This window comes from Pseudobacteriovorax antillogorgiicola (genome assembly GCF_900177345.1).
Classification (GTDB): domain Bacteria; phylum Bdellovibrionota_B; class Oligoflexia; order Oligoflexales; family Oligoflexaceae; genus Pseudobacteriovorax; species Pseudobacteriovorax antillogorgiicola.
Window position 1 is genome coordinate 115,343 of sequence record NZ_FWZT01000013.1, and the last position, 57,671, is coordinate 173,013.

The 57,671-nt window shown below is 45.3% G+C and carries 40 protein-coding genes and 1 CRISPR repeat array (1 of these 41 cut by a window edge); of the genes, 16 read left to right on the forward strand and 24 right to left on the reverse strand.

Features of this window, described 5'->3' with window-relative positions; genetic code table 11:
* Window positions 1-57: 57 nt before the first annotated feature.
* The 4 genes from B9N89_RS17295 to B9N89_RS17310 all read right to left on the reverse strand — a co-directional run bounded on the left by B9N89_RS17295 (window position 58) and on the right by B9N89_RS17310 (window position 5,823).
* Window positions 58-936, reverse strand: coding sequence for a TIGR02147 family protein (locus B9N89_RS17295; protein ID WP_132321151.1), 879 nt, complete (start codon window positions 934-936; stop codon window positions 58-60).
* Window positions 936-1,418 (reverse strand): hypothetical protein, encoded by a 483-nt coding sequence (locus B9N89_RS17300; protein ID WP_132321153.1) that lies wholly within the window; start codon window positions 1,416-1,418, stop codon window positions 936-938. Before B9N89_RS17300 ends, B9N89_RS17295 begins: the two co-directional genes overlap by 1 nt.
* 202 nt (window positions 1,419-1,620) lie before the next feature.
* Window positions 1,621-4,632 carry an FG-GAP-like repeat-containing protein gene (locus tag B9N89_RS17305; RefSeq protein ID WP_132321155.1) on the reverse strand — a complete coding sequence of 1,004 codons (3,012 nt, stop codon included), beginning with the start codon at window positions 4,630-4,632 and terminating at the stop codon, window positions 1,621-1,623.
* Window positions 4,633-4,839: 207 nt separating this feature from the next.
* Complete coding sequence (locus B9N89_RS17310; protein WP_132321157.1) at window positions 4,840-5,823, reverse strand: hypothetical protein; 984 nt, start codon at window positions 5,821-5,823, stop codon at window positions 4,840-4,842.
* A 512-nt stretch (window positions 5,824-6,335) separates the two neighbouring features.
* Between B9N89_RS17310 and B9N89_RS17315 the strand changes: the two genes are divergently transcribed.
* Window positions 6,336-6,926, forward strand: a complete 591-nt coding sequence (locus B9N89_RS17315; protein WP_132321159.1) for a hypothetical protein — start codon at window positions 6,336-6,338, stop codon at window positions 6,924-6,926.
* A gap of 109 nt (window positions 6,927-7,035) precedes the next feature.
* Window positions 7,036-8,100: a Fic family protein gene (locus tag B9N89_RS17320; protein ID WP_132321161.1), complete on the forward strand. Its 1,065-nt coding sequence runs from the start codon at window positions 7,036-7,038 to the stop codon at window positions 8,098-8,100.
* A 39-nt stretch (window positions 8,101-8,139) separates the two neighbouring features.
* Here the strand turns inward: B9N89_RS17320 and B9N89_RS17325 are convergent, their stop codons facing one another.
* The 5 genes from B9N89_RS17325 to B9N89_RS17345 all read right to left on the reverse strand — a co-directional run bounded on the left by B9N89_RS17325 (window position 8,140) and on the right by B9N89_RS17345 (window position 15,052).
* Window positions 8,140-9,609, reverse strand: coding sequence for a hypothetical protein (locus B9N89_RS17325; RefSeq protein WP_132321163.1), 1,470 nt, complete (start codon window positions 9,607-9,609; stop codon window positions 8,140-8,142).
* Between the two features lie 189 nt (window positions 9,610-9,798).
* Window positions 9,799-11,004: a hypothetical protein gene (locus tag B9N89_RS17330; protein WP_132321165.1), complete on the reverse strand. Its 1,206-nt coding sequence runs from the start codon at window positions 11,002-11,004 to the stop codon at window positions 9,799-9,801.
* A 325-nt stretch (window positions 11,005-11,329) separates the two neighbouring features.
* A complete protein-coding gene (gene nspC, locus B9N89_RS17335; RefSeq protein ID WP_200820738.1) occupies window positions 11,330-12,487 on the reverse strand; it encodes a carboxynorspermidine decarboxylase in 1,158 nt (385 codons plus the stop codon).
* Entirely contained in the window at window positions 12,480-13,676 is a 1,197-nt protein-coding gene (locus tag B9N89_RS17340) for a saccharopine dehydrogenase family protein (RefSeq protein ID WP_132321167.1), read from the reverse strand. Before B9N89_RS17340 ends, nspC begins: the two co-directional genes overlap by 8 nt.
* Window positions 13,677-13,789: 113 nt before the next feature.
* Entirely contained in the window at window positions 13,790-15,052 is a 1,263-nt protein-coding gene (locus tag B9N89_RS17345; protein ID WP_132321169.1) for a vWA domain-containing protein, read from the reverse strand.
* Window positions 15,053-15,293: 241 nt separating this feature from the next.
* On the opposite strand from B9N89_RS17345, the gene B9N89_RS31410 reads away from it, so the two are divergent.
* A complete protein-coding gene (locus B9N89_RS31410; RefSeq protein WP_159455444.1) occupies window positions 15,294-15,458 on the forward strand; it encodes a hypothetical protein in 165 nt (54 codons plus the stop codon).
* Between the two features lie 8 nt (window positions 15,459-15,466).
* Here the strand turns inward: B9N89_RS31410 and B9N89_RS17350 are convergent, their stop codons facing one another.
* Window positions 15,467-16,402, reverse strand: a complete 936-nt coding sequence (locus B9N89_RS17350) for a hypothetical protein (protein ID WP_132321171.1) — start codon at window positions 16,400-16,402, stop codon at window positions 15,467-15,469.
* Between the two features lie 506 nt (window positions 16,403-16,908).
* Between B9N89_RS17350 and B9N89_RS17355 the strand changes: the two genes are divergently transcribed.
* Genes B9N89_RS17355 through B9N89_RS17365 form a run of 3 tightly spaced genes read left to right on the forward strand, consistent with a single transcriptional unit; the run spans window position 16,909 to window position 19,905 of the window.
* Window positions 16,909-17,829: a sterol desaturase family protein gene (locus tag B9N89_RS17355; RefSeq protein WP_132321173.1), complete on the forward strand. Its 921-nt coding sequence runs from the start codon at window positions 16,909-16,911 to the stop codon at window positions 17,827-17,829.
* On the forward strand, window positions 17,826-18,515 hold the full coding sequence (locus B9N89_RS17360) for a response regulator transcription factor (protein ID WP_132321175.1): 690 nt from the start codon (window positions 17,826-17,828) through the stop codon (window positions 18,513-18,515). The genes B9N89_RS17355 and B9N89_RS17360 overlap by 4 nt, the downstream gene beginning before the upstream one ends.
* Entirely contained in the window at window positions 18,499-19,905 is a 1,407-nt protein-coding gene (locus B9N89_RS17365) for a sensor histidine kinase (RefSeq protein WP_132321177.1), read from the forward strand. Before B9N89_RS17360 ends, B9N89_RS17365 begins: the two co-directional genes overlap by 17 nt.
* A 39-nt stretch (window positions 19,906-19,944) precedes the next feature.
* On the opposite strand, the gene B9N89_RS17370 is transcribed toward B9N89_RS17365, so the two are convergent.
* The gene (locus tag B9N89_RS17370) at window positions 19,945-20,724 is read right to left on the reverse strand and encodes a hypothetical protein (RefSeq protein WP_234996122.1); all 780 of its coding nucleotides are present in this window, start codon (window positions 20,722-20,724) and stop codon (window positions 19,945-19,947) included.
* 115 nt (window positions 20,725-20,839) lie between these two features.
* On the opposite strand from B9N89_RS17370, the gene B9N89_RS31415 reads away from it, so the two are divergent.
* Both B9N89_RS31415 and B9N89_RS17375 read left to right on the forward strand, forming a co-directional pair.
* Entirely contained in the window at window positions 20,840-20,977 is a 138-nt protein-coding gene (locus B9N89_RS31415) for a hypothetical protein (RefSeq protein ID WP_159455445.1), read from the forward strand.
* Window positions 20,974-22,152, forward strand: coding sequence for a hypothetical protein (locus tag B9N89_RS17375; protein WP_132321181.1), 1,179 nt, complete (start codon window positions 20,974-20,976; stop codon window positions 22,150-22,152). Before B9N89_RS31415 ends, B9N89_RS17375 begins: the two co-directional genes overlap by 4 nt.
* A 337-nt stretch (window positions 22,153-22,489) precedes the next feature.
* Window positions 22,490-28,695: direct repeats of the CRISPR family, unit length 28 nt; unit sequence TTTCTAAGCGGCCTGCTCGGCCGGGAAC.
* A gap of 145 nt (window positions 28,696-28,840) precedes the next feature.
* Here the strand turns inward: B9N89_RS17375 and cas6f are convergent.
* The 7 genes from cas6f to B9N89_RS17410 form a co-directional block, all read right to left on the reverse strand.
* Window positions 28,841-29,410 carry a type I-F CRISPR-associated endoribonuclease Cas6/Csy4 gene (cas6f, locus tag B9N89_RS17380; protein ID WP_132321183.1) on the reverse strand — a complete coding sequence of 190 codons (570 nt, stop codon included), beginning with the start codon at window positions 29,408-29,410 and terminating at the stop codon, window positions 28,841-28,843.
* A 14-nt stretch (window positions 29,411-29,424) separates the two neighbouring features.
* Window positions 29,425-30,441 (reverse strand): type I-F CRISPR-associated protein Csy3, encoded by a 1,017-nt coding sequence (gene csy3, locus B9N89_RS17385; RefSeq protein WP_132321185.1) that lies wholly within the window; start codon window positions 30,439-30,441, stop codon window positions 29,425-29,427.
* Window positions 30,442-30,452: 11 nt separating this feature from the next.
* Entirely contained in the window at window positions 30,453-31,346 is an 894-nt protein-coding gene (csy2, locus tag B9N89_RS17390; protein WP_159455446.1) for a type I-F CRISPR-associated protein Csy2, read from the reverse strand.
* On the reverse strand, window positions 31,343-32,560 hold the full coding sequence (locus tag B9N89_RS17395) for a type I-F CRISPR-associated protein Csy1 (RefSeq protein WP_132321189.1): 1,218 nt from the start codon (window positions 32,558-32,560) through the stop codon (window positions 31,343-31,345). The genes csy2 and B9N89_RS17395 overlap by 4 nt, the downstream gene beginning before the upstream one ends.
* Window positions 32,561-32,574: 14 nt before the next feature.
* The gene (cas3f, locus tag B9N89_RS17400; RefSeq protein WP_132321191.1) at window positions 32,575-35,853 is read right to left on the reverse strand and encodes a type I-F CRISPR-associated helicase Cas3f; all 3,279 of its coding nucleotides are present in this window, start codon (window positions 35,851-35,853) and stop codon (window positions 32,575-32,577) included.
* Between the two features lie 187 nt (window positions 35,854-36,040).
* Window positions 36,041-36,982 carry a type I-F CRISPR-associated endonuclease Cas1f gene (cas1f, locus tag B9N89_RS17405; RefSeq protein ID WP_132321193.1) on the reverse strand — a complete coding sequence of 314 codons (942 nt, stop codon included), beginning with the start codon at window positions 36,980-36,982 and terminating at the stop codon, window positions 36,041-36,043.
* Between the two features lie 269 nt (window positions 36,983-37,251).
* Entirely contained in the window at window positions 37,252-39,606 is a 2,355-nt protein-coding gene (locus B9N89_RS17410) for an ATP-binding protein (protein WP_132321195.1), read from the reverse strand.
* Window positions 39,607-40,373: 767 nt separating this feature from the next.
* On the opposite strand from B9N89_RS17410, the gene B9N89_RS17415 reads away from it, so the two are divergent.
* Both B9N89_RS17415 and B9N89_RS17420 read left to right on the forward strand, forming a co-directional pair.
* Complete coding sequence (locus B9N89_RS17415) at window positions 40,374-40,670, forward strand: hypothetical protein (protein ID WP_132321197.1); 297 nt, start codon at window positions 40,374-40,376, stop codon at window positions 40,668-40,670.
* Window positions 40,627-42,126 (forward strand): 5'-nucleotidase C-terminal domain-containing protein, encoded by a 1,500-nt coding sequence (locus B9N89_RS17420; RefSeq protein ID WP_132321199.1) that lies wholly within the window; start codon window positions 40,627-40,629, stop codon window positions 42,124-42,126. The genes B9N89_RS17415 and B9N89_RS17420 overlap by 44 nt, the downstream gene beginning before the upstream one ends.
* A gap of 105 nt (window positions 42,127-42,231) precedes the next feature.
* Here B9N89_RS17420 and B9N89_RS17425 read toward each other — a convergent pair whose 3' ends face one another.
* The 4 genes from B9N89_RS17425 to B9N89_RS17440 all read right to left on the reverse strand — a co-directional run bounded on the left by B9N89_RS17425 (window position 42,232) and on the right by B9N89_RS17440 (window position 49,036).
* Complete coding sequence (locus B9N89_RS17425) at window positions 42,232-42,969, reverse strand: glycoside hydrolase family 16 protein (RefSeq protein WP_159455448.1); 738 nt, start codon at window positions 42,967-42,969, stop codon at window positions 42,232-42,234.
* 264 nt (window positions 42,970-43,233) lie between these two features.
* The gene (locus B9N89_RS17430; RefSeq protein ID WP_132321203.1) at window positions 43,234-44,586 is read right to left on the reverse strand and encodes an OmpP1/FadL family transporter; all 1,353 of its coding nucleotides are present in this window, start codon (window positions 44,584-44,586) and stop codon (window positions 43,234-43,236) included.
* A 39-nt stretch (window positions 44,587-44,625) separates the two neighbouring features.
* Complete coding sequence (locus tag B9N89_RS17435; protein WP_132321205.1) at window positions 44,626-45,957, reverse strand: alpha/beta hydrolase family protein; 1,332 nt, start codon at window positions 45,955-45,957, stop codon at window positions 44,626-44,628.
* Between the two features lie 232 nt (window positions 45,958-46,189).
* Window positions 46,190-49,036 carry an Hpt domain-containing protein gene (locus tag B9N89_RS17440; RefSeq protein WP_132321207.1) on the reverse strand — a complete coding sequence of 949 codons (2,847 nt, stop codon included), beginning with the start codon at window positions 49,034-49,036 and terminating at the stop codon, window positions 46,190-46,192.
* Window positions 49,037-49,402: 366 nt separating this feature from the next.
* Here B9N89_RS17440 and B9N89_RS17445 point away from each other — a divergent pair, with 366 nt between their 5' ends.
* From B9N89_RS17445 to B9N89_RS17455, 4 genes are all read left to right on the forward strand, one after another.
* Window positions 49,403-49,840, forward strand: coding sequence for a hypothetical protein (locus B9N89_RS17445; RefSeq protein WP_132321209.1), 438 nt, complete (start codon window positions 49,403-49,405; stop codon window positions 49,838-49,840).
* Between the two features lie 13 nt (window positions 49,841-49,853).
* Window positions 49,854-49,991, forward strand: coding sequence for a hypothetical protein (locus B9N89_RS31420; RefSeq protein WP_159455449.1), 138 nt, complete (start codon window positions 49,854-49,856; stop codon window positions 49,989-49,991).
* A 60-nt stretch (window positions 49,992-50,051) separates the two neighbouring features.
* Entirely contained in the window at window positions 50,052-50,969 is a 918-nt protein-coding gene (locus B9N89_RS17450) for a DMT family transporter (protein ID WP_132321211.1), read from the forward strand.
* A 148-nt stretch (window positions 50,970-51,117) separates the two neighbouring features.
* Window positions 51,118-51,927 carry a response regulator gene (locus B9N89_RS17455; protein ID WP_132321213.1) on the forward strand — a complete coding sequence of 270 codons (810 nt, stop codon included), beginning with the start codon at window positions 51,118-51,120 and terminating at the stop codon, window positions 51,925-51,927.
* A gap of 19 nt (window positions 51,928-51,946) precedes the next feature.
* Here the strand turns inward: B9N89_RS17455 and B9N89_RS17460 are convergent, their stop codons facing one another.
* Complete coding sequence (locus B9N89_RS17460) at window positions 51,947-54,697, reverse strand: ATP-binding protein (protein ID WP_132321215.1); 2,751 nt, start codon at window positions 54,695-54,697, stop codon at window positions 51,947-51,949.
* A gap of 374 nt (window positions 54,698-55,071) precedes the next feature.
* On the opposite strand from B9N89_RS17460, the gene B9N89_RS17465 reads away from it, so the two are divergent.
* Both B9N89_RS17465 and B9N89_RS17470 read left to right on the forward strand, forming a co-directional pair.
* Window positions 55,072-55,920: an HAD family hydrolase gene (locus B9N89_RS17465; protein WP_132321217.1), complete on the forward strand. Its 849-nt coding sequence runs from the start codon at window positions 55,072-55,074 to the stop codon at window positions 55,918-55,920.
* A 61-nt stretch (window positions 55,921-55,981) separates the two neighbouring features.
* Window positions 55,982-56,515: a hypothetical protein gene (locus B9N89_RS17470; RefSeq protein WP_132321219.1), complete on the forward strand. Its 534-nt coding sequence runs from the start codon at window positions 55,982-55,984 to the stop codon at window positions 56,513-56,515.
* Window positions 56,516-56,566: 51 nt separating this feature from the next.
* Here B9N89_RS17470 and B9N89_RS17475 read toward each other — a convergent pair whose 3' ends face one another.
* Window positions 56,567-57,671, reverse strand: the 3' portion of a protein-coding gene (locus B9N89_RS17475) for a hypothetical protein (protein ID WP_132321221.1). 140 nt of this gene lie beyond the right edge of the window; 1,105 of the gene's 1,245 nt are visible here — the last part of the coding sequence; the start codon falls outside the window, past its right edge — the gene reads right to left on this strand; the stop codon is at window positions 56,567-56,569.

The following is a 57,671-nucleotide window of genomic DNA, read 5'->3' on the forward strand; positions in this document are numbered from 1 at the left end:
AGATAGCAATCGAAGCCTTACCATTTTGAATTGCGAGTGAAAGCTCTGAGATCGGCTTTAGTTCGATTCAGCCGATCTAGAATTAAATGGCCAGATATGAAAGAGGCATTGATATACCTCCTGTTGACTGGGATCAGAGTTTGAATTTCCAGAGTAGCTATCTACAAGCTCTTTCAAATCCCGGCGAAGATTAGGCAATTCCTCTGGATATAAAGAGAAAGCACTGGAATTGAAAAATGTTTTTTCGCTGTGAAAGCTAGACTTCAAGCGCAGCAAAGACTCTTCAGTAATGAGCCTAACAAGTTTCTTTAGTGATACCGAGCCACTCAAGTTATCAAGTGTAATCACAACACGCTTATTTTCACTAGTGATAACACCAATGGACTTCAAGCGCTCCAAAGTCATCCCAATATGTTCCTCAGGAATCCCAAGGAACTGAGATGCTTGCTTATAATCGAAGTCGTGAAGGCTCCTTAAATTCTGGCCTTCGATCCTAGCAACTTGGAGCAGATAGACCATAAGCCCAGGAATATACCATTCCTGATTTAGAAGTCTTGGATTAACGGTATAGCGACGCCTCACATTCTGACTGAGAATGTTCTGTTTGCGCTTGAGATAAAACGCCTGCTCTTCTGGAGTCCCCGCCTGATTATAGAGCACTAACGACTCAAAGTATTCATGCTCAGCACTTGAAAGTTTCAGCCGAACAGCTACCCTGTGGATGTGCTCTACCGTAAACTTCCTTCTACCATTAACAAGCATCTTGAGCAGCACATCACTAAGATCAAGTTTTTTAGAGAACGCCTTCCAGCTAGTTGCAGGATCGTTTCTCTTTTGAAACTCATAAATGGATCGAATGAATTGCTTATGGTCTTCAAAAGTAAAGACTGAGACTGCATCGTCAAGTTCGATCGAGTTGTCGCCCCTGTGGTTCATTATTCAATTTCCACCCAGTTTCCAACATGGACAGAATCAATAGGTCCACAATAGAAACTTGTTTCTGTTACTCTACCTCGCCTGTATTTGTATTTTCCATAGCAGGCGTTTGGCTGTTGAGGTCTCGTCGTTGAAAACCTAAGATAGTAAAGACTAGTGGTACAGGTATCCACTTTGAGTTCCTGATCTCGAATAGAAATCACTTCGTTGGGGTGATGGTTTCGAGCCCAGATACGAATGCTATTCTCAAAGTGGCTCACCACTGCTGCGGGGACCTTTTTCTTGGGTTTGCTAGGTGGTGCTTTGATATCCCCTGGGCCCCAATACTGACTTTTTAACTGCATGTTAGTTAAAGAAAGACTCAAGTCTTTTTTGTTGGGCTTGAATCCAATAGGAAGATCAGGGAGACAAATCGACAAGCCCACCTGGCTTACTGAACCGAGAACAAGGAATCCTAGTATTTTAAGGCATCGAAAACTCATAACTCACCTCGCTTGTTAATGCTGAATGGCTGCCTTAATATAAATCGTTGCCACCCAGGATCAAAGCTGATTCTGCCGAATCTCAAAAACAAACGGTACAATTTGTAACCATTAATAATTGAAGCGAAATGATTGGAATAGGACGCCTCACCATGTCCTTTCAACATGCAGCAAGGTTCCCGATGGTTGTTGCCTATTTTTTTTAGCGGTTGCGTACAAAATAGTATTCGTGATTGGCTTTAAGTGGCTGGCTGAACTTTTGTTTTTTGCCATCAGACCAAATTATATCGATTCTCTGAATCTGGCTCTCATTACCCAGGCCGAAATGGGCTTGATACCCTTCATAAGACTGAAATCCCCCTCCAGCCTTAATTTCTCTGATTTGGGAGCTTGTTTTCGTATGGACAATGATTTTACAGCCGATGCAGAATCGGTTTCCCCTGGCATCGCGAAGATGAATGCGTGCTCTATGGTTCTGGTCTTCCTGATTTCGAAACACCTTGATAAGACCATTAAGCGGCATCATAACAATATCTAGATCTCCATCGCCGTCAAAGTCTGTATAGATATGCGAGCTAACATCCATTGTGTCGTTTAGAATGTGATCTTGTGCAGCATTCTTGAATGATTTGCCATTTTGATTTATAAAATAGCCATTCTTATAGCGTTTCGGGGTAAGCCAGTAGCCATTCGAAACATAGAGATCCTGGTAAGTATCATTGTTGAAGTCAGCAAACTTTGCATTCCAGCTCCAGCCAGTAATATCAAGCCCTAAGTCGACAGCCTTGTCTTGGAAAGCGTCGCCATTACCCTCCCTCATCAGCAAGACATTATTTTTTTCAATCTGTGGAATGTAGGGTCGATCCTCACGTTGACGATCCCGCTCGGCCGAGAAGAAAAGGTTACACATGAATCGGTTCCGTTCGTAGGACTTAGGAATTTTCTTGCACAGATCGGGTTTCTCTTCTTTAATCGCGACTATCGTTAGCAATTGCACCATGCAGTCTCTCCGGCGTTTGAGATCACCCAGCCTCTTACAAACCTTCATATTACCCAGATGGGCCCGACGCCACATCAGCGGCTCTTTAAGTTCAACATTCTCCAGACACGTTTTTCGATCTTTCGGAACAGAAATACTCTTGCAATAGCTATCATCGTAATCAAAGTAGTCGTCGGATTCAGCGTCATTGAAGTGCCCGGTAATCTGGGCTAGGAATACTTCCATCTGTAGGTCATTGTTTATGTCGGCGGTGTCAATACTCATGGTATATTTTGTTGTGCGTGGAATAATGGAACCTTCGTATAGCTGCTTTAGCTCACGCCCCCCGTCTGCGCCTGTAAAGAATAAATCTGGTCTAGAGAAATCATTGCCAACAATCAGATCCATCAAACCGTCCTGATTGAAGTCGCTGAATAAAGTAGTGAGAGTTTCACCGCTAATGCTCGGCATCTCCTTGGCCTTAAAGCCTCTTCCTGATTGATTCAAAGCTATTCTATTTCGCGAGTTCTCAGGAGGTTTTTTCGTCATAAATCCCATGTACCAATTACCTAGAAAAACATCCAAGTCACCATCTCTATCAAAATCTGCAAAACTGGAAGAGATCGTAACAATTGCATTAGGGTTAGGGATCAATTTTGGGTGTGAGAGAAATTTCCCCTTTTTATTCTTGAGGTAGAAGACTTCCCCTTTACCGTAAGACGAGCCCAACAAATCAAGCCATCCGTCATTATCCACATCGATAAAAGCAGCAAGCATCATATTTTGACTTTTCAATCGTTTGAGTCCTTCAACACGATGGGTCCTGTAACCGCGGCCAGATCGATTTTCAAATAACCGAAAACCATTCTCAGTAGCGATAACAATATCTTCATGACCATCACGATTGTAATCACCAGCAGCCATGCCACGACTGAAGAAAAATGGGCTCAGAAAGTCATTGGTATTATATGCAATGGGTCGATATAGACCTAGCTTTTTACCGGGGACCAGAGCAAAATCACCTTGCCTACCCTGTGGTTCGCGGAGTGCCTTGCCATAGATTTTAATCCCCGATGCCGCAGTTAGTAAATTGAAACCTGGAGGAGGCTCTAGACCAGCTTTGATCGGCGAGCCGAAAGCTTTGGGTACCAAAGAAAATTCTTCCTCGAAAATTTCTAGGCCTTGATTAAAGTTGTACTTAGTGTATTGGTCGGTGACCAATCCTGCGATAACACCAAGGCCTGACACTGCAACGTACATTTTTAGGGCCAGCTTGAGAGACATCCGGCGACTGATAACCAGAGCTGAATAAATACTATAGGAGCTCAGAGTTAGCATGAGGATCATGACGAATGAATCTGATGCACCATTAGCCATAAACGTTTGAGCAAGAACGATATCCAGCCCGATGGGAGCCGGCAGGAAAGTCCCAACGAAGGCTAATAACCCCCAATTCAAAAGAGAGCCATCGTTGATCAATCGTTCGAATTCGATGAAATGGCCCATCAGTACTCCCAAAAAACCTCCCAGTAACATGAGAGGCCCCGTTGTCACAGCTATCCAACACAAGTTGTATAAGAAGCTTTTTGTTACTGATAGAATTGAAGTAAGCCAAGTCTCCGAAGAGCTTTGATCTGATGGAACTGCGCAGGCCTCTTTTTCATCATTCAATTCATGTTCATTTCGCGAGATCCAAGGAACCACCGCTAATACAAGAAGTAAGACGAAAGCAATCTTAATTAGTACAAAGTGAATGGGAAACAGAGCAATCATCATTGTCATGACTATCACATTAAAATTAGGGGAACTTACCATCATAGCTAAACTGAAATCAGCCCTTCCAGATGATCGATATGCTCCGATTCCAATTGGTGTTGCGCAGTTCACACAAACTCCGAGGGGTGCACCGAATAAGAGCCCTTGGAGAGCATTACTATTACGCCGACGATGTGCTGGTATCAGGTTGAGCAAGGTCAGGATCGATGCTCCAAAAAGAATCCCAAACATCATCCCCTTCTTGTTTGTGGAGGCCCAATTCGCTGTTTCAACAGCTATAAGGTGAACGGTATCAGACGATGTGGGAGACCATGTTCGTTCGAAGCTTAGAAGCTCTGACAACTCGATCTCACCAGCCATAGCCGCCTTGCCGTTGAGTTGCGGGTAGCGGGAACCAGTCCAAAAGGTGGTAGCTATACTGATCGTTACGAGTGCTGCGATAAAGATTTTTTTAGTCATGAACCTTTCGTCTTCCAAATAATTTCATTGAAATATCGGGACATTCGAAGCGATGCTTGACCTAGAGCGGAGTTGGATTAGGCTTAACCTAATCGTAGGCTTTAGAATTGGGAAAAACTTGAGGAATTCCATGTAAGACGCAAAAAAGCAGACATCAAGTCTGCTTACGAGTTCAGTAAGATTTTGCGAGTCGCAACCTAATTCCACTTAGATAAAATCAAGTATCAGGAAATTGCTGGTAACAACCTCGATGGCTGCCCCAGAGGCATTCACAGCACAAGACATCACATCCCTTGGCACCCAAGTTTCACCAAAGTAGGTTTGACCCTGGATTGTAATCACACACCCTAAGTCACTACCGAGATCTTGATTGATCGAATAGTGATTCTCCTTGTCTAACTCCGTTAACGGAATTAGCCCGAAAAGAGACTTATATTGACCAGCTGGGTCTAAGTAAAGCTCATAGGTACTATTTTGGAAGGCATAGGGTAAAAGACCGTTACCTCGTCCCGTCGCAACTCTGCAGTTGCCATTCTCAACCCGCCCCATTCCTGAGACGCCGGTGTTAGGGTCATTTGTGCGGCAAACTGTTTCATCAAGCACCTTCAGTGCTGCCCGTTCCTCAACTTGGTTAGCTTGTTTCCAACCCTGAAATTCGATTGGAGCCAAAAATGTAGGGTTGTCTTCTGCTATTTTTCTTGGGCTGTCTGGAGCTTCTATAATAGTGATCCACTCATCACCTTTTCTAAAATCTACCCGAAAAGATACGATTGATAGCCCTAATTGGAGACTTTGATAACTTCCTGCTTGTGCAGAATAGACTACGTGGAAGCGTTCGTCTTCAGGGCTAGTATTAATATCAATCTGAAGTTCGGCGGCATCATGAGTCCAAATAAACTCCTCACCTAGCTCGGCAAGAGCTAGCTTTCGTTTGGATTCATCAACCAAAGCACAGCCGACATCTTGCTTAACCAGACCATCATCATTGGCAAAGCTTGTATTTGTACAGGCTAGATATGCACCATGAACGTTAACTGGAGGAATCACAGACTCATCCTCGACGATCTTCGCATCCTCCTGCTGATCTTCCACTAAGATTGGATTTGATTTTCCAGGATCACTGCTTAAAGAGGTAGGATTATCACATGCAGACAATAGTATCCCCATGACGATCCACTGCGCTGGTCTCATATTCGCCTCACTCAAATTGTTCGCGATGTTCACCCCTAACCCTTTCGAGTCCCCCAACTCGAACACCGGCATTGCGCCGCTTCATAACGACTGTATGCAAAAGATCGTCCAATATTTTTTACCAATATAATTAGCATTTTAAGATAACTACCATGCCCAATTCTTACCAAACCTTTGACACCCGTATGATTCTGCAAGCCATTCGAAAAGGCTAACGATCTTATTGTCGTAATAGAATCTCGTAATAAATTTTAACGGTTTTGTGATGAATTCCAATATAAATATAAATTAATTATTAATTTTAGGTGTCTTCTATATAAATAAGTTCCGGAGTGGAACTGTTTTTTGGGAAGTCATGAGAAATAGCCGTTACTTGGAATCAAATTATGGTAAGACTCCTCCCGCCGTTCTGGAAAAAACATTTCAGCATCGGCAGCCACAGTTGTTGTTGCGCCTTGGATTCCAGAAGGACCATGGCGTGTTTTTGAGTTCGTATATGAATTGGAGAATGTATGAAAAAGATGATTGATAGTGCCGTAAAGCTGTCAGTTGCAAGCTTAATCCTTACGGGTCCTGCAATCGCTCAAGACAAGGCCTTTGAAACAGATAGTGATTTTTCAGCGAAGGTTAACCTACCGGGAGAAGGTTGGAACCCCAACTCTGCTGATATGCAAATATCAGACACTACGTCTGGCTTTGGCGCTGAAAAAAGTGACTGTATCAAAGACAGCGCTGAAATAATTCTATCGTTCGGCGGCAAAGCTGGCGTCTATGATATCAGTGGATGCTCTGGTGACAATTACAACCTAGGTCACGGCCTATCCGTTGACGAACAAGGTTATGGTTGTACTTGGAGCGGCAGCGAAGTTGCGGACACCTCCATCGCCACCTTGATCGATGAGCTTGGTAAAAGTTACAATACTGGCTCGAAGGCTTGGACAAGAGTTGAGCGATCTCTGCTTGAATACTGGCTGACCGAAGCTGATGTGAGGATTCACTCAGTTGGAGGAGACTGCTATGAAGCTGCTGCTGGCGCTTTTGTCATTGTCAGTGAAAAAGAAAAAACCATGCTTAATATCGAGCGTACCTTCTGGTCAACCTGATTGACACAAAGTTAGCGGGCCTTTGCCCGCTTCTTATCAAGCAAGATGGCAATCTCAAGAATTGCCAAGGTTTTAAAGCTAAGATGTACGAGAAGGAAAACTAGGTCACGTGGAATATAACAGTTTCAACCTCGCAAAAATTGATCGCGTGCCCAGCACTAACAGCAACATTGACATCAAGCTGGAGGCAACGCCTCAGCCCCACCCCGACTTTTCTTTGGAGTATTTTCTATTTCGCTTTTGGTGTGGAGACAGCGCCCTTAGAGAGGATCGCTACGTCACACGAAAGCGCTTGGCCCTCCAAGCAGTGGGAGTTGATAACGGCGACCGAGATGCTCTACGACTCAATAATCAAATCAGAGCCTATCAACAAGCCTACGAGCTTGTTCTCAATGCTGATAACGTAACGCTAGACCTCATCTGCCGAATTAACGGTTTGGTATGCACCCAACATAAAGAGTCTGGCAGAATACGTAGCAGTCAAAATTTTGTGGGCAAAAGAGATAACCAGCCAGTCTATGTCCCTCCAAGTACAGGCGCCCTCCCCGATCTTGTCGATGATTTGATATCGTATATAAATGACGATTCTATCGAAGCCATTCCACGCATGATAGTAGCTCATAGCCAGTTCCTGTTGATCCACCCCTTTCAGGATGGCAATGGTCGAACCGCGCGCATCATTATGGATGCAATGCTATACCGCACCTATGGGGCTTCCTATCTGAGCTTAAGCCTACAGAGGCTGGATAACAACGCTCGCTACATCGATACGATACAAAAATTCAAAACCAACATTCCAAAAGGCTTAGGGGATTCATATTGGGCAGAAGGCTTCTCATTGATAAGCTCCTTCAAAGATGAAGCCAACCAAATTATCAAGCAAGCCGATCTAGAGATTAAAGGCAAACTGGCGTTTTTTGATCACGATAAGGATGTTCTCAGCCTGTGCAGAACTCTTTGGCAGCGCCCAATCATCTATCAACAAGATATCCCTGGCTGCGAGTTTTGGACAGAAGGTCGCCTCGCAAAAGCAGTCAATACCTTGGTTCAAGCAGGCATCCTTTCTTTGAGAAAACTTCTTAAGCCAGAAGGCGAAATGATTCTTGAGTGCCCTATCATTTTCAAAGCTTGGAAAAAAATTGACGATATGGTTCTCGGCATACAGGAATCGTGATCTTCAGGGAGCCAAAAGCCCCCTGACAACCTTAAGCCTCTAAATTACGCACTGAACTCCGTCGACATCGTAGCCATCTGTAGAATGATCCAGAGGCGATGTATCTTTAATCTTGATAAACTGAGTTCCAGCAGGCAACACAAGTTCGCCATCGTGGAATACTTCACCGATAGCCTGCCACGTTTCAGATGACCGACGACGCTGTTTGACGAAGATCTTAGCTTGCTCTTTGTATTGCTCATAGCTTCGATTAAAGGATGTTTCGTAGATCCGAATTTTCTGGCCTTCGATACTTGGGTAGTCGAGTTGGAGAATCATAGCTCCACGGAAACCAAGGCTCACAAAGTTATAGTTTTCACGGCTTGTACTGGGATCTAGATCGTCAAATAGCTCGTCTGATGATATCTCTAAGGCATTACTTAGAATCTGGCGTGCTTCCATCTCAGTCTCAGAAACATTAAACTGCCCAGGCTTGTAGCGCCTCACAGCAACAGCTCCATCACAACCACAGTCACTTACCATTGGTAATACTGAGACCTTGTCCAGGTAGGCACCAAAGCTATCCGGCTTTCCAGTTTCCCAAAATTTCACTTTACGAAGGTCAGATTCGACTTCAAGTACAGCTTTGAACTCAAACCAATGGTTATCGACCTCTGTCAGATCGTAGCTGGCTAAACTTCCCTGGTAATGTCCTGTTGATGGTCCATTAAGATCGATTGAGAAGCTGTGCTCTGCGAATCTTACTTCTAGAGTTCTCTCATCTTCAGTAAGTGACAGACGACGCTTTCTAAAGAAGAATGAAAATTGGTAGCTTTGGCCTTTCACAAGATCAAGCTTCTGGGAGATTCGGATATTTGTGTGCTCGTTTCCTCTATACAGCAAACAATTTTCTGGACCTCCACAGTCGGAATCAAGTTCAACAAACTGCTTTCCAAAAGTAGCTGACGCGGTTTCATAAGCTTGAATTTCTAGTTTTGGATTCAAGCCTCCGCACACTTCTCCATCTTCATAGGAACGTTTGCTTTCCTCAGTCCAGCTGACTCGCCATCCAGGAACTTCACGAGACTCGAATATGTCCCATTTTTGACCAGCATTCAGTGGATTTCTTTCAAAGGATCCATTTCTCACAAGATCATGAGATCCATCTTCAGGGATACTTAGATTGCAAGTCTCGCCGTTATCTTCCATTTCTAGTTCTTCGTCGTCTGTAGGATTAGTTAAATCGTCAGAGCCATCGTTTTCATCTGTAGTCTCTTCGAGATCCTGGTCGTCATCGCTGTCTTCATCTGGCGATGGTGGAACGAAGTCGGAATCATCGACTTCAATTGGGCTTTCATTGAAGTCTGATATCTCGGGCAAAAGATCATTATTACTAGGAGGATTAATCGAAGGTGTCGCATCTGCATCAGCTCCGAGAGGCGCTCGATCGCCGTTAACACCTTTGAAACTCGCACTATTACAAGAAGTAATGATACCTAGAAGCATTGTGAACATCAGTTTTTGATACATGGATGCGGTCCTCTAAACAGTGTCTGTAATTTATCCACCGGTTTCAGCTTTAACTAGCAGATGATTCGATTTTGAAATGGTTTTGGATAAATGGACTGCAAGCGACGTTCCATGAAGTTCTTACATCAGGTAGTAATATCAGTTATTTCGGGAAGTAATGATGGGATCAATGGTATCTGAACGAGCAGCTCAAGAGCTAGAATCAGAAATAATTCGCTCTAGGCAAGCTCCAAAAATATCAGTACCACCGCAGTCCTCTGAGCCATCGGTTGAATCATCCTCTGGCGGAGTGTCATCATCCTCTGGTGGAGTATCATCAGACACTCGTAACGACTCAATCCAGTCTTTAAGAACTGCAAGGCCCGCACTATCGGGCCGACTTGTCCCAAAGGCAGGCATCCTGCGTCCATCGGTCAGATTCATTCTCAGCCATATCATACTTGAATCAACCGAGCCGGCTTTGATGAGTGCTGGTTCTTCGACGCCAAGACTTCCAAATTGTGGTGGAGCCCCGATGAGGCTATCACTTGCAACTTGCCAAGATAAGTCAAATGAAAATGAACCATCATGGCAAGAGGAACAGTTGACATGAAGCATAGCTCTAGCTTTGTCTTCTAGAGAAGCTGACTGGTGGTCCAGAGCTGGAAAACCTTGAAGGTTCTCACTGTTTTTGTAGCCCGTAAGTTGCTGGCGAGCGCTGAGTTCATCCATGAACTCATTAGGGATGCCATCAAAACTAATCATCTGCTTGCTAGTGATTCCTAGAACAGGATTTTCAGACCTATGGCAACGGGCGCAATCTTCTGGCCCAGGTACCAACCAAGTTTTACCATCAGCAAGTTCTATGGTTTTAGCTTCACTTATCAGGGCAGCATCGGTTTGATGTTCGTTCCATATATACACGAGAGCTTGCCAACCTTGGTTCCTGTGCACGTAAAGTCGACTCTCCAAGAACCGATTTGTTCCCGGATCGACAAAATGCTTCATAAGAACCGACCCACGAGGAAACGACCAAGGACTTTCACTTTTAAAGGCAACAGTTTCATCATTTGGTACAAAGACCCATCGAACCTTTTCTAAGCCATCCGACCACAAAGGAAGGTTAACTTGATAGTCGTAGACTTGTTTTCCATGAGTCAGAGGTTTCGTAGGAACAAAGAATCCAAACTTCTTCAAGGATACGGGTGGAACCCACTGTGAATCGAGCCAACTCGGAACGATATCGGAATCGTTCGGTAGCTTCTCTGGAGCTTCCACAGGAACTTTATTTTTTGGCTGCGAATCTTGGTTTTCTCCACTAACTGTTCCACTGGCATCTGACTTATCAGACTCGCCCTGGCAAGCTAGCAAGAAGAAGTTTGTGAGTAGTATGGCTGAAATCAATCTTATATTCATCGGCTCAGTCTTTTCAATTCAATTACTTTCACTGTGTTTTTGCAACCAGCGTGCCGCCCGTAAATATCTAGAATCACGGAGAATTGCTATCACGCCAACGTTTATTTCACCGACAAAGTTTCAGCTCGAGAAGATAATTATCAGATTTTGTTGCATTTTAAGGGAAGTCAAAAAGCGATGAAGAAAGTGCGATTACAAATGAGCATTTGAATGCTAAGTTACCGAATTAAAGATACCTTTTAAGTAAAGATGAGAACGGTGAGTAAACTTTGATGCACGTTGCAACCTGGTTCATCATCCGCTCTCGCCCAATGGCAATCGAATCCTAGCTTAGCCGATCCTTAAAGGTTTCATATGGGAACTCTTTCACTGTTTTGTAGTTCCCATCCTGATCAATCAAAGTGATCGCTGGTAGCTGAACTCCATTAAAGTTGCTGGTCTTGACGATTGTATAGTGACTCATATCTAAAATGGATAGGCGATCTCCGACCTCTAGAGGCTCATCAAAAGAATATTCACCAAGTACATCTCCTGCGAGGCAGGTTAATCCCCCTAAAAGGTAATTGTACTTTTTCTCACCTGGCTTCGCACCACCGATGATTTCTGGTCGATAAGGCATTTCCAGTACGTCTGGCATGTGAGCAGTTGCGCTACAATCCAAAATTGCGATTTTACCGTCATTATCGATGATATCGAGCACCGTGGTCACCAAGTTACCTGTTCGAATCGCGATAGCTTCTCCAGGCTCCAAATAAACATCAACATTGTAGGTGTCTCGTACATGTTTGATCAGCCGAATCAAGCGGTCTCGGTCGTAGCCAGGGCGAGTGATGTGATGCCCACCTCCAAAGTTCACCCACTTCACTTTCTCAAGAAGCATCTTAAAATTTCGTTCGACTACAGCCAGAGTGCGCTCTAGGGCATCCGAACCAAGCTCGCAAAGGGTATGAAAATGCAACCCTTCAATGCCATCCAGATCTGCATTTGCGATTTCTTCTCCACGTACACCAAGACGCGATCTCGGAGCGCAGGGATCATAGAGAGCAACCTCGACTTCACGATGCTCAGGATTGATTCGTAAACCGCAGGAAACCTTACCCTTCACCTTCGATTTGTATCTTTGCCACTGGGGCAAGGAGTTGAATACGATGTGGTCGCTAAACTTTAGGGCAGCGTCTAGATCAGAGTCGCTATAAGCTGGGGCGTAGGAATGCACTTCTTTGCCGAGCTCCTCACGGGCTAGTTGCGCTTCATGGGGCGAACTAGCAGTCGCACCTGATAAGTACTTAGCAACTAGGGGAAATGTCGACCATGTCGCAAAGCCTTTAAGAGCAAGCAAAATCTTGCAACCCGCCCGCTCTTGGACATCTTTAAGAATTTTCAGGTTGTCTTCCAACAAGCCGAGGTCAACAACCCACGAAGGGCTCACGGCCACCTTCGCAGGATCGATTCGGTGAAGAGGACTAAAATAGTCATCAGTCAACGGGTAGCTCCTTCACATGCCATGGCAAGCCGTACTTTGCAAGCTGCTCCAAAAATGGATCAGGATCCATTTGCTCCATATGCACGACACCTTTTTGATCCCATTTTTTCTGAAGCATCATCATCGCCCCAATCATTGCTGGAACGCCGGTGGTGTAACTTACTGCTTGAGATCGAACCTCTCGATAGCACTCTTCATGGTCGCAAACGTTATAGATGAAGATCTTCTTTTTCTTGCCGTCTTTCATACCTTCGATAATACATCCGATAGACGTCTTACCTTTATATCCTTCAGCCAGACTGCCGGGATCAGGAAGCAGGCACTTGAGGAACTCCATAGGAACTACTTTGGTGCCTTTGTAATCGACTTCGTCGATTCTAGTCATTCCAACATTGGCAAGCACTGTCATGTGCTTGATATACTCCTCACCAAAGGTCATCCAAAAGCGGATGCGCTTCAGGCCTTTGAGATGTAAAACAAGAGACTCAAGCTCTTCGTGATAGAGCAAATATGCCTTGCGATCACCAACTTCAGGAAAGTCAAAGGTCTGTGATATCTCTAGGGGATCGGTTTCTACCCACTTGCCATCTTCCCAATACTTTCCTCTTTGCGTCACCTCTCTAAGATTGATCTCTGGATTGAAGTTTGTCGCAAAAGCTTTACCGTGATCACCAGCATTACAATCTACAATATCGACATAGTGAATCTCGTCAAAATGATGCTTTTGAGCGTAGGCACAGAAAACATTGGTCACACCTGGATCGAAACCAGAGCCCATCAGCGCCATCAAATTGGCATCTTTATAGCGGTCTTGGTAAGCCCATTGCCATTTGTATTCAAACTTTGCTTCGTCTCGTGGCTCGTAGTTGGCCGTATCCATGTAATCGATCCCTGCTGCCAAACAGGCGTCCATAAGCGGTAAGTCTTGGTATGGGAGTGCTACATTAATCACAAGAACAGGCTTAAGATCCTTGAGATATTGCGTCGTTGCCTCGACGTCATCGGCATCCAGGGTCGCGACATCAATGTCAACACCACGCAGCTCCTTCACCGACTGTTGGATCTTCTTGCATTTCTCTAAGGTCCTGCTAGCCAGTGTTATGTGGGTGAAAACATCCGAAGCCTGTGCGCACTTGTGAGTGACCACACCGCCGACGCCACCAGCGCCTATTATTAATACTTTGCTCATCCCAAGTCTCCGATAAATGAGTCGAAATAAATCACCTTGAATAACAACAGAAAAATGAATTTAGCAACAGCTTTTTCTGATTTCAACCTGTCTAGCCGGCTTTCCGTACAGTCCTAGTCCCAGGAGATAAAGAGATTGGTTTTGTTGCTGTAGACTTCCCCAGCCATATCCTGCACTTCAGTGCTCACAGTCGCGACCAATTCTTCTCCAGGTTCAATCGTGCCTAATTTTATGGGCTTTGTTGAAAATAGCCATGCTTCGCCATGATCTTCCGCCTTATTGATAACAGACTGATCGAAGGCAAGTGGCTCCTGGCCATCAAGTGAGACCTGGATTTTTAGGCTGTCTGGCTGCCAAGCAAAAGCTGGAAAAGCGGCCAGACCTTCCACCAATTCTTCGGCGTATTTAGCTGTGCGCACCCGGTCCCCCGAAAGCTCGGAGAGAACCTCTAAGGCCTGAGCCCCTGCATTACCCAACCGTACACTTGCAAACTCCAAACCGGGGATCACTTGTTTGAAGAGATCAAGCTCCTCTAGACTTGCCAGAAAAGGCTCTTCACCTGGTGCATTCACCAGACCATCAGATAGCAAGATAGCGGCTTTGCGTCCGCCTTTATCAAGCAGTAGATTTTGCCCCGCCATGAACGCCGCAGAGTAGTTGCTAGCAAATCCCACAGGCTCCGAAAGATCTGCTTCACCAGATAGACCTCCGGGATTTTCTCGCCCTGTGGGAATCAAGGGGCTATTGATAAGATAGCGACACGTATTCGATGCCTTGATTGCCTGCTTGAAGCCCTGAATGCCTACAAAATCGATCACAAAATCGCTAACGACACTATCAGCAAATGGAATCATCGCAATCCGAATATCAACATCAGCCTCAGCTTGTTCCTCAAGCTTCCTGACCATTCGATCGATCGCTTTAAGCCTATGGCAAGAACCATGATGAAGAGGGTCGTACCCAGGTTTCAAGTCACAATGATCCTCACCCAAATGAATTCCCATACTTTCACTGAAATCTACGAGGAATAAAACATATACTGTGTGGTCTACCTCTGAACAAAATCGCCCCTCCATATCCACAACCAGCCTTGCCTCCTGACCAGGAGCATATTGCTCTTGGTCTTGCATATTAATCTGAAAATCCAAATCATCTTGATCACAATCAAACGCTGATCTTGATTGCGCATCGAAGAATTGTTCCACACCAAAGGGCAAGTCTTGGGGCTGTTCGCCGGTTCCGTCATCGGAATTTTCTTCGCTATCTATTGGCGAGGTAATAGGGTCTTCTTGATTACTAAAGCGAGCAACTCTAAGAACATTCGAACACGATGTGATATAACTGCAAATAAGCAGCATGAGGCCGTAGCGTATCACCTTGGGTCCCCTCCCGTGATTTTAAATTTTGCACGTCAACTATACTTGACACGAGGGTGTTCGCACTGAGGGATAGCCACCTAAACCAGCATGGAATTCTACTCACGATTGCCGATACTTACTTGGGGTCATTTTTCCTAGTAAAAGCGATGCAGGGATGATTGCCCCTAGAATTTATTCTCAATCACTGTCGTAGTCAGCTGATATCAAAGTACAATAGACGCCACAGGAATTTGATGCCATGGGTGGCTCATTGCTTAAGAAGGCAAGAGGCTTGAAGGACTACAGTGACGAAGCAGTGTATCCTTTCAAGAAGATCACACTTCAGCCGTCAATTTACGAAAAAGTAGCGATAGCAAACCCCCTGCTATCGCTACTGCAATTCATGAACGAAAAAATGGGCTAAGACTTTTTCTACTTCACCGGATGAACAGGATCTTTACCAGCGTTGCCATCTGGCTTAGAACAGGCTTCAATTGCTGCAATGTATGCCGCAAAAAGTTCCTTCTTAAGGTTATCCATGTTAATCAAACGGAAAGTGATAAAATCTGTTGCTAGCAAGTTTGAAAAGCGAGGAACAAGATCAAGCTTCTCTTGCTGACGCTTCATCCCTGCCGCATAGCGATCAGATTCCGCTGAACTAACTTCTAGTGTCTCATAGGTGAAAAGCATATCTTCATTTAGATCGCGACGTCGTGCTTCCGTAGCATCAACTTCGAAGTTTAGGTCTTCTACCTGTCCTTCCAAGCTTTGCTTTTCACGAGTCACTTTAGAAATGGAGAAATCTAAATCCCGAATCTCAGATTTAAGCTGCAATCGCAGCGCTAGAAGTTCATCACTAGCACCAAGCTGCATGATTGCCGTTTCTACCTTGTCCAGCTGATTTTTCTTTGCAGCCTGCTTAGACGATAGGTCGTCGATATCTTCTTGGACAACAGCAATTTCACCTTCGACAATCGCGATGTCCTCACCTAATCTGGCTGTCTCTTGATCGAGTTGGGCAATTCTCATCTGGAAATCCAAGATTAGAATGTCATTGTCTTTCAGACGTTTGATTTCACGTTCATAGGCAGATCTTAATTCAGCAAGCTCTGATGAAATGGTTTGCTTCACTTGAAGCTCAACCATATCTTTCTTCGCCTTAAATAAAATAGGACAATTGCTGCGAGTTGGCTCAACGCCCTTGTCGCAAGATGCTACTGTTGCCGTCGCATCGTCTAAGTACAGCAGCATATTTTCTTGGCCACTGTTACCAGGTGATGCAATATCCATCACTTTAGACGATTCAACTTGAGTTCCACATGCGCTCAGTACAGCCATTCCCATCAATGAAAACGCTAATCTTTTCATAAAGATCTCCCTCAAAAAATGTGATTTTGAAAACTGGAGATTGTCTAACTTAAAATTCAGATTGGTTTCTACAGAAAACTAAAAAACGAACCAAAAGATTATAGAAGATTCAACACTTACGATACTCTCCTTTAGAAGATTTTGGCGACAGGACCGTTGAAATCGTATCTCGCTTTCTTAGGAACATTTTTTTGGCCAGCCAGTTAAAGGAAAATGAAGAGCCTATAACTTAAGCAATAAAAGTCGCTTTTTTAGGGATAATTTCCATAAGATACTTCAGCGATTTTGCCAGGTTCATAGTTTATCTGATACTTGCTAGAGAAGTACCACCTTTCTTTAGTGGTTAATTCTGTGCTGACAATCTTTCCCAAGATAACTTTTCAGAAGGTGCATTGAAAAAAACCTAAAAAGTTCAGTCTTTCCACATTCTCTCAACATTTGCCTACGATAGTGACTCAAGGAGCTTATTAGCCTAGCTCACAAATCACTGAAAAAACGGAGGTTGTATGCAACAAGAAGACATTCTTAGGGCGGTGATTCCGATTCTAATACTGCTCATTATTTTGGAAGGAGCCTATTATGGCGTTAAGAGGCGTACGTTTCCTTACAAGGAAGCATTAACCTCTTTAGGTATGTTTCTGATTTACCAACTGGTTAGCCTTAAGCTTACCAAACCATGGACGCAATCAATCTCTGAGTGGATTTATCAATACAGATTGACTACATTCGACATGACTCAATGGTGGCACTGGATAGCCCTCTATTTAGGTGTAGAGTTCGCCTACTACTGGATGCATCGATGTAGCCACGAAATTCGCTGGCTGTGGGCTAGTCATAGTGTTCATCACTCGCCCCATCATATTACCCTTTCCGGAGCATATCGGCTTTCGATTACCAGCTTCATATCAGGAATGTTTATTTTCTACTTAGGATTACAGATTCTGGGCTTTAGCCCAAAGGCTGGAGCGATTATGCTAGCGCTAAACTTGCTGTACCAATTTTGGCTTCATACAGAACTCATACCGAGATTAAGTTTCTTAGAAGGAATATTCAATACTCCCAGCAATCACCGCGTCCATCACTCTATCGAACCTGAATATATCGATAAGAACTACGGAGGGACCCTTGTTATTTTTGACCGTATTTTTGGCACTTACGCAGCGGAGCGTTCCGAAGGTGTAAAAAAGTATGGAGTTATTGGCAAAAATGAAAGTTTTAATCCCATAGTGCTCTTTTTCAGAGAATGGGTTGCCATGGCACGAGATGTTGGTGGAACTTCATCTTTGAAGGACAAGTGGAAGTTCTGTTTCGGATCACCAGGATGGACTCCTTCTAAAAAAGAGCCAGTTCAATCCATTGCAAGTCTTTCAGAGAATGATATACACTCTTTCAGAGAATTTGATCAAAAAGCGGTTGGCTCGAAATGATTTTGCTTGTGGAAGACGATCCGAGACTGGGGGAGAACATCAAGGTAAACCTTGAGCTGAGGGGATTCGATGTCGCCTTGGCCACGAGTCTTTCAAGTGCTCGATCTATTGTCCAAAACCAGCAGGTTACAGCTAGTTTGATCGATATCGAGTTGCCCGATGGCTGCGGGCTTGACCTTTGCATCCAACTTCGAGAACGAGATTCAACATTACCAATTCTGATGATATCAGCCCGGGGCGACGAGAAAACTGTTGTTCGTGGTTTAGAAATTGGGGCTGACGACTACATTCGCAAGCCTTTTGGCATGCGTGAACTTGCGACGCGACTAGAAAAACTGCTGCACAAATATAGAAGGAAAGAGAATATAATTCAATTTGGCAGCATCGTAATTGATTTGGATAGGCGAGAAGCATACTACACCAAGACATGTATTCCATTGGCAAAGCGTGAATTTGATCTGCTAGTATTGTTCTTAAACAACCCAGGAAGAGTATTTAGTCGCGGCCAACTGATTGACCATCTAAGCAATGTCGAGATCATCCAAGATAGAACCGTAGATTCTCATCTATCGCACCTGCGTCGCAAGTTGAAACAAGTTGCTTGCTACGAAGTCACAATTAAATCAATCTATGGGACAGGCTATCAATTAATCGAAAATCAGGCTGATAATGAAGACAAAGACTAATCTTAAAGCAATCACGGGATTAGTTTTCGTATCATTTCTCTCCTTATTCATCACGATCGCTATCAATATCGCTACCAAGGGTCGCGCAGATTTTGCCTTACTAGCAGTTGTTGCAGATACGGCTCGATTCTCCTTGAATTGCACCAAGCCCGAAGAATCGCCATTGTTTTTGCAACCACTACATCTTCCTCATTCCGAGACACAGATTGATGCTTGGCTGTTTGATAGGAACGGGATGCTCTTAGCTGAGAATAGGGCTAGCTCGTCTAGCGAATCGATCATAACGAATAAACGTCAAGCTGAGTCCTACTATCAATCAGCAATGCTGAAACCTCTCATATGGAATGGTGGTGCATGGGCAAAAATCGACAGTCTTTGCAACTTAAATTGGACTCTATTTATCCACGATCCTCAAAACAGGATCTTTAAATCGACCTTCTATGGGCGTCAGAGAAATCTTTTTGTCTTAGTGGCTTCAAGCTACGCTGCCCTTATTTTCTTAGCGTGGTACTACCTAAGAATCAAGGGAAATGAAGCCATGCTCGTGCTGAGGAAGTTTTCTGAAGGGAAGCTCGATGTCCGTTTGCAGATCAGGTCTTGGGAAAAGTCCATCGAGCTGTATCATGAGTTCAATAAAATGGCATCTGAAGTTGCACGACTATTTGATCAAGTAAAATCTCTCGAAGATCAACGTAGTCAGTCCCTGCGAGAGCTTGCGCACGATACAAGAACACCAATAGCAAGCCTCATAAGTGGTCTCGACACACTCCGGGAGTTCTCCGATTCTATGGAGGATCAGCAGAAACAGAAAATCTATTGCAATATGCAAGCAGACCTTGAATACTTTAGCCGATTGATTGAGGATCTATTTCTCCTTTCTGAAATCGACAGCTTCAGCTCTGACAAGAACGCTACCCAAATAGATTTGTGGCGTTTACTGGAAGAAGCCTGGAATCAAATCTTTAGACATGAAGATCATGACTCCAATTTGGAAGTAAAACTAGTCATGGAAAAACAACCCTGCAAATTTGTAGGGAGCCGGATCTTAATTCAAAGAATGGTGATCAATCTATTAGAAAATGCCAAGCGCTATGGAGTCTCTTGGGTAACATGCTCCGCGAGAATTAAAGATAGACTCTGGATACTTGAAATCACAAACGACAGCTATCCATTGGCTTTGAATTTACTGGAATCCTGGGGCCATAAAAGGCAGCAAAGATTGATCACTGAATCTGGATCAAGACCACATACCAGCCTAGGTCTAGGATCTGCGATTGCAAAAAGAATCGCTGAAAGTCACCGAGGTGGTGCTACAATCGATCAAATCATCAACGAGGATACAGCATTGTTGGCGAAGGTTCGTATTACAGTGGTATTGCCATTGTTGTAGTGCCTGGCAACTATCAAAGCCAGTGCATTGATGATCATGTCACTTAAATAGCAATTTCAGCCCAAAAAAGTTACGAGTTAAAGCAAGGTCAGGCTCGGTAAGATCCAAAGTATCGTCCGCCAGCAAAGTTGGGCTAGAGCTTACAGAGCTATCAACTTGTGAATTGCTTAGATTGAATGCCAGATAACCTTTACCAAATCGAAAAAACACCAGTTGAAGTTCGAAATATGAAATGGATAAGACCCGCGTCCGGCGCATAACAGGATCAGTATCAAAGGATTGATCATCAAATTTGTAGCTCCCGAATATCGCCTCCCCCACAAACCCCAGGGATAGTAGTAAGTCAGGCCAGCTATCTTTCGGAGTAATACCGACTGTAACATAGGGGCGTACGTTGATGGAATAGAGGTTCAGCTCGATGCTTTGGACCGGAGAATTGCTCGGCAGTTGATCTTTCGCCTCAAATTCACCATTGAGCCACTTGAAGCTAAGACCGAGATCCCAATCTAGATGCCAGAAGCCTCGACGCTTGAAGGGGTGTTCGATGAACAAGCTGAAGTTACTCACCCTTTGCTCAAACTCTATTTCACACTCAAATGTTTTCTCGGGGCTCTCTCCAACCCTATCACAGCTGTCACTATCCACATGAGGCCCATCCTCAGCTTGGAAATACCGCAGGGATGCACTGTCCGTAGTATCACCCACTTCGATACCTAATTGATAATCTAAAAAAAACTTCAGCGGTGATAGAAGATCCGCCCAGGCAACAGCCGGCCAAGCTAAAACTACAAAACTTAGAAGTGGTTTGATATGTATCACTACGATTTGCCGACTTTGTTTCACGATCACCATTGCCTAGTAAGCTTTTTCAACCTCTTTCCCATCGGTTAACGGCTGAATTTCCTTAGAGTCCTCAACGAAAATGAGAGTTTCTATGAAGGAAACAGAAATTAATTTTACCATTGGCTCTAAGTCTGCCATAAGCCTTGAGTCGTTGGTCTTGTCACGTGCTCTTATAGTGAGAGAAACCATACAGGGCTACTACTTCAAACACCTAGGGAGTCTCCTATGAAACGGTTATTTCTTTTTGGCCTAATTTTATCCTCATCAGCCTCTGCTCAGTTTGATTTAAATCTGGGTAGGCTAATCCAAGGTACCTGGGTTTTTCACTCAGGGCAGCAGCTTGCTACCAATGCCTATAAGATCGTGTTCCGAGGAGATGCCAGCTGTGAATTGGTTATGTCCGAAGGCTCTGGCGAGTGCCGATGGTCGGTACGCGATCGTGAGATTTCTATCGACATGGAACAAGCTATACAGCTTTCTGGATTTACAAACGCGGTCAATCCCACAACAGGAGAGCTTGTGGAAGCCGAGTATGAAGGCCGGATTGAAGCCTTTACCTTGAGTTTGGAGAAGTTTGACTTTATCCAACCTAGCTGGAAAATCACCTATGATGAAATCCGTAATTATCCACAGAATCCCGAGCTGCCCAGTGAGGTGATCGAAAGTTTTGATCCTCCTAAGCTTGTAGCACAGCGCTATAAATCTCTTAGGCCGTTTAAGCAAACTGGTTTACTCGCAATGAATCTTGCGGTGGGGACTGGTAATTTTGGTGGCGTCATTCGCATCAACGATGATCAATCAGCAAGTATGGAAGCTGGCTTCATAGGGCTGGAGCAAAAGGCTCTGTTTTGGAGTCAAACAGAAGCTGGATTGATGCTGAGCTATAGTCCAGGTGAATCTTCAGTTTTTCGCGTTCTCAATGATCGCCGTCTAGGAACTTATGTATTAGCCGAGATCAATCAGCTTGGTAAGAAATCCGTTCAGACCAGCTTCATTGGTCAAGTGGATGAGGCGCTGTGGAAAGAGCAGCAACTCAGTCAGGACGAATTTATGGGCACTTGGGTATTTGACTCGAACGAGCCTTATCAGTACACCTTTGGCGAAAATGGATTCTATTCCATGGGAGATCCTACAGAAGAGCCTGCTTTTTTCGCTGAAGGCACATGGCGCGTGGAGAAGAACAAGCTCGCTGCCTATCGCTATTGGGAATCAGAAACTGGCACGAGTCTCTCAGCCGACGATGCTAAGCTTTGTTTAAGTGAGGAGATCGACTGCGAGCTTTTTCAGTCTCGGACCTATAGGATACTCAATCGCCGTGATGATCAGATCTTAGTACTCCGGGAACTATACGTCCCGTGGTTTGATTCCTCGTCAAACTTCGTGCATACCTTTGTCAGACTCTAGTGAAACGATTCATCTCGCCATGACACTCTAAGGCTGGTACCTTGGGGTGTTCAACTACTAGCCACTTTTTATTTTTGCCTATAAAGACTGTCTTCATTGCAGCGGCACATGAACAGCCCTTGATGAGACGATCCCTTATAGGTAGCTCCAAAGCAAGCTACCGATGTAGATAATCAAGACAGTTACATGAACCCCTTTAATAATCCTGCCCAACTCTAAAGGGAATATTCTTTCCTCTAGTATGTTAGTAGACCTGTCAGGTTTTCAACACCGCCGAGAGGTGCAAAGAACGCCATGAAAATGGTTCTCCTGCCAAGAACGGATTGTTTTGCGCCAATTTCTAAGCGGCCTGCTCCGCCGGGAACGAACCCAAACACGATAAGGATCATCACTAATGTTTCTAAGCGGCCTGCTCGGCCGGGAACGGGGGTACATTGCATTTACGCGGGCAAGGGTATTTCTAAGCGGCCTGCTCGGCCGGGAACGTTAAGCGAACTGAGTAACGCTTCCACTCACCTTTCTAAGCGGCCTGCTCGGCCGGGAACATGGCAAGATATCCGACAATGTAATACCTGATTTTCTAAGCGGCCTCCTCGGCTGGAACAATGCAACAAAGTGTAGGAAATGTTTCATTTTTTTCTAAGCGGCCTGCTCGGCCGGGAACACTGATAGATGAAGTTGTTAATGCGGCTTGTGTTTCTAAGCGGCCTGCTCGGCCGGGAACGAAGAACCAGCATAATAGGCGACACTTTCAAATTTCTAAGCGGCCTGCTCGGCCGGGAACAAGAGGAAATTCAAAAGCTGCGAGAACAGCTATTTCTAAGCGGCCTGCTCGGCCGGGAACTCGAGAGTGGTTAAAGCAAGCTGTTCTTTCAATTTCTAAGCGGCCTGCTCGGCCGGGAACTGTGAATGGCAGAGTCGTAATTGACGGAGTATTTTCTAAGCGGCCTGCTCGGCCGGGAACTGACTTCTAGCTTTCGCTTGAAACGCGCTCTCTTTCTAAGCGGCCTGCTCGGCCGGGAACAGAAAGTATGATTGCTATTTTAAGCAGATCAAATTAAGCGGCCTGCTCGGCCGGGAACAAGGGCGGCCTTTATATTTATTCAACTCTCTTTTTCTAAGCGGCCTGCTCGGCCGGGAACACTTAAGCCTCGTTTTTCCTCGTCTTCGCGATTTTCTAAGCGGCCTGCTCGGCCGGGAACATTAAGGCTCAAGATGAAACCATAGCTAGGCATTTCTAAGCGGCCTGCTCGGCCGGGAACGAGAAAAAATAAGTTGTATAATCAAGGAGAATTTTCTAAGCGGCCTGCTCGGCCGGGAACTTGACAACGACGAACAGACAATCCGCGAAGTATTTCTAAGCGGCCTGCTCGGCCGGGAACAATGGATGACGCCAAAACATTAGCTTGTCAGTTTTCTAAGCGGCCTGCTCGGCCGGGAACATAGTGATCCAATAGTTTTACCACTCCCACTGTTTCTAAGCGGCCTGCTCGGCCGGGAACCAATAGACAGCGTGCAAACAGGTGTTCCGCTAGTTTCTAAGCGGCCTGCTCGGCCGGGAACACAGATACACTGAAAGCGAAAAAAAGCAAATTTTTCTAAGCGGCCTGCTCGGCCGGGAACGTTGAGCTGGCCGAACATGCGGCCCTTCATAATTTCTAAGCGGCCTGCTCGGCCGGGAACGTTGAGCTGGCCGAACATGCGGCCCTTCATAATTTCTAAGCGGCCTGCTCGGCCAGGAACTATCTTCGAAAGTAGCTATATATAAAGCTTTTTTTCTAAGCGGCCTGCTCGGCCGGGAACTATAGAGTGGCCTAAATCCATCGACGACTTTATTTCTAAGCGGCCTGCTCGGCCGGGAACTGGGACCAAAGTTATCGACAGTGATGACGTTATTTCTAAGCGGCCTGCTCGGCCGGGAACGTTTGAGTGAGTCCGTGTCATCTCCCCTTCAGTTTCTAAGCGGCCTGCTCGGCCGGGAACGGCCACATGGCACTGCTAGCGACCTGGCATTTCTAAGCGGCCTGCTCGGCCGGGAACCGTATGGTGCAAGACATACAGCGCGTTCTAGATTTCTAAGCGGCCTGCTCGGCCGGGAACATGGCTGTAAAAAAGATTTGCGAGCGCTCTGGTTTCTAAGCGGCCTGCTCGGCCGGGAACGTAATCAAGCTTGAGCCAATAGCTAGGAATAATTTCTAAGCGGCCTGCTCGGCCGGGAACAGACTCTGAAAGGACTTGTGAACCACCGTATATTTCTAAGCGGCCTGCTCGGCCGGGAACGAAGTTTAGAAGCTCGACCATACTGCTCGTTATTTTTAAGCGGCCTGCTCGGCCGGGAACAGTCATTTCGCTTTTGATCTTAGTCTCTGCAATTTCTAAGCGGCCTGCTCGGCCGGGAACATTCCTTTCACCGTTGGCGCATCCGTAGTTTTTTCTAAGCGGCCTGCTCGGCCGGGAACAGTAAGTTCTTCATCGGAAGCAATAGCAACGCTTTCTAAGCGGCCTGCTCGGCCGGGAACTCTCTGCTCGTATGCCGTCTTTAAAAGTGCATTTTCTAAGCGGCCTGCTCGGCCGGGAACTTTTTGTTTGGGCGAGTTTCCTATTCCTCAGTTTTCTAAGCGGCCTGCTCGGCCGGGAACTGTGAATGGCAGAGTCGTAATTGACGGAGTATTTTCTAAGCGGCCTGCTCGGCCGGGAACTGACTTCTAGCTTTCGCTTGAAACGCGCTCTCTTTCTAAGCGGCCTGCTCGGCCGGGAACAGAAAGTATGATTGCTATTTTAAGCAGATCAAATTTCTAAGCGGCCTGCTCGGCCGGGAACAAGGGCGATCTTTATATTTATTCAACTCTCTTTTTCTAAGCGGCCTGCTCGGCCGGGAACACTTAAGCCTCGTTTTTCCTCGTCTTCGCGATTTTCTAAGCGGCCTGCTCGGCCGGGAACATTAAGGCTCAAGATGAAACCATAGCTAGGCATTTCTAAGCGGCCTGCTCGGCCGGGAACAGTAGATCAACGCTCTCCCTTACTTTTCTGGTGTTTCTAAGCGGCCTGCTCGGCCGGGAACGTGCGACGGACCAAGAGTTTGAACACTTTATTTTTCTAAGCGGCCTGCTCGGCCGGGAACTCGAAAAGCCTTCCCCCAGGACCTAGGCCAGTTTTCTAAGCGGCCTGCTCGGCCGGGAACCCAGTGGCACCGAGTTGTCGTCTGGAATAAGCATTTCTAAGCGGCCTGCTCGGCCGGGAACATCTACCCATTGAAAGCTATCATCAATCGCCATTTCTAAGCGGCCTGCTCGGCCGGGAACAAAAGTTCTAAAGGATCTTTGGCCGTCGTGGTTTTCTAAGCGGCCTGCTCGGCCGGGAACAAGCTCATTGCCTTTTCAGCCAACACTGAGATTTTCTAAGCGGCCTGCTCGGCCGGGAACTTCTATTAGAGCTAAGACTGAAGCAGCTAGGATTTCTAAGCGGCCTGCTCGGCCGGGAACCAGTTACTCTAGAGAATGCTGCCAAGGGTCTTTTTCTAAGCGGCCTGCTCGGCCGGGAACTCATCGATCCGTCATCTGGTAAGGTCCTTGTATTTCTAAGCGGCCTGCTCGGCCGGGAACATAAGGCAGCTTCAATTGGTGTCATCGAGAACTTTCTAAGCGGCCTGCTCGGCCGGGAACGGCATAGGCCACTCCCTGATAGTTGCCTTGTGTTTCTAAGCGGCCTGCTCGGCCGGGAACGCTCAAAGGCGGTCGTCCAATGTGGCTGCGTGTTTCTAAGCGGCCTGCTCGGCCGGGAACAATATGGTGAATTTGGATCTGTTTCAAGCTGATTTCTAAGCGGCCTGCTCGGCCGGGAACGAAACCTCAAGCGTAGACGCTGCTTGGCTGGGTTTCTAAGCGGCCTGCTCGGCCGGGAACTGGATCGGGTGGATCTTGAGGCAAACAGCCAATTTCTAAGCGGCCTGCTCGGCCGGGAACAATGGGCGTTTGGACATTTTTTGAGACCACCTTTTCTAAGCGGCCTGCTCGGCCGGGAACAGGATGAACTAGCTTTCCAGATGACCCGTCTTTTTCTAAGCGGCCTGCTCGGCCGGGAACCTACATCAAGCTTCCGGCCCTAAAGGCAGCTTTTTCTAAGCGGCCTGCTCGGCCGGGAACATGGGTGATAGGGATCACATGCTCCAGTGTGTTTTCTAAGCGGCCTGCTCGGCCGGGAACCGGGCGCTGTTGAAATCTTTTCTCAGCTTCAATTTCTAAGCGGCCTGCTCGGCCGGGAACTTCGGCTAATTGACTATCAGAACTCTTACTAGTTTCTAAGCGGCCTGCTCGGCCGGGAACAAAAATGAGTTCTCACGTTTCACCGACGAAAATTTCTAAGCGGCCTGCTCGGCCGGGAACGGTCACGGCGATTTTCAGCAGGCAGTTGTGGTTTTCTAAGCGGCCTGCTCGGCCGGGAACTTTAAGTGTCTCACGCTTTATACCTTGCCTTTATTTCTAAGCGGCCTGCTCGGCCGGGAACAAGAAAGTTCGTCAGAAACTCCGTTCAGACGGTTTCTAAGCGGCCTGCTCGGCCGGGAACGTAGGGTCTCTCGCGGAAACATGAAACGCTTATTTCTAAGCGGCCTGCTCGGCCGGGAACTTGTACTGAATGCTATTTCGTCTCTTGCAAAATTTCTAAGCGGCCTGCTCGGCCGGGAACATCTTTTGAACGTGCCTATTTTCATCGAATGTTTTCTAAGCGGCCTGCTCGGCCGGGAACGTGATCCCCTTTTCCATTAGTCCATACCTCATTTTCTAAGCGGCCTGCTCGGCCGGGAACAGCCATTGTAATAGACTCCGCGACCCACTTTTTTTCTAAGCGGCCTGCTCGGCCGGGAACCAGTAAATAAAGCAATTATCCTCGGCAACCTATTTCTAAGCGGCCTGCTCGGCCGGGAACCCCAAAGAAGACACTATTAAAGGGTATCTTCTTTTCTAAGCGGCCTGCTCGGCCGGGAACTTAACAAGCTAAAGTTTCAGTTTTCGGCTCTTTTTCTAAGCGGCCTGCTCGGCCGGGAACCATTGTCGTTTAGGCGATCAAAAGCTAGATATTTTCTAAGCGGCCTGCTCGGCCGGGAACACATTCTCGAAAAAGTCTATCGCCCGAAGACATTTCTAAGCGGCCTGCTCGGCCGGGAACTCGATGGCGCGCTGGATCGCATTTTGCCATTATTTCTAAGCGGCCTGCTCGGCCGGGAACCAGTAAATAAAGCAATTATCCTCGGCAACCTATTTCTAAGCGGCCTGCTCGGCCGGGAACCCCAAAGAAGACACTATTAAAGGGTATCTTCTTTTCTAAGCGGCCTGCTCGGCCGGGAACTTAACAAGCTAAAGTTTCAGTTTTCGGCTCTTTTTCTAAGCGGCCTGCTCGGCCGGGAACCATTGTCGTTTAGGCGATCAAAAGCTAGATATTTTCTAAGCGGCCTGCTCGACCGGGAACACATTCTCGAAAAAGTCTATCGCCCGAAGACATTTCTAAGCGGCCTGCTCGGCCGGGAACTCGATGGCGCGCTGGATCGCATTTTGCCATTATTTCTAAGCGGCCTGCTCGGCCGGGAACGTTAGGTGTGGTGTGGGTGTGCTGGGTTGTCTTTTCTAAGCGGCCTGCTCGGCCGGGAACTTAGCTGTCGCTGAAAGGATAACCCCAGAAGATTTCTAAGCGGCCTGCTCGGCCGGGAACATCCTCATTGAGAACAACGGAAAGATTATCAATTTCTAAGCGGCCTGCTCGGCCGGGAACAGGAGTGGGGCCCATGATAACCGCTTTCAAGATTTCTAAGCGGCCTGCTCGGCCGGGAACCGGTTTGCTAATTTTGTTCTAAACAACCCAGATTTCTAAGCGGCCTGCTCGGCCGGGAACGGCGAAGGTAATGCCATAGCTAGCGCCATGGGTTTCTAAGCGGCCTGCTCGGCCGGGAACGCAACTCTTTCCCTTTTGGAAAACGTGGTTATTTTCTAAGCGGCCTGCTCGGCCGGGAACGGTTTGAGGAGCCTTTACGGCCCTTGGGAATATTTCTAAGCGGCCTGCTCGGCCGGGAACGTCACGGCGATTTTCAGCAGGCGGTTGTTGTATTTCTAAGCGGCCTGCTCGGCCGGGAACGGCGGAGTAGAGTTCGGCAGTGTATTTGCTCTTTTCTAAGCGGCCTGCTCGGCCGGGAACGGAAAACTTTACCAAGTCATTAACCCGCATATTTTCTAAGCGGCCTGCTCGGCCGGGAACGAACATTAGTTTGAACGCTTCGAACCCCATTATTTCTAAGCGGCCTGCTCGGCCGGGAACTATGATGAAAGTATCGATTATGACTCTGATTGTTTCTAAGCGGCCTGCTCGGCCGGGAACATCGCTAACAGGCCTTAACTTACCCGTGCCTTTTTCTAAGCGGCCTGCTCGGCCGGGAACGAGCTGCTCCCGCCGCCGCAGGAGCTAAGTAATTTCTAAGCGGCCTGCTCGGCCGGGAACGCTCTCACAGCTCCCCCACTCTGAAGCAACAGTTTCTAAGCGGCCTGCTCGGCCGGGAACTCTGGTACAATAGACCTATGTATGCGATTTTCAAAGATCTTTTGCTGGATATCTGCTAAAGACCTTCTTTTCTGACGTGAACATATAAATCAATAAAAACAATATGTTATGAAACTAGGAGAAAAAGAAGGTCTAAAATCGATGATTATGGAAAGTCCGGTACGGTAGATTGACTACTTAGTCCATAAGCGCTAAACACTCCCTCTTGGGGCCCATCGCGCTTGTTCTTTTCAATGAAAATTGGGAAGACATGGTGATTAGTAAGGCTCTCATACTCGATTCGCGGAAGCCGTGGCTGACCCATCTGTTCACCCTGACGAATCTCCTTGATAGCGGTATCAAAATCGATACCATGTCTTTTAGATGCTCGCCTTGCTAGTTTTTCTATACTTTTTTTATTGTTCTTCCGAACAAAACATACATGCTCAATATTTGACGGGACTATTCTAGCTCGCCTGATATGAACGTAGTCTCGAAGCCTAATAAGCCACTTCTTTAAGTCCAAACTATGAAGTTCGCTCTCGTCTTTGGCGAATAAACGAAGCTTTGAGCCAACGGTTAGACTTTCTGCATCATATTCAGGCCAAGCTAGACCTATACTGCCTGAATTATTCTCAACTAAACAAAGGTGAATTTGCTTAAACACTTTTTTCCATAGAAATGTTAAATCTACTTCCATTGAAGGCAGTAGGGTCAACTCCATATAGTATTTCATCTCCTTGAGCTCCCCTACTTATCACTTTCCCCAAATACGCCCCCTCGGATGAGAACAGCCATAACATAGTGCTCATCTTCTTCTCGTTCGAGCTCGCCGCCACGTGCGTATTTATCGAATAGTGTGTAAAAATCGGCTTTCAGCTTTGGTTGACGAAAGGCTTTACCCATATTCGTTACCGAACCATATGGCTCTATTGCAATCGGACCAAGTCTACTATTGTAGTCAGGGTACCAAGTATCGATACATCGGATCGCATTTCCTATCTTCTGAGAATGAAGAGCTGCAATACCACCTAGATTGTAGAGCACCTTGCCTTTTTTTCCTTTACCCTTGTCCATGATAAGTTCTTCGCTTGGATATACTTCTTGTCCTTCACCAAGCTTTGAGTACGCATCGACTTTGAGTAGTAAGTATCCATCTTCACTTGATAGCGTCTCGGCCACTTCCCTTGCTAGTTCTTCGATTGATTGATCTTGATCTTCAAAATCTCTAGTACTGTAGTTGTAGCTATCAAACACGAATGTTTTTTCATTGTCCTTAGTTTTCATTGAAGCAACGACTTCGATTTTCTCACTACCGACCCTGTTTCTCCATAGAAATCTGGCGTTGGCAATGTTAGTAATATATCTACGTGACAGCTCCAAAAACTGGTACTTTTCAGTGTACTTTGATAAAGTCTTTCGATACGAGTCTAGGAACCCCTCGTGATTGCAAGCTGAGGGCACATGTAACCCACCAAGAAACTTCAGTGTAAGTGATACTTTCAAAGTATCGTGGTTTAGAGGGAGTGAACATGCGTCTACAGTTTGAAGGTTGGGCTTTTGAACCTCAGCATCTAGCTTTAGAGGGTCACTTTTGAGAGCCTTTTTTAACCTATTTGATATAGTCCCCCTAACTGATTTTTCTTCTACCTTCAATTCATGAGCTTCTTTTTCTCGTCTTTCCCAAGCTGTGCTATACATATACGCTGCTGACGGGATAATTTTCTTTTCGAATGCTAAAACCGAAACTAAATCTTTTTTTGACATGATACTCTTTCCTAGACTGATTGATTTCTACATAGGTACTGGCTATTTTCGCTATCGTAGTCATATGACCAGAGCATATCATCTATAGATGACAAGCTGTATGGGCTAACAAACTCTCCTAATGTTACGATGCTTTCTACAAACCGATGTGGGGTTGATGAGTCCCTAGTATTAAGTGTCTCTCCAGCATCGTATAGTTGACCAAGTCCTTGATACCCTGTCACCAAAGGAACAATCCAACCAGGGTGTTTTCGCTTGCTGTTCCATGAAACTCTTTTCTCTGCATCTTCATCTGCATCTATCTCGCTGAAGTTGCTAACCGCCAATGAATCTAGCAGTTCATCCAAATTATCTTCGGCAGCAACATTCTTGAGTAGGTCGCGTCTTTCAATAGGAATAAACCCAAATGGAATTTTCCCAATGATAGACATATAACCCTCTTCATTATCTTCAATCCCCACTAGGTAAGGGGATTGAGATTTTTGAATATCTCCACCTGCCAACTTCATCTTACTGTGAAGGATATGTTGAACGATTTCACCAATTTCAGAAAAAGGTCGAGATCCCGCGTACTGACACTCTATAGCAAGTGATACGTTCAAGTTACATCGAGCTTCTTCGATAAATGATGATCGCTCTCCCTCCTTACTTAACGGGTAAGCCTTCCCAACTATAGAATTATTATAGTCGCCTACGCCCTTGAACACAGCTAGATCAAAATCATGAATCACAATCCCCAGATTAGGAAATGATATCTCGATATGTTCTCTCCTGAGCTCTCTTTCCATCTTGTGGACGAAACCGAGCCATGCTGTAATAGCTGGAAACCCAATTGTCAAAGAACTGGAGAGGGCATTGGCATCGGATACAGTAAGTCTAGGTATAATTAAGAATAAACGTTTCACCGTAGGGCAAATCTCCTTCTTGTTCTGATTAACTTAGATATATGTCTTAGGTCTTCGTCTCCTAGGTCACAGGCTCTACTTCCTAATATCTTTCTATATGAGCGGATAAACCAACGAGAAAATTCTAGAAAAAATGTTTCTCTCAATTCATCATCTCTTTCCTCACTGAATTTGTTATCTAGAAAAACTCTCTGATAATGCGGCACACCTGATTTAGAAACTGTTTGCCAAACGTCATCTTCTCTGAGACGATAGATGTCTGTTATTACTTGATCAAAAATATGGAGTATGAAGTTTTCATCTCGCACGCTTCTAGTTCGAAAACCATTATTATTTTGAATAACTTGAAGGTGGAAACTTTTAAAATCATCTTTAAACTGCCAAGGAGATATGCTTTCACGAAAGAAATCTTTTTTCGGCAACCTATCTGGCCTAGTTCTAACACTTGGAGGTAGACTAGGAAGTAAATACGCTTTTCCACCATTGTTTTTGTTCTGGACACTGATATTTTGAGGCTTTGTGCCTCCATACCCAATTACTGTTAGATTGAATAGATCTATGAATCCTTTATCATGGGCCTCATTCCTTTTCTTTGCCTCCCTCGCTTCCTTAGCCACATCTGAGAACTTAATAGCATCGATTCGCCTCTTCATTTCATATAGAATTGGCGATGGTCTTAGAACTGAGAGAAGATGATAGCTATTATCTACTGGAAAGTAGACTTGTTTTATTTTTGAGTTAGTGATTGCTATATCAGAAGATATGGACTTCATCTCCAGAAATCCGTTTCTAAGGTTATCAAAGGAAGCTGATGGGATTTTCAGTAAGTCTTTTGCTATTTCGCTTCTATCTTCAATATGAGTCAGGAGGCTCCTACCGTCTCCCATTTGCAAGTTCAGAAAGCTATGCACGTCAAGTGCCGCAGCATTTCCTAGAGCATCAAGTGAAACGTCTAAGTTTCCAGTTCGAACAAAGCCGTCATCACGCTTCGATGATTCAGCTATAATAGCTGTAGTTCTCCCCGCTGAACTTGCCTTTGCACTTGGATGACTAAACGTGCATGGGTGGCTAGACAATGCGATTTGTTTTGCTCGCGCAGCAGCGCTGGGAAGCCAGTTATTCAGATCGAACTCTTCCTCAACTTCTTCCTTACTCTTTTTCTTGAGTCTTTCTTCCTTTCTTTTCTCGAAAAAAGATTCAATCGCTTCGTGCATAATATCTCCAGTAACTATAATTTCTTATCCTCGAACATACCAAGTGCAGGATGATAGCATAATTTCTTGCCCTCTTGATAAGAGGGCAAAAGGATCTTCCCATACTTTTCAGCTGCTACAAACATTGATGTATTTTCTAGCTCAGCCAAGCTGCATAAAAGTTGGTGAAAATCTCTTGCAACAAAAAGTCGATCATATGGGTCATATAAATCAATGAACTTAATGTTAAAACTATCTTCAATCAGATTGTAGCCATCGCTTGATTTAATATGAAATCTAAACTCTAGATCGCTACTGCATTTCGATTCATCAGGGAGTAGAAGCAAGCTCAATCCTTGACTTCCTTCTCTAAACGGTGATTCCACCTGTGGCTGAGATGAAAGCCACCAGAACTCGTTTAGCCACCCCGCTAAAGTTTTTGCCTCTTTTGCATCATAATTGCAAAGATTTTCTTCAAGCTTTATATGTTCCAGCTTTGCGAACTCGTCGGTGTTCTCATTGGAGATTCGTAATGATGCATCGATTCCTCTTTCACACCGTTCAATGTCTAGAATGTCAGTCAAACTATGACTACTCAAGTCACTAAATTTCTCTTGAAAACCTGGCCGATTGAAAACAGCTCTATTGACCCTATTAGATTCCCTCTGCTGTGCTTCTCGAAGGTTGAACTCAAGAATCTTGACATTCGGTTTGCTTACATTCAGCTTTCTATGTCTAAGAATTCGACCAACCAACTGGATGATAGATCGATAGGAAGAAGGCTCAATGATCCCCCAATCAAAATCATGATTTCTTCCAACTTCCTCTACCGGAGTCGATACGATAATGAATAAAAAGTCACTACTATCACTTTTGTCTAGAATATCCCTTACAATATCGTGGCTAAATACTCTATCGGCATTCTTTCTATTAAGAATCTCATCCAATAGGGATTCCTGTTCATGTCTTAGAATTAGAGTCTGTTGGCTATGGTAAATGGTAAGCTTGATCTGTAGATGACTTTCCCAATCTGCTTCAAGTAAGTATCTACCCAGCTGGACGCAGGGAGTTACATTTGCCATGCGAATAACACCGAAAGACACTCTTTTTCCTGTTAAGGGGTCAACTGAATGGTGATCATGATGCAAATTTTCTGCTTCCTTGCGGATTGCTTCAAAGAACCATTCTGACACTGAATTATACCTATCCCGTTCTGAAGGATTCAAACAGATCAGAGAAGCTTTTCTTCTTACAGGCAATTTAGAAAGATTAGCCAACCGTTTAGAAATAAACTTTTGATGGGAAGATTCGAATTTTGTAATATAGTCTCGACCAAGATCCATCAAATTTGCTACACTTTGAAATTCATCAATCCATGCAGTACCAACACTTTGATTAAAGCCTCTTGAGCTAGCGAAGACTTTCCACCCCTTCGCATAGCAATTAAAAAAACCATTTGCTATTGCTGGCGAAATTGTTGCAGAAGAAAGAATGACTTTTCTTCCTAGCATACCGGCCAAATGAATAAGTCTGCCAACTGCAAGGAGATCTTCCTTGCCAAAATCGTCAACCTCATCGATGACTATGTCGGACGACATGAGGCGTAATAACGGTAATATATACTTGCCGCCCTTTCTTGTTTCGGTAGCTCCCATGACGTGATCGATAGTACATACTAGTATAGGGGCATAGAGAAAAGCCCTGTCTTTGTCTTTTTTGATAACCGTCTTGAGAAGACTTTCGTATTCATAATTCTGGAAATCGATATCATCGTAATCTGATAGATCCTCTAGAGACTCTGATCCCATCTCGCGAGAACTTCTTGCACTCTCTCTTTGATCTTCTACTATTCGCCTATGGTGGAGATCCATGAGTGCCTTTGAACCAACAAGTACTGCAAGGCTATCTGAGTCAAGCTGTAGGTTTTTCCGATACTCATTGCCGGTTTGGAGCGTAAGTGTTCGGAGACCTACGGCCAAAATATACCGAAGACTCTCTTGGTTTGGAGATAACGCACGCATGATCTTAGCATTCGCTAAAGTCTTTCCAGTGCCAGTGCTAGCCATATTAACGACAAAGAAACCATATTGCTTGCTAGATTGAATAGAGCTTTCATTCTTTTCATACCAGGCGCGGATAATTTTAACCGCTTTATCTTGCCAGTTGAACTCTCGGGGGCTAGGCTTACGCAATGCTTTGATGTCTGATGCATACGGCATTTCTTGCTCAAAGTAGGGCAACCTATAACTTACTTTGAGCGACTTCTTTGCCACATTGACAAGATGTTCATCTAGCTTCTGCTTTGCATCTCCGTTCTTGTCCGTATTTGCAATCAATCTAGATTCCACCCATGACTTATCACAATCTTCTGACGAATAAAGATGGTCTCCCATCATTAGGCTGACACGACTAAATATGGCTAGTAATCGAACGCTGCCGTTTCTGATACTTTCCTCGATTAAGGGCATTTCTCCCAAGGCACGATTCGCCCATTTTCTAATCTGCTGTTGAAGTCTGTGGCTTTCCTGAAGTAGTCCTTCTGGAAATGTAAAACAGCTTGCCTGCTCATTTTTCCTAAGCTCGTTCATATACCCCCAACCGGCATCAATCATCTGGAGAAGAGAGTCCATTGAGGGAGCGGAGTTTAAATTTTCGTATCTGCTTCGATCTTTTGAAATATGTGGAAGTTTATGATGACTTAAGATTAGCCAAGCTACAAGGCAGGCAATAGGCTGCCCCTTTCCTATTACAAGTTTTTCAGATGGGCGCGGTAACTTGCCCCCACTGAAGCCATTTATTGATAACTCCTCCAGCCATTTCTTGTCAGACTTTTCAAACACAAAGTTGAGGAACAGATTTGTCGATACCCATTCATGTCTAAATGGATCGCTTTTTGAAGCACCACTCCGTTTAAGCTTATTTTGAAAACACTCTGAAGCCTTTCCAATATCATGAAACAAAGCACTGAGTGCCGAAAGTGCTTGAATCGCAGGTAGCAGTTGCCACTGATTCTCCACCTGAGGGTAATCAATACTTGTTTTATGGACTGGCGAGTACCCTTCACTGCTGAACGCTTCTTTGTTCCCCACTATCCACTGAAGTTCCATTCCTGAATGACCACGAAGCTTAAAACATGAAACAGCAGTATTCCTGGTAGCAGATTTTCTCAGTAGCTTTCTAACTGCAAGCAAGCCCTCCATTGTGATCGTAGTGCTCCAAGTTCGCCTGCCTATTCTATTAGCGAATGAATCCAGGACTCTCTGTGTTCGAGACAGTGCCTTTTTTTCACATAGAGAGTTGAATACGACGATCACAGCAGGGTCCTTTCAATGTTCACTATAAAACGAGAAAACAACTAATTAGAAATACAACTACTACTGTCTTAGAATATAGCGGCTAACGGGGCCCCTTAATATGTTGCAAAAGAATTCTGACTTTCTGACAAGCGTAGAAATTCGCTATTCTTAACTACGTTAAATCAACCACGGCCGAATAGGCCGCTTAAATTTCCATCCGAGACACCTTCTTAATACAGTTAAACATGTAGTCCAAGGCCTTGTGATCTGTAAGTTTCATGATGCATGTTGAACGGAACTCCTGTTCAGAATCTCCTTGCTTGGCTGATATAAAAGCTTGGGGAAGGATAATCGCATCCTTTACAAGATCTGCAATATCAAATACCAGCGCACCTTTCCTGGTCTTCCCATGCATCACTGCAAATCCATAGGGGATTCCCAGAACCCAAAGCGATGTTGCTGCTAGGCCATAGGCCAGGTAGTTGCCATGGGAAAGAAACGTATTCTGAGGATCTGTGGACTTATGATCACGCTTAAAGTCTTCGAGCTCAGTCTTTTCTCGGGAATATCGATACAGAAAGCTAGTCAGTTCGCCCTCTACTCCAAGTAGCTGAGAGATACTATTGGCCCGGTTAAACTTTTTCCCGTATCTATCTAAGGCAGACTCCATGTCATAGTCTTCGGCATCGAACCCTTTATCCAGTAGATCTTTATCCTTACTCCAGACCAACTCAATGAACTCAAGACGAGATCGTTGAAAGTACTTTGCAGCTTTTAAGCGTTTACTTTCTTCAAACCAGAATGACATCCATCCCTGGAGGTATTCGGTTGGACGATATTCACCATGGGGAACAAGCCACTCTACTTCGGTACCCATGAGTAGAGGGGTGCCGCCTCCTCCTGTAAAACCAATGACAACACCAGCTGAAGCCAGCATTCGCACAGCCGCTTGGGTTATCGATGTACCATTCCCTAATAGGATTACTGTCGTATTAGCAATTGGAATATTCCAGTAGTTATTTGTTCTATTTTTGTGGCTTAAATAGAGGACCCTACCGTCCTTCTGAAGTACCTTACAGTGCTCGATATAGAATATATTAGCTCTTTTTGAGTGAAGAATTGCTTTTAGATCAGTCAGGGATTCCAAGTGTTACCTCTAATGCTACTTTAAATCTATCGGAGCATCTCATCTTACCCTTCAAGGGCTCACGATCCATCGATATAACTGGCATGACTACTGCAGATCGCCTACCAACTAACAGTGCTATATAAGCTTTACCAACTAGTGGTTTCATTCAGCCAAGGTGGCATTCAAAACTAAAGTAGTCCTTGCTATATGAGTTGAGATGCATTTGATGAGAGGTTATTGCATTCGCACTAGGAAATATTTGAAGACTTTAGATCACTTTGTCTGATCTAGTGAAACGATTCATCTCGCCATGACACTCTAAGGCTGGTGCCTTGGGGTGTTGCCTTACAGAAAACCCATTGCCCGCCCAAACCTGCAACTGCAGCAGCAATAGCAGACAATCCAATCCCGCGTCCTGAACTGCTCTGGACGGAAGTCATACTGGTAACCCCTTCTTGGCTGAGATGCTCTTGGGATTGCCAATCAAAACTACTGGCTGTAGGCCCTTTCCCCATGGGAATTCCTCCGCCATGATCACGGATTTCAAAGACTTTCAGATCATCTTGGATCTCTAGAGACACTTCGATATGAGCTTCGTCTCCTTGCTGACGAGGGGAGTAGATATAGCCATGATCGATGGCATTGGTAATACCATGGATGGCAATGGTTTTTAGGGCTGTCTCTTCGTGCTCTTGAAGACTTCGATTCGTGATGCTTATGGAATAGCGAAGAGCAAAACCATTTGCAGCTAGGCGTTCTTGCCCTTCTAAAAATAGGTTTTGCAGTGTGTTGTGCAGATCTGATCGACCTCCTTGCATGTAGTCTTGCAAGTTACGATATATTTCGAGAAGCATCTCTGATTCTCGGCGAATATCATCTAAGTCCACCCGTTGCCAATCATCGCCTTTGCTGACCCGCTCTTCCCAGCTATGAATGGTATCTTGCAGCGAACGCAACCTGAAGGATCGAGCCTCTCCTTTCAAGGTGTGAACCTGCCGCATTAGATCAAGCTTACGATTTAAGACACGATCTTGTTCAAACCGTAACAGCAATTCCGGTAGGCGTTCCAAGAAGCTTCGAACCCCCTTGCCAGCGAGGATGATCGCAACTAATCGGCTTTTATGAAGATCATCACGTTCGAAGCTCACTTGAGTCGCCGCGTCCCTGATAGAAACGAGAACCTCGCGAGTACGACTTGCGATGGTAATGGGGTCCCAATAGACAAGATACTGTAATCCTCCAATACTAGCCTCCTGAGGAAGATGATGACTATTCACTGCCCAGTTGAAGTGGGGCTCCCCCAATGATGCTTTCAGTGCATGATGGGCTCGTTCAAGCTCGTCATGACTAAGGCCAAGGGCAGAAAATATATCTCGCACACCCAGAGAGTCTGGTTTTCTACCAAGAATTTTAACTGCTTTCTGAGAATAGTGAGGCAGTATCCGCATATTCTGATCGATTTTGATGATACCTTCATCAATATAAGTCAAAACCTCTGCTAAGTTCCGACGCTCCGTTTCTAAATCCCGCGCTTGCCGACTGATTAAAACTCGACTCCTACCGAGATAGGCTAAAACTAAGATCAAAAAAATCAGGGTTGTTCCGACACCGAACAAAAGCTTTTTGATCTGCTCGCCAAGAGCAATGGTTTGATCTTTGAATTGAGCCTCCATCTCAAGCCTTTGTAGTTCCAATTGGGATGCCGCTTGGCTTGATTTCATTCTCAGCTCTGGTTCGATAGATTTCGTATAAAGGTCAAAGAACTGTCGCAAAGCTTCTTTCTCATAGACCGTCCCAGAGTGTTCAACCAATCTTCTAAAAATATCAAGTTTTACATCAATAGTTGTTTCAGGGTGAAGCACTAAGCAACTAGCTAATGAATGGTTTGCCTGCCAAACCTTGATCGTTAGATCCATGTAACAACGATAGTAAGATTTTAAAATGGGGCTCTGTTCGCCCTCCAGATCAACCTTGGCTAGATGCTGCTTGGCAGCTTTGAAGCGCTTTAGGAATGCATTGGCAAGGGCAGCAAATACATGTGAAGACCTTTCGAACTCAGGGTAATGGCTAGCATCGTCGAGTAACGGCAACGCTGCCTCGTAATTGCGACGATGGATCGCATAGGCAAAACCTAAGTTATAAGATGCCAATGCAAAGCGCCTTTCCCAAAGCTCAGGATCATTATCAGGAGACTGAAGTTTATTTGCGCTTTGGTCCTTGAGTCGATGTAAGACTTCAAAGCCACGATTCACATACTCAGGGTTACCCGTCATAATATAAAGTGCAGCCAGATTGAAATCTAACCGCACGGCAGTTCGCTCATTATGGAACGGACCGAGAGCTAATGCTTGTTTGTAGCTTTCCAACGCAGCCGCAATCTCGCCGCTTTGGGATTGAAACCAGCCCAGAAGAGCTAAGCCCAAAGAAACACTATTTACTCGACCATTTTTTTTAGCGTCCCTGATTACAACGTTTAGTTCTTGAATCATACGCTGCTGCGGCCATTGACCTTCGTTGGCCTCAATGCACTTCAATTTAAGGTCATAATCTGAAACACTTGGGGTCATGGCTTCACAAAGTTTAGAGGCCAAATTCAAATCATTTACGGCAAGGGCCGTAAAGACCTTTTCACGCTCGAGCATGTACGCAAGAGATGGCTCAAAGGATCTTGCGGGATGATGATTTAGCCACCATGCTTTCTTTTCGTGAGTCCATAAAGGAAATTCTTTAGGCAGGAATACCTTAGAGTTTTGATACAGATCCTTATCGTCTCCAAAAACTGGAGTCCCCAAGAATGTGAGTAAGATAGCTATCGAAGCAAGCAGAGAAATTTTCCACCCATATATTCAACGAAACACCCGAAAAAGACCAAGAGCTATGATCATCCTTCTCAAGTCTCTGTAATGAGCCCTCACCATAAAGAGTGACTATCTATTTGTAAAGTATCGGCTAAACGAAGAACTTAGGCTAAAAGCTCGCCGAGAAATTGTTTACTATAAGGTGGGTAAACAATCCCACTTGGCGACCAAAAATTCAATTGAGTATTCAGTAACTCTCCTTCCAAGTCTGTCGTGGCAATTCTCACAAACCCTCATAAAACTCCTGAGAGCTTCACAAGCAGCTCACTGCAAACACAAACATGCCAATAATCCATAATCCTTAGGTGGTTATAGTGGTGGCTCCACTAAAAATGCAGAGAATTTTTCACAGCCCGTGACATTTGGAGGTCTCCGGGCCAACTTAGCTAGAATACACCGCGAGACTTCTGAGAAATTCCTGTGGTCTTAGTGAAAATCACTAGCCAAACCATGCCTCTATGATATACCCTTGCAGGATTTTCAGCCTTGGCTGAGAGCACCTTCGAAAATCAGCACCGGCGTGTTTCGCCAGTTCATTAAAGGGTCTCATAGTGATTCAATCGATCGTGAAGCGATTCTTATCGGGTACAGTCATCATTCCAGTACTCATATCCTGCTATCCTCAGGATACAAGCCTCGTCACCAGCTTTGACAGGAAACCCCAAGCAAACTGTCAGCCGCAGAATGATGAAATCAAGCTAACCATCCTTCACACCAACGACCATCATGGCTGGTTTGGGAAGAATCGTTATGATGAGTGGGGCATGGCAGCACGGAAAACCCTAGTGGACCAGATTCGCCGCGATGTCGCAAGAGGGTGGCTGTACACTGCTTCTGTCAGCCGGTGATGTTTTTACTGGCACTCCAGCCTCAGATCACTTCGATGCTCGCCCTGACTTTCTCGGCTACGATGCCATGGCAGTTGGTAACCATGAATTCGATAAGGGTTTGCCAGTTCTTCGCCAACGAGAGGCTGAAGTTGCGTCGTCGTTCCCTATGCTATCCGGTAATATCGTTGATCAGGATGGGGACCTGTTGTTTCCAGGCCCAGGAGGTCAAGGTCAGATTACCTTCAATATCGCAGGGGCTCGGATCACCGTTTGGGGGCTTACTACAATTGATACTAAACCTGGATTGGAGTCCGGAGTTGTCGTTCAGCCTCCCGTTGACATTGCTAAAAAGCAGGCCAAAGACTTAAAACAAAACACTCATGTACTTATTGGCCTCACTCACATGGGGCATTACGATGATGAAAAACCTGCCGCAGAAGACCTTCAAAAGCGCAAACAGGGCGATGAGATGATGGCTCTCGAAAACCCTGGCACTTTCGACCTCATTGTTGGTGGCCACAGCCAGCAACCTTTGTTTGAGGCGGATCAAGTTGCCGACACCTTTATCGTGCAAGCCTTTGAGTGGGGCAAGTATTTGGGTCGTATCGACATCACCCTCCCCGCTAAACCGAAGCTTGGCGCTAAAAATATCAAGTCTCTCGACTATCGATTAATTCCGATCAATATAAGAAATGACCAAGGACAATGCACCGATCCAAGTCAAATAAACTCACCTGTAGTAAACTGTATCGATGAAGACCCTCAGGTTCTTGATATCCTAGAGAGCTTCCAAAACGACGAGGTAATCCGCCCCCTTTATCAAGTCATAGGTGAAGCTAGAGGCTCGTTTTCTGGGGAACGATCAGTCATTCGAAAGCAGCAGGCACCATTGGGCCAACTGGTGAATGAATCTATCTTAGACTACGTCGCAGCAAGATGGCCTGAAGACCTTCGCTCCTACGATGAAGATCGTTGTAGCTCTCGTCACTTCAGCGTCTACAACGGCGGTGGCATCCGAGCTACTATCAATAAAGGTGACATCCTAGGTTTGGACACACAGTTGGTGTTTCCCTTTGGCTCTGTCTTAAAAACTAGCCCCATGAATGGCGAAGCACTTTATAGCTATTTTCAAAACGTTGCTAAAATCCCATACCAGCCCAACAGCACCAGCGGTGATTATCCTCAGTTGAGAGGAATTCAATTTGTGATGTCTGGCAAAGATCTTCTTGATATTCGGTGCCGGAATTCCGATGGCGCCTGGATTCCCTTAAACAAAGAGGATGACTATACACTGACGCTGAATGCTTACCTATTTCGCGGTGGCGATGGCGGCTATCCTGCGCTAAACGAGAATCCATCGGTGGTAACGCACCCTGAGGCCATGGCTGATGTCTTCCGGCGCTATATCGAACAGCAATTAAGCTTAGATCCGTTTGACTTCGCGGCGCCAGATGCTTTTCTCGAAGGACCCTAAGTAGATAGAGAAGGCCCCTGAAGGGCCTTGTTCTTGGCGCTAACACAGTCACAGGTCTTTAGCCCAAGGCTCGATTCCTCGTCACTGATAGCTTTAAAAGGCCCTTTATCTCCGTCGGCTCAGCGTCAAACGAAGAACACCATCTTTGACCTGTACATTTTCTGGTGAAAATTGGGCTTCGTTGCCCTCGAATGTCCAATCTGCCCTTGCCCACCGCGACTCGTCGAAGTAATTGAAGTCATCCTGCCAACTGAACTCGAAACGAGACTTACCACCGTTTTTCCAGGGGGTGTAGCGATAGTAGCGAATCCAATCAATTTCCTGAACAATAGGCAGAGCCTTCCTATCAACAGGTCCGACCCATTCAATAGAAGACGACACCCAGTGATTAAATCGATAAGATAGAAACTGATCAGACAGCTCCTCAACCTGAGGTCCATATTCTCGCCTCAGTAGACTCCCATTTAGATACCAGCTGATTTCATTTGGAGTCCACTCGACTGCGTAAATATTAAACTGCTTTGCAAGTGAAGTTGGAGAAAAATGCTTTTGCTCTGCATAACGCTTGGAATCGCGGAGCCCGGTAATGAGATTAGTTTGTACAAGCCTCTCATCGCGCTGCAGCATCTCAATATCAATCTCCCCCCAAGGATGGCTTCCTTGCCAAGAAACATCGTCATAGAGAAAGAAGCTAGATAGCGTTCCAGAAGCTGACGCTGACTTCACCCGCATCTCAAACTTACCAAACCTAACCTTCTCCTTGGAGTAGACTTCTGCACCATGGTAACTCTTTTGACTCGATGCTCCCATTAAACAAAGTGATAGTAAGAAAATTAATCTCATATTTTCTGCCCCCATAAATTGGATGTTCTATCTAAGCTATCAATTCAGGGAGCCTTGAAAAGAGAAAGCAACCAAAGTGTATAGAATGGTTTCCTATTTGTAGAAAATGAATTTAGGCAGTTAAAATAAGTAAATAGACAAAGTAGAAGGGAGCTGGATAGCAATCTAATTCGGCTAGATTGTAAGTGTCTATTTTTCGAATTTTTGGGGAAAGCAATCAGAGAAGGTGGGATTGAGGGCCTGTGGTGCCCTCGTTTTACGCCTCTATAGTCGGTATGACAACTGAATTGAGAAGATATCCAGCTCAAGATTTGCCTTGCCATCCGCAATGGCGACCAAGTCTGGCTGACCAACAAACGTACGCTCATCGGAAAGCTCCGCTTCCTCCATCATGACTTTTGCATAGGCGCCATCAATTACGAGGCTATCGTTGATCACGTACTGAGCACCCAAGCTCAACCAAACGTAATCAGCTGTCGGGATCCGAAGGGTTCTCGTCTCATCGGTAATGGGGCTTTGATCGTAGGCTAAGCCTGTGCGAAGCTTCAGATCTCCATTGTATTGATGAGTCAAGCCAAGAGCATAACGATAGGAGTCCTTCCAATCTTCCTTAACTTGAGATGCTAGATTGCCGCTATCTGAGCGGAATACATCCAAGCTTTCGAAGTTGCTCCAGCCAGTATAGGTGATATCTGCCGACAAGGCCCAAGCTGGAACAAATTCGTAGTATCCAGACAATGAAGCAAGCTGAGGTAGCTCTAGGGGAGCGTTAGCATCAAAGTTTTGTAGAGTTCCGTACTGAAGACCTTGAGGAAGATTCTTGAACTTGGTTTCGCCCTCTAATTTAAACTCAACTGCGGATCGGTAAGAAACGCCAATACGGGCATTATCCGCAAGCTCGAACATCATCCCGATGTTCCAGCCATAGCCCCAGTCTTCACCCTGAACTTCACTGACACCAGCCTTGCCACCATTGGGAATAGGCCGCGGATTGCCTTCAGCATCCTGCGTCAGTGTCAATGCAGGGTTTGAAGAACCTAAAGTCGCCTCAGCCATCACTGCATTGAAGCCAAAACCGAGTGAAACCATGTGGTTCACACGATAGGAAACACTTGGGTTAAAGTTGATTGTACGGACATCAGACTCTGTTGCCAGGATACTGCCTTGGAACGCATCATCGTAAACCGTGGCTGTTGAAAAGTTACTAAAAACCCCGAGGCCAACAGCGATTTGCTCATTGATGGGAATCACCCCGTAAGCAGCAGGTATTAAAACATTGCCAGGAGCTGCATTACCGCTCGACCGATTGCCGTCGGTTCCTTGTAAGCCCAGCTGACCTGCAACGACACCAGCCTGCTCGATATCAACATCTAAGTCACCACTTACAAGGCTAAGGGATAAAGAAAATTCTGAACGCTTAAGTAGTGCCATACCAGCTGGATTAGAGCCTATTGTAGTTGCGTCTTCAGCGATTGCGGCGCCACCTGAAAAGGCTCGCCCCATATCTGAGGTGCTTTTCTCCATGATCTGATATCCACCAGCAAAAGCTCCCTGGCTCAGGCAAAGGCTACCCAGTGCTACGGCGGTTCTCATCCCGGTACGGTTTTTAATGATCATTTGCAAATCCTTGTTCCAAGTTAGTTTTTTCTGAATTTTCTACTGAGCCTGAGACAATAACTCACCAAACCATGCTACCGGCAAATAGTATGCGGGGCATGCAGAGTGGCTATATTTAGCGGTCTCTGTGTCTGGTACAACAACGATGTCCAGCGGAGCGTCAGGCTGCTGCGCTTTAATAATCTGCTGGGTGCCAACGGTAATCGCTGCAGGTATCAGTTCATCACCTGCGCAATGATATAGCTTTGTCGGCACTTTTGGAGCCCAATCTTGCACTAAGTCATTAGCTTCTAGTAGGGCAGCAAAGCCTGTAGTATCGATTTCTTCGTTGGCATAGGCCTGGGTTGCAGTTAACTCTAAATTCTCAAATGTTTCGATGATCGACTCTTGCATAAGTTCCGCACGGACTTCTGTAAGGCTTGCAATTATATCCGTCACACTTTTGCTACCACCCAAGAGATCGCCCTCGATGTAAGAACCGAGATCAGCGTCCCCCTTTCCAGGAAAGCCGGAATCAAGAAAAATATCTTCATACAGGATCTTAGACTCTGGGTACCAAGTCTTATAGGCCGCTACAACTTGAGTGATATAAGCAGCATTGATGGAATCGCGGCTCAAAAGAGTCTTCGCAGTCGCAGCAAGTAGGTAGGGACCAGCACCCGGAGCCGACGCAAGAAGCTTAAAGTCGTCACCCAATAGAAACTCGTTTTGTAACTCCTCTCTCGATTCGATAGCCTTTTGCATCGCTACTACAGCATAACCACCTTCAGAATAGCCTTTGAGGAAAAAGCCTGGAACTTTTAGGCTCTCTCGACTGGCGAACGATCTGAAAGCCCTTAGCGAATCCACACCATTTTGTACATAGGCCTCGGCAATCAGGTAGGGGTGCAAGGCATCTTTCGAAGCTCCAAAGCCTAAGTAATCAGGGACCAGAACTGCAAAACCAGAGGCAGCTTCAAATAGCCCCTCCCGTGGATTGCTCGATGGAGCTTCACGATTAGCCGTAAGCGTTCCATGCTGAAGTGCCACAAGGGGTAGGGTTGCTTGACCATTGCGGGGCAAGAAAACCACAGAAGATGCCACACGACCATTCCCTAAAAGGTCTTTTGTGGTAAAAAACATACGATACGCATCTACGGGAAACTGAGCCTTTTCTGGTAGGACCTGCCCTAATTTGGCGTTGATGGTTTCTTGATTAAACGTAAATAAGAACTCAGTAGATACGAGGCTGCCCGGGGCCGCGTTGGACAGATTCAACTCTTGGTTCTGATAATTTATCGGTCGATTTAAATCTACAGGGTTTTTACTATCTTGGTCGCTATGACAGGATACTGTTAGCAGCGCTAGATAAGCCAATATAAGTGAGCGCATGACTCCTCCAAATTACTCTATTCGAATGTAGATCCCCAGAAAACCAAAGGCATTTGGCGTGTATGCTGAGCCTTTGGAACCCTTGTTGTTGGCATAGGGTCCGCAACAATGCAAGACATAAATAAGTTTAATTAATAGACTTTAATCACTTTAACCGCTAAGTGCTTGGTATTTTGGGGAGCTAGGCCGCCGCAAAGGGGAGCATGGAAGAGCCGTTTGATGTTATTTTGTCTTATCTTGACTCTGCTGGAAGCGTGAGGATTAAACTAAAAGAGTATCGCCCCGCCTCAATAGCAGAGCCCAACGCGATCGTCACGTCGCCATCACGCTCTCTTAGAAACTTTCGAATTGCGTCCATGCCGATACCACGCCCAGAAATCTGCGACACGGTTTGTTTGGTAGACACTCCCGGTAGAAAAATAGACTCCGCTAATTTTTCCGGACTAGTATCAGGAGGGAGCAAAGCTTGATCTTCGAGCTTAGATCGAAGCTTATCAAGATCGAGACCCCTACCATCATCAAAAAAGGTGATGAGAAACTGTCCAGACTTTTTGGCAACCTTAACGGTCAGGAGGCCTTCCGCTCGCTTACCCAGGGCAGTCCGCTCCTCTGGGGCTTCGATCCCGTGATCCAAAGAGTTACGAATGATATGTACAAATGCTTTGCGGATTATGAGTTCATCCTCATAACCAATCGACCAGTTTTCACAGTCGATGCTAATACGAGGCTTAGGCTTCCCTAAATCACGAGCAACTTTTTCACTTAATTTCATGGCATCTTGGATGGTATCTCGCAGGGGAGTTTTTACCAGGCTTTGTAGCTCTTCCTTACTTCTACGGAGACCTTTGACAATTTTGTGAGGTAGATCTTGCCCTTCAAGAGCACCGAGCAAGGCTAGCCCCTCTTCGATTAGTTCGCGATCGATGGTAATCTTACTGAAGCTATTCTCGCGGCCCAATACATTTCGATTGATATCCCGATAGTGTTCGTAGAGCCTCAAAATGGAGTCCATCCTTTGGCGAAGTTCAAGCTGATTGACAGTTTTCTGGTACCGCAAGATACCGGCAAAATCAGTTTCAATTTGATGTAATTCTGCAGCAATTGCTGAAAACCCAACGGATCTAGCGGATCCTTTGAGGGTATGAACATTGATAAATAAGATCTTAAGGTCGTCTTCCTTGTTTGAATATTGTGTCAGTAGACTACGACATTCTTCGAGTAATTGCTCTCCAGTGCCAAAGAACTGATTAGCCTTGTCCGCCCCGACTTCGATCAGCTGTGAGATGATTCTCAAGTCTGCATCCTTTTGTGCTAGCCGATCTCTTGCTTCAACCTCGGCAGAGATGTCCAGCATTGTCACGAGAATATGATCGACCACTTCCTCCGACTCATCCGTTTCAATATTCCAAGTCACTTGCAAAGTTTTTTCCCTGCCTTCAGGGGTTCTAAAATCAATTTCACTTGGCAGCTTATCTTCGTTAACCTCAAAATTAAATGTTGGTTCATCAATGCTACATAGGAGTGTCTGCCAGATTTGATCTCGGGTATCTTGGCTGGTTTCAATGCGATTGATGACTACAGATTGAAAGCTTTCATGGGCAATCTTGCTGGTGCCCAGAATCGTTTCTAATTGCAAGGAGTAGTTTTCTTCGATCAAGCCGCCTCGACCCAAAGACAAGATCCCTTGGGGTATATGCTCCAACAAGGAGCGTAGTCTGTAAGTTCTTTCTCTGACTTTTCTTTCAAGACTGCGATTAAGCTCTTCAACTTGGCTATTCTTCAATTCCAATTCATGCAACAGAAGCTTGGTTCGATCATAAGCCTGGGCAAACATGGTGGAGTTATTCTTGGCAAGGAGCAAAGACATTCCTACGGCTCCCCACATAGAAAACCAAGGCCACCCCAGGTGCATCTGGGAGTTTAAAAAATCGCTCAATACTCCAGCAGCCAGAAGCAAGATACCGCAGGTGAATAAGATGAGATCGGCACTATGACTTTTCACAGCTATGAAAATAGAATATGGGACAAACATAATGAAGAACAAGAATGCATTGACCATCACGAACAACGGCGTAAGTTCATCAACCATAGGTAACCAACGAATATTCGATAAGGTCAAAGCATGTAAGATAAAGAAAATAGTATTGGCAGTATGAAGCCGGAGCAGGGCATTCGAGAATTTCGTATTATGACGTTCTTTCAAAATCTTGAAGGCAATGCTGGCAGCTACCAATGGCCCTCCGATTCCAAGCCCAGAGATCGTCATAAATGCCTGGTCATCAAAGATTCTAGAAAGAATTCTCTGAGAAGCCAATTCTTTGAAGAAGATAAACACGTTGAACAAGAACAGAAGCAAGGAATCAAGATCTTCTCGCCCTCTCGAAAGATAAATCAGTCCACTATAGATCGCTAAACACCCTACAATGCCCAGGGGAATAAGCAACCACATCTGATCCAAATCGTAAGACCGCCTCAAAGCTTCCAAGGTTGCTATTCTAGGAAAACTCGTGAAACCAACGTTGGTGTAAGCGCCACTACGTTTGACCAACGGTTTTTGTTGGTAGTTATAAATCAGATAGTTCAGTCCTGGGCGAAGCAGAAGGGAGACGGTTAGACGAGCATTCTGTCGATAGCCGGGGTCATCTGGAAAGCGATCAAACAGGGGATCGCGATAGATTACCTGGCCTTGGTCAGCGGATACGAGCCGTATTTCAGCACTTGCTAGTACGAGTTCTAGACCAAGAGCCAATTTACGCGCCTCATGACTTTCAATCGCGAGAACATAGCTGCCAATGGATGGTTCCTTGGAAAACATTAAGAAGTCTGGATTGCCGTGAACAACAGCCTTTAATGGTAGTCTATCAAATCGGGCCCAGTTCATCTCTGTTTGATGATGATCTGAAAACCGCCAGTCACCGATGACTTCTATATCCACACGCTCAGTATGCGCAACATCTTCGAAACTGGTAGGCAGAGAAATTACCCCACCAGACGTTTCCACAGCTTTTGGGCTGGAAAAGCCAATACCGGTAATTCCGAGAAGGCTCAGAATCACGAGTGATTTGCAGTAGTCGACCATCAATGTGGCACCGAATAGTGGTCAGCATGTCTTGGGAAGTCATCGGATTTATTTAGGTAACCTTTAGCCCAGGCAAGATCAGCATGGGTGTGCAGAGCGCGTATTTTCACTAATCCACCTAGACTCATTGGATTAAGAATCACTAGACTAGCTACCAGAAACCTACGCCGAATTTTTGAAAGTGGTTAGGCTAGGAAGAGCTTACTTCTTAGCTTGAAGTGATGACTGGTATCCTCGGAGGTGAGGTATGAGCGTCTATGATGGGGCTTCCAAGGCAGTCAAAAAAACTTCACCTTGAATGCCACGGCTTGTATTGCTAGACTGTGCGAACTGGTACAGAAACTCGACAATAGATGTGGTGCAGGTTTGAAGCTACGAAGAGGATTAATCGTTCATGCCCTTGGCAGAGAGTACACCTATATTTCAAAGTTTGATATAACTTCGGCATTTTGGCTTTCACGGCTGTCCTCTCGCACAGACAAGCAGACTAAAACAGCTCCCAAAGCATACATTGCACCACCCATCCCTAGCCAGTGCTGTGACTCTGTCATTGGTGGTGGTAGCTTCTATCTTTTTAGGGCGACTCAGGGTTTCAACACAACAATCAATAGCGGAACTTTGTTTCGATTTGAAGAGATTCCTCAGACGGCCTTTCGCTTTGTCACCCGCTATCGCTCTCAAAGCGATCACTGCCTTATGGCCATGAAGCTCTCGGGAAGTCGAGAAAAAAAGGATATGGTCCAACAGGTCACGCCATTGCTTGGCAAAGGTCACTACATCGTGGTTCGAAACTTCAAGGGCTAGCACTATCCTAGGCATGAAAGATCGCACTAAGCAAGCACTGGCTCCACTGTCACGGGCGAGAAGTCTTGGTAGCAACCCCTTGGTTGAACCAGCCAAAGTCAACTTATCATTTATAATCAATAACTTACCAAAAAAGACTTCAAGCTTTTAGGCTTGTATTTCCAAATCAGCTCAAGCAAACTGAGCGCCACCAGCACTTGGGAGCCAGTTCATGATGACAGTTAAACCAAACCTTAGCCTACGTTACGGCTTGCTTGCTATCTTTCTATGGTCAACGGTAGCCTCAGCCTTTGCACTGACTCTAGAACTTGTATCTGTATACCAGCTACTATGCCTGTCGTCTCTGACGTCTCTTCTAGCTTTAGCCTTGGCCATGCTTGTGACTAGAAAATGGACTAAACTTCTTGAACTTAGAATAAGTCAATGGCTTCAACTTATAGGCCTATCCCTACTCAATCCAATCCTCTACTATATCTGTCTGTTTTCCGCCTACGACCGCCTAAAACCTCAGATTGCACAATCTATAAATTTCAGTTGGCCCTTGTTTTTAGCATTAGGATCTACTCTAATTGGCGGTCAAGGAAAAAATCGATCTAGTCTAATGTTTATGATTCCAAGCTTTCTGGGGCTTTTACTTATCACCAGCCAAGGACAAAGCTTTAGTGGGATCACCAGCAACGGTGCTGGTATTCTCTTCGCGTTCCTTTCGGCGATCATCTGGGCTAGCTACTGGATCATAAGCAGCCAAATTAATATTGATGCACTCGTTAAGTTATTTGCTGTATTTCTCGTCGCAACACCTATTCTTGCCCTAATTTCCTGGCTTGACGCCCCATCTGCATGGCTAAACTATAATCCAAAGGCAATTCTAGGCTCACTGTACATTGGGCTTTTTGAAATGGGATTGACCTTCTTTCTTTGGCTGAAAGCCTTGGAACACAGCAACGATAAAGTCATGCTCTCGAACCTGAGCTTTCTGTCACCGACCCTATCACTGATTTGGATTCAAGTGATCCTCGGTGAATCGATTAGCCTCTTTACCTGGGTCGGCTTTGCTCTCATTCTTTGTGGCAACGGCGCGCCTCAGATCAGTTCTTCCATACGCCGAAAAATGACATCTCAATCTTAGAAGCTATAGATCTTGGCGAGACTTAAATACCTGAGCCTCACATGAACAAAATATACCATTAGGTCACAATTTAGGGTCTAATGGCACAGTTCATCAAATAAGCTGCCGATGGAAAGGGAACGAGGTGAACGAACTCTATCGAGGATTCATGAAAGTACTAATCGCGGATGATGAACCCGAAATCATAGACTTAATTGTCGAATTGCTTCCCAGTGGAAGCTTGCCACGGATCGTGCATGACGGCTTCGAAGCCTTGACCATTTGTCAAAAAGAGAGATTCGACATCATCATTTCAGACTACAATATGCCACACATGAACGGCTACCAGTTCGTGAAGAAGCTTCGAGAAGGTTCCTCCCGAAACCGAGATACGCCGGTCATGATGATTTCTGGGTACTTAGCTGCTGCACAGAAAAAGTCTGAGCATTTGAGCGACATTACTTTTTTTGACAAGCCCCTGGATTTCGACCGTTTCGAAGCCTTCATCGATAAATTTCAGGCCGAGCACGACCCCGTAGAGACCCATCTCGAACTGATGGTGAGCCAGTCACGGATAAAGAAATGCCTCGTCATCGACGATGACCCAGAAATCCTGATCCTCATATGCGATATCATGAAGGAACATGACTTCATCGCCCAATCATGTGAGTCTGCTAGCGATGCTTTAGCACTTGGGATTAAGATGCTTGAAGACTTTGATCTCATTATCAGTGACCTAAAAATGCCTCAAATGGACGGCTTTGAACTGACAGCAAAGCTTCATAAATTTGGCGTCTACACTCCAATCATAGGTGTCACCGGTCTAGATGATGAGGGGGAAGAGCTATTCAAGCAAGACGATAAGCGGACGCGGAGCAAACCAGACTTTATCCTAAAAAAGCCCTTTCGATACCAAGATATCGAAGAACTTAAAGATAAGCTTGGCTTTGGATCCCCTGAACTCAAAAAGCCTGCTTAGTCATCCCTTTTTTTGAAGATTAAGCAACATCTTCTTTGATCAAGAGAGGTAACCATCCTGCAACATGAAAGCTTATGAAGTCCTTATCATTTGCACCATCAACACGTATTTCTATATGCCCACCACGATCCTTGAAAAAATGATAAACAGCATTCATTCCTACACCTCGACCTGAAACTTCTGTGACATGTTCTTTGGTAGAGAAGCCGCTGGTGAATACAAGGGAAGCAATGTCTTCCACCGTATTGAGTTTTTGGCCAACTCCAAGTTCTTGAGCCTTTCGCCTCATCCTCTGAATCGACATTCCTTGACCATCATCCTTTAATTGAAAGTATAGCTTTTGATCCGCCTCCCAGAAATGAAGCTTGATTCGGCCGACAGGATCCTTTCCCTTCGCCACACGATCATCTGCATGCTCAATTCCATGATCCATAGCATTACGGATTAAATGCCCTAATGAATCTTGAATCGTGGTAGATACTGATTGGGGAATATGAATATCTAGTCCCTCAGCAATGACCTGGGGCGGTTGCTTGCCTAGCTCTCTGGCCAGCTGAGGAACTGATTCAATAATAGGAGATAAGGATTCCTCAATCGATACCATGTACTGACTGGCCAGAAGGTCTTTGACCTCCTTAATCTGCTGCTTCAAGTGCTCAAGATCGCTATCCTCGTTAATATTTAGCACCTGAATAACCTGCTCTTTACTCAATACCTCATCACCTTGGCTCTGCACTCCAACATTCAATTTTTCTCGCGCAATTTGTCCATACTCCATTAGCAATTTTTGTAGACTACGCAGGGCTGTAACTAGGCTTTCATATTCAATGCTTTCATTCTCCAGCTGAGTTTCTAAGTCGTGACTAAACTCTGTAATAAGACTGAAGTCCAATGTCCGCGCATTGCCTTTGATTGTATGAATAATCCGATATAGGCTTGCCTTGGTATCGTGATCGAAAGTCTCTCGATTAGCAATTCCAAGGCAGTGAGTCACCGACTCCAGTGCCGCTGCCTTAAATCTTTTGAACCGAACGGTACCAGCGTCAAGAATTTCACCAACGATTTTTAGCTCTCGCTCCTGCTTTCGACTACAATTCTCAAGCTCAACCACAGCGGTAATGTCGCGGACACAGAGCAATATCTTATCAATGCAATCGCCACTATCAACCACCGGGGACCATACCAGTGATAGAACTTTAGTACTATCACCCTGATGGAATCGGACTTCATGGGGAAGTAACTCGCAATTGGCTTCGAAGTTGATACGATCATTTTCATAAGAACACATTAGTGTACTATTGATTTGATCAAGTTGATCCTTGCTAAGATCTGTACGACTTAGCAAGACTTTAAAAATATTTTTGTTGGCTAAATTTGATTGCCCAATAATAGTTTCAAGATAGCTGGAATACTCCTTATGAATCTGTAGTTCACTACAGATCAGAAGAACACCCTGAGGAAGTGATTCCAACATAGTCCTCACATCCCGTGACTTTTCTTCGAGCTCCGATGTTCTTTGGGCAACTATTCCTTCCAGGTTGCGATTAACATGCTCAACACTCTTCAATAATTTTCGGTTTTCCACATAGGTATTTGCAAAAAGACTAGAGGCCACGAACAAAATAGATCCGGTCGCAACCAAAGTTCCAAAGAACAGTAGTGTAATAGACTTGATCACTCCAAGCGCCAACAGGATATCATGAGCCGCGCAGAAGACCATCAGAGTTTCACCAATGAACAGCGGCAGGGCCATCTTGTGTTTTTTCTGTGCTTTAAAAAGAACGTAAATATACTGCGCTGCGACACTGATCGCATACAAGAAAATCAGCTTACGTACATACTGAAAGAGTTTGAGATCAAATGAAACTGTCATCCCAAAAAACAGAAGTATGAATAGTCCATTGATCGCCAGATTGATCTTATTGAATCTTGGGTAAAACTTATAGAAGTGTTGTGCAAAAAGTCCGTGAAATGCAGCTAACGAACCTAGCCCCGTATAATGCAGCAACAGCAAGGATTCTGGTTCGAAAAAGCGAATCAACATATCGCCCGGCAGGCCGTAGAATGGATAGATACAGATACCTGATAGCCCTGCCACCAAGTAAAGAGTTGATTTGGTTTTCATATATATCAGGAAGAAGAACAATCCGAAAAACACCACGATGAACGACGAAACAAATCGAAGTTCGCCGCCCCAAGATTTATATATGGATACCCAAAAGTCCTGTTTCTTATAGCTAACAATTTTAAATGGAAGCTGATAGACACCAGTCATCAGAATCGTATCTATCCGAAACGCAATGGTATGATGAGACTTGGTCACCTTGAAGCGAACAGGAATGGGTTGAATTGAAAAATACTTATCGTGAGAGTTCTGCCCACCTCGTTCAAACTTTAGGTCACCGTCTACATAGAACCGTAACCCACTCATGTAGGCATCGAGAAGAACTACAACCTCCTGACCGATGAGCTCCTTCGCAAAGTATAGCTCACCACGATACCAACCGATGCGGTAAACCTTCTTATCAGGGTAAGCCTTATCCCAGCTACCTGGGGTTTCAATAATTGGCCAAGCAGCAGTAGACGTCTTCGGGTCTGCATTTCGAATGTGATCGTGACGCGTAAACCTCCAAGTTCCCGAAAGAGGAATTCCTTCATCTAGACTCTTGATTTCAATACGACAGGAAAAGCAGTCTGGTTCAGACTTTCCAGTTTTTGCGAGAGCAACGCCGGTGTACAGCATGGCAAACAGGATCACAAGCCAATTCATGTTTCTAACCTCAGATTTTAAGCGACTTTCTCACTTTTCGGTTCCCCAATTTGTGATGTTAAATTCTGAATCGATTATGACTAGATCAGCTTGATTTTAGGTATTTACGGCACATACTTTGTAAGTATTACACGTCGATCACTTTTTGATGAGCCTGATATCATGTGGACTTTTCCCCCATGAAAGCTTCTAAACGATTCGTTTACTTTTCCCTTTGAGATCTCTTGCTTACGTAAGAACCTGACACATTGAAATGTCCAAGGATGGTTAGGTAAAAGAAGTAGACTTAAGTCCAATCAGTGGCTTGCCATGGATAGCTTTGCGGCCTGAATCTTGCTGAGCACAAAGAGTCATTCTTGAAGTGGAGTACCCTTTTGCTGAGATTCTTTTTGTTCATATTCTTATCTATGGCCTGCTCTCGATCAGAGATGCCCACGCTTGAAAGATCAAACGTTAAGCCCGGCATATCATCCCTTGGAAACCATCATGATGGTCAGAAGGAGATTGGCTCAGACCCTTACACAACGGATGATTCGCCAAATGACGACTCTCAATCAAATAAAACTGATGGTAAAAATGAAGATGAAGCCAACGACGAAAGCATCAGTCTAGACCCAGAAAAAGGAAGCGGAAGGCAGGTTATCTGCATATTTGACTACGATTTGACCCTATCCAGTCATAGCTGTCCTACAACACAAAACATTCCTGAGTATCACTGCAAAACCAATCAGAACCCAACCTATGGCTGGTTTGATCAATGTCTCGGCGTCGCTGCTCAAGCAGCCGTTAAACGATGTATCGAGCAGGGTGCAGCGATTGGAATCGCCAGTCACTCACCACTCGAAGCTAGCTATGAGGATAAGGTTCGCCCGATAAAGGACCAGTTCCCAGACTGGGCGACAGCATCTTCTATACCCGACCCAACAGACTCTACTCAATGGAACTGCGAAACTTGCCCCTATCAAATGATGAGAGGTAATAAGGTGCAGCATATTTCCCGGATTATGAAGCACTATGGCTTGAACCCTAGTGTAATGGAAGACAGAAAGCAGGTGATCTTCTGGGATGATTCGAGCACTAACATTAACGATATCAATAGCGGACTCAATGGTGTTCACGCTATCCCTGTAGCCCGTCTAGAGAATGAGCCAGAGGTTTCTGGTTGTGGAATCAACCAGGCTGCCATCGATCGAGGTTGGCAGGAGTACCAAAACGCCCGATAGAAAATCCTACCTAGAGACGCTACCATAGATGCCAGTAGCGATTTCATCAAAGGGTGGTTACATGAAATACTTGGTTTTCACCGCATTGCTAGCATTCACTAGCTGCAGTCACAAAGTTCCAAACAAGAGACCCATAGATTCTGTCTTCCCAAGTGTCTCTGGCAAGGCCTTGGATAATAAGACTTGGCGAATCCCTGAGGACCTTAACGGCAAAATCGCTCTGCTCTTAATTGGCTACAAGCAAAACAGCCAGTTCGACATTGATCGTTGGCTGATTGGTCTCGACATGAAACAGGCTTCCTTCAACATTTTCGAAATCCCAACGGTTAGCGGCTGGATTCCAAGCTTGCTATCTGATCGAATTGATGAAGGGATGCGATCCGGAATCCCAGATGATATTTGGAATGTCGTGATCACCGTTTATGATGATGCAGATAAAATTGTAGCATTTACTGGGAACGAAAACCCACTAAATGCTCGGGTGATACTTCTCAGCAAAAAAGGCAAAGTCATCTTTTTTCACGATGAAGGATTTTCCGTTCCAGACTTGAATCGTCTGATGCTTGAAGCTAAAGAGATTGGAGCCAAAGACTAGCTTTGGCTCCATCAAGTTTTCACTCAATCGAAAGTACTAGCTCGGATCAGCCTATCGATAGCAAGAGCCCTCTTGGACCTTTTGGATTTTCTTCCACATCGTATTCACCCACTGCTCAGAACTGATCTGGTTTCGGTTAAAGGGTAATCGAGGCAGCCAAGGGAAGCCTAGATTGTCCTGTGCTACCAAAGTCATCTTTCTTGCAATGTCCTGATCTGCAATACGCTGAGAAAGCTTTGAAACAGCAACCAACTGCTCAACCTGTTCGTATGTAATCTGAGACATCAGATCGGCAAGGAACGCGCGACCTGCCTCCGAAATCTTTTGCTCCTGAAGTGTTGTAGGCTCACTTGTCCCACCGACAGCAAATACTTGCGCTGTACAACCACTCCAGCCAGCCCCTCGCCAAAAACTCCAGATAGGAGCAATGTCCCAAAACCTGAAGCTAGCAGAGGGCGGTAGATTGACAAGAGAACCTTCCTTATCCTTGAATTTATAGCTACCTAAAGTTGCTCCAAGATCTTGAACCACAAGATATTTTTGATCTTCTGGGCACTCTTCGCCTTTGTCAGGTTCGATAGCACAGTACAGGCGCTGGTTGGAGCGCTTATTGTCGCCATGCTGAAGAACGGCCATGAGAAGAGTCAGGGCTTCACGAGCAGTGTTCTGCTCTTCAACTTGATGCCGGTAGCCCTCATTGAGAAACTCATCAAAACCCCAGCCTTCGATCTCTTTTCCGTCGACCTGCGCGATAGTTTCCTCACCGAACTTTTTCTCAATCAGGACGTAGTCAAACTCCCGTTCTCTAAACTCTGCGTTTATATCTTCTTGATTTAGAGCGTAGTCTTGCGTGTACTGGAAGGGGTTTTCTGGGCAATCAGTACAAATGACTTTAGCAACGGGGTAGTTACAGTCTGCTTTGAATCCAATGAGTTGTAGCAATCGTGATGAGAAAACTTCTGAAAAGACTTCAGCGTTTGTCTGACCATACTTTACCTTAAGCTTCTTACCTTCAGGAGTACGGCACTTAAATTTGGGGGTCCAACCGCTACCCACGTCGCCGCGTTTAGGCTTGATATAGGAGCAAGTCACCACATCTGTGGGCTCAAAAGCAGGACAGTGAGAGGTGGAACCGAGCAAATTCTCACTTGAAATA

Bases quoted from the DNA above. Each gene is read 5' to 3' on its own strand.
- B9N89_RS17410 (WP_132321195.1), bottom strand. From the start codon at position 39,606: ATGCTCGAGCGTGAAAAGGTCTTTACGGCCCTTGCCGTAAATGATTTG.
- B9N89_RS17365 (WP_132321177.1), top strand. From the start codon at position 18,499: ATGAAGACAAAGACTAATCTTAAAGCAATCACGGGATTAGTTTTCGTA.
- B9N89_RS17395 (WP_132321189.1), bottom strand. From the start codon at position 32,560: ATGCACGAAGCGATTGAATCTTTTTTCGAGAAAAGAAAGGAAGAAAGA.
- B9N89_RS17310 (WP_132321157.1), bottom strand. From the start codon at position 5,823: ATGAGACCAGCGCAGTGGATCGTCATGGGGATACTATTGTCTGCATGT.
- csy3 (WP_132321185.1), bottom strand. From the start codon at position 30,441: ATGTCAAAAAAAGATTTAGTTTCGGTTTTAGCATTCGAAAAGAAAATT.
- B9N89_RS17435 (WP_132321205.1), bottom strand. From the start codon at position 45,957: ATGCGCTCACTTATATTGGCTTATCTAGCGCTGCTAACAGTATCCTGT.
- B9N89_RS17375 (WP_132321181.1), top strand. From the start codon at position 20,974: ATGAAACGGTTATTTCTTTTTGGCCTAATTTTATCCTCATCAGCCTCT.
- B9N89_RS17420 (WP_132321199.1), top strand. From the start codon at position 40,627: ATGTCGCAAGAGGGTGGCTGTACACTGCTTCTGTCAGCCGGTGATGTT.
- B9N89_RS17360 (WP_132321175.1), top strand. From the start codon at position 17,826: ATGATTTTGCTTGTGGAAGACGATCCGAGACTGGGGGAGAACATCAAG.
- B9N89_RS17315 (WP_132321159.1), top strand. From the start codon at position 6,336: ATGAAAAAGATGATTGATAGTGCCGTAAAGCTGTCAGTTGCAAGCTTA.
- B9N89_RS17430 (WP_132321203.1), bottom strand. From the start codon at position 44,586: ATGATCATTAAAAACCGTACCGGGATGAGAACCGCCGTAGCACTGGGT.
- B9N89_RS17295 (WP_132321151.1), bottom strand. From the start codon at position 936: ATGAACCACAGGGGCGACAACTCGATCGAACTTGACGATGCAGTCTCA.
- B9N89_RS17330 (WP_132321165.1), bottom strand. From the start codon at position 11,004: ATGAATATAAGATTGATTTCAGCCATACTACTCACAAACTTCTTCTTG.
- B9N89_RS17355 (WP_132321173.1), top strand. From the start codon at position 16,909: ATGCAACAAGAAGACATTCTTAGGGCGGTGATTCCGATTCTAATACTG.
- B9N89_RS17340 (WP_132321167.1), bottom strand. From the start codon at position 13,676: ATGAGCAAAGTATTAATAATAGGCGCTGGTGGCGTCGGCGGTGTGGTC.
- B9N89_RS17470 (WP_132321219.1), top strand. From the start codon at position 55,982: ATGAAATACTTGGTTTTCACCGCATTGCTAGCATTCACTAGCTGCAGT.
- B9N89_RS17450 (WP_132321211.1), top strand. From the start codon at position 50,052: ATGATGACAGTTAAACCAAACCTTAGCCTACGTTACGGCTTGCTTGCT.
- B9N89_RS17350 (WP_132321171.1), bottom strand. From the start codon at position 16,402: ATGAAAAGATTAGCGTTTTCATTGATGGGAATGGCTGTACTGAGCGCA.
- B9N89_RS17425 (WP_159455448.1), bottom strand. From the start codon at position 42,969: ATGAGATTAATTTTCTTACTATCACTTTGTTTAATGGGAGCATCGAGT.
- B9N89_RS17325 (WP_132321163.1), bottom strand. From the start codon at position 9,609: ATGTATCAAAAACTGATGTTCACAATGCTTCTAGGTATCATTACTTCT.
- B9N89_RS17455 (WP_132321213.1), top strand. From the start codon at position 51,118: ATGAAAGTACTAATCGCGGATGATGAACCCGAAATCATAGACTTAATT.
- B9N89_RS31410 (WP_159455444.1), top strand. From the start codon at position 15,294: ATGGGTGGCTCATTGCTTAAGAAGGCAAGAGGCTTGAAGGACTACAGT.
- B9N89_RS31415 (WP_159455445.1), top strand. From the start codon at position 20,840: ATGAAGGAAACAGAAATTAATTTTACCATTGGCTCTAAGTCTGCCATA.
- cas6f (WP_132321183.1), bottom strand. From the start codon at position 29,410: ATGAAATACTATATGGAGTTGACCCTACTGCCTTCAATGGAAGTAGAT.
- B9N89_RS17460 (WP_132321215.1), bottom strand. From the start codon at position 54,697: ATGAATTGGCTTGTGATCCTGTTTGCCATGCTGTACACCGGCGTTGCT.
- B9N89_RS31420 (WP_159455449.1), top strand. From the start codon at position 49,854: ATGAAAGATCGCACTAAGCAAGCACTGGCTCCACTGTCACGGGCGAGA.
- B9N89_RS17440 (WP_132321207.1), bottom strand. From the start codon at position 49,036: ATGGTCGACTACTGCAAATCACTCGTGATTCTGAGCCTTCTCGGAATT.
- B9N89_RS17305 (WP_132321155.1), bottom strand. From the start codon at position 4,632: ATGACTAAAAAAATCTTTATCGCAGCACTCGTAACGATCAGTATAGCT.
- B9N89_RS17300 (WP_132321153.1), bottom strand. From the start codon at position 1,418: ATGAGTTTTCGATGCCTTAAAATACTAGGATTCCTTGTTCTCGGTTCA.